This window comes from Paenibacillus baimaensis (assembly GCF_025567575.1).
This window is the reverse complement of the sequence record NZ_JAOQIO010000052.1, coordinates 1-57,671: the sequence shown is the minus strand read 5'-3', so window position 1 is coordinate 57,671 and position 57,671 is coordinate 1. Positions and strand designations below refer to the sequence as shown.

General features: G+C 45.0%; 46 protein-coding genes, 3 pseudogenes, 1 riboswitch and 2 other annotated features (1 of these 52 running past the window's edge). Of the genes and pseudogenes, 35 read left to right on the top strand and 14 right to left on the bottom strand.

From position 1 onward, the window contains the following. The 4 genes from OB236_RS15270 to OB236_RS15255 all read right to left on the bottom strand — a co-directional run. A protein-coding gene (locus tag OB236_RS15270; RefSeq protein ID WP_262684768.1) for a glutamate synthase-related protein crosses the window boundary here: on the bottom strand, positions 1 to 1,005 show its 5' portion. 3,537 nt of this gene lie to the left of the window's left edge; only the first 1,005 of its 4,542 coding nucleotides appear in the window; its start codon is at positions 1,003 to 1,005; its stop codon lies beyond the left edge, outside the window. Between the two features lie 523 nt (positions 1,006 to 1,528). Next, complete coding sequence (locus OB236_RS15265) at positions 1,529 to 2,875, bottom strand: glutamate-1-semialdehyde 2,1-aminomutase (protein WP_262684762.1); 1,347 nt, start codon at positions 2,873 to 2,875, stop codon at positions 1,529 to 1,531. Between the two features lie 40 nt (positions 2,876 to 2,915). After that, positions 2,916 to 3,713, bottom strand: a complete 798-nt coding sequence (locus tag OB236_RS15260) for a PhzF family phenazine biosynthesis protein (RefSeq protein WP_076235515.1) — start codon at positions 3,711 to 3,713, stop codon at positions 2,916 to 2,918. Between the two features lie 147 nt (positions 3,714 to 3,860). After that, positions 3,861 to 5,012 carry an LCP family protein gene (locus tag OB236_RS15255; RefSeq protein WP_262684761.1) on the bottom strand — a complete coding sequence of 384 codons (1,152 nt, stop codon included), beginning with the start codon at positions 5,010 to 5,012 and terminating at the stop codon, positions 3,861 to 3,863. A 246-nt stretch (positions 5,013 to 5,258) separates the two neighbouring features. Between OB236_RS15255 and OB236_RS15250 the strand changes: the two genes are divergently transcribed. The 7 genes from OB236_RS15250 (at position 5,259) to OB236_RS15220 (ending at position 12,875) form a co-directional block, all read left to right on the top strand. Beyond that, positions 5,259 to 6,335 (top strand): ABC transporter ATP-binding protein, encoded by a 1,077-nt coding sequence (locus tag OB236_RS15250; protein WP_262684760.1) that lies wholly within the window; start codon positions 5,259 to 5,261, stop codon positions 6,333 to 6,335. After that, complete coding sequence (locus OB236_RS15245; protein ID WP_076235513.1) at positions 6,328 to 7,122, top strand: ABC transporter permease; 795 nt, start codon at positions 6,328 to 6,330, stop codon at positions 7,120 to 7,122. The genes OB236_RS15250 and OB236_RS15245 overlap by 8 nt, the downstream gene beginning before the upstream one ends. Positions 7,123 to 7,126: 4 nt before the next feature. Further along, on the top strand, positions 7,127 to 7,915 hold the full coding sequence (locus tag OB236_RS15240; protein ID WP_076235512.1) for an ABC transporter permease: 789 nt from the start codon (positions 7,127 to 7,129) through the stop codon (positions 7,913 to 7,915). Positions 7,916 to 8,160: 245 nt separating this feature from the next. Beyond that, positions 8,161 to 9,456, top strand: coding sequence for a serine hydrolase domain-containing protein (locus OB236_RS15235; RefSeq protein WP_262684758.1), 1,296 nt, complete (start codon positions 8,161 to 8,163; stop codon positions 9,454 to 9,456). A 112-nt stretch (positions 9,457 to 9,568) separates the two neighbouring features. Beyond that, positions 9,569 to 10,033, top strand: a complete 465-nt coding sequence (bcp, locus tag OB236_RS15230; RefSeq protein ID WP_262684757.1) for a thioredoxin-dependent thiol peroxidase — start codon at positions 9,569 to 9,571, stop codon at positions 10,031 to 10,033. 93 nt (positions 10,034 to 10,126) lie between these two features. After that, positions 10,127 to 11,296: a serine hydrolase domain-containing protein gene (locus OB236_RS15225; RefSeq protein ID WP_262684756.1), complete on the top strand. Its 1,170-nt coding sequence runs from the start codon at positions 10,127 to 10,129 to the stop codon at positions 11,294 to 11,296. A gap of 139 nt (positions 11,297 to 11,435) precedes the next feature. Continuing rightward, positions 11,436 to 12,875: a polysaccharide deacetylase gene (locus OB236_RS15220; RefSeq protein WP_262684755.1), complete on the top strand. Its 1,440-nt coding sequence runs from the start codon at positions 11,436 to 11,438 to the stop codon at positions 12,873 to 12,875. Between the two features lie 100 nt (positions 12,876 to 12,975). Here OB236_RS15220 and OB236_RS15215 read toward each other — a convergent pair whose 3' ends face one another. Beyond that, a complete protein-coding gene (locus OB236_RS15215; RefSeq protein WP_262684754.1) occupies positions 12,976 to 13,722 on the bottom strand; it encodes an MBL fold metallo-hydrolase in 747 nt (248 codons plus the stop codon). A gap of 128 nt (positions 13,723 to 13,850) precedes the next feature. On the opposite strand from OB236_RS15215, the gene OB236_RS15210 reads away from it, so the two are divergent. The 11 genes from OB236_RS15210 (at position 13,851) to OB236_RS15160 (ending at position 30,585) form a co-directional block, all read left to right on the top strand. After that, on the top strand, positions 13,851 to 14,279 hold the full coding sequence (locus OB236_RS15210; protein ID WP_262684753.1) for an Lrp/AsnC family transcriptional regulator: 429 nt from the start codon (positions 13,851 to 13,853) through the stop codon (positions 14,277 to 14,279). A gap of 151 nt (positions 14,280 to 14,430) precedes the next feature. Further along, the gene (gene guaA / locus OB236_RS15205) at positions 14,431 to 15,969 is read left to right on the top strand and encodes a glutamine-hydrolyzing GMP synthase (RefSeq protein ID WP_076235505.1); all 1,539 of its coding nucleotides are present in this window, start codon (positions 14,431 to 14,433) and stop codon (positions 15,967 to 15,969) included. Between the two features lie 461 nt (positions 15,970 to 16,430). After that, a complete protein-coding gene (locus tag OB236_RS15200; protein ID WP_262684752.1) occupies positions 16,431 to 17,108 on the top strand; it encodes a response regulator transcription factor in 678 nt (225 codons plus the stop codon). Beyond that, on the top strand, positions 17,105 to 18,508 hold the full coding sequence (locus OB236_RS15195) for a HAMP domain-containing sensor histidine kinase (protein WP_262684751.1): 1,404 nt from the start codon (positions 17,105 to 17,107) through the stop codon (positions 18,506 to 18,508). The genes OB236_RS15200 and OB236_RS15195 overlap by 4 nt, the downstream gene beginning before the upstream one ends. Positions 18,509 to 18,712: 204 nt before the next feature. After that, complete coding sequence (locus OB236_RS15190) at positions 18,713 to 19,843, top strand: Fe(3+) ABC transporter substrate-binding protein (protein ID WP_262684750.1); 1,131 nt, start codon at positions 18,713 to 18,715, stop codon at positions 19,841 to 19,843. Between the two features lie 2 nt (positions 19,844 to 19,845). Then, a complete protein-coding gene (locus OB236_RS15185) occupies positions 19,846 to 21,498 on the top strand; it encodes an ABC transporter permease (RefSeq protein ID WP_262684749.1) in 1,653 nt (550 codons plus the stop codon). After that, positions 21,495 to 22,142: an ABC transporter ATP-binding protein gene (locus OB236_RS15180; protein ID WP_076235499.1), complete on the top strand. Its 648-nt coding sequence runs from the start codon at positions 21,495 to 21,497 to the stop codon at positions 22,140 to 22,142. The genes OB236_RS15185 and OB236_RS15180 overlap by 4 nt, the downstream gene beginning before the upstream one ends. A gap of 391 nt (positions 22,143 to 22,533) precedes the next feature. Next, positions 22,534 to 22,634, top strand: a riboswitch (purine riboswitch). Positions 22,635 to 22,816: 182 nt separating this feature from the next. Further along, positions 22,817 to 24,214, top strand: coding sequence for an NCS2 family permease (locus OB236_RS15175; RefSeq protein ID WP_262684748.1), 1,398 nt, complete (start codon positions 22,817 to 22,819; stop codon positions 24,212 to 24,214). Between the two features lie 147 nt (positions 24,215 to 24,361). After that, positions 24,362 to 24,660: a binding site (T-box leader), on the top strand. Positions 24,661 to 24,705: 45 nt separating this feature from the next. Beyond that, positions 24,706 to 25,025: a binding site (T-box leader), on the top strand. Positions 25,026 to 25,119: 94 nt separating this feature from the next. Beyond that, complete coding sequence (locus tag OB236_RS15170) at positions 25,120 to 26,754, top strand: 2-isopropylmalate synthase (RefSeq protein WP_262684746.1); 1,635 nt, start codon at positions 25,120 to 25,122, stop codon at positions 26,752 to 26,754. A gap of 174 nt (positions 26,755 to 26,928) precedes the next feature. Beyond that, positions 26,929 to 27,765 carry a class I SAM-dependent methyltransferase gene (locus OB236_RS15165; RefSeq protein ID WP_262684745.1) on the top strand — a complete coding sequence of 279 codons (837 nt, stop codon included), beginning with the start codon at positions 26,929 to 26,931 and terminating at the stop codon, positions 27,763 to 27,765. 333 nt (positions 27,766 to 28,098) lie between these two features. Beyond that, on the top strand, positions 28,099 to 30,585 hold the full coding sequence (locus OB236_RS15160; protein WP_262684744.1) for a hypothetical protein: 2,487 nt from the start codon (positions 28,099 to 28,101) through the stop codon (positions 30,583 to 30,585). A gap of 256 nt (positions 30,586 to 30,841) precedes the next feature. On the opposite strand, the gene OB236_RS15155 is transcribed toward OB236_RS15160, so the two are convergent. Continuing rightward, positions 30,842 to 32,806, bottom strand: a complete 1,965-nt coding sequence (locus OB236_RS15155) for an ABC-F family ATP-binding cassette domain-containing protein (RefSeq protein ID WP_076235496.1) — start codon at positions 32,804 to 32,806, stop codon at positions 30,842 to 30,844. A gap of 374 nt (positions 32,807 to 33,180) precedes the next feature. Between OB236_RS15155 and OB236_RS15150 the strand changes: the two genes are divergently transcribed. From OB236_RS15150 to OB236_RS15105, 10 genes are all read left to right on the top strand, one after another. Further along, complete coding sequence (locus tag OB236_RS15150; protein WP_262684743.1) at positions 33,181 to 33,936, top strand: helicase-related protein; 756 nt, start codon at positions 33,181 to 33,183, stop codon at positions 33,934 to 33,936. Between the two features lie 225 nt (positions 33,937 to 34,161). Then, positions 34,162 to 34,797, top strand: a complete 636-nt coding sequence (locus tag OB236_RS15145) for a 5-formyltetrahydrofolate cyclo-ligase (RefSeq protein WP_262684742.1) — start codon at positions 34,162 to 34,164, stop codon at positions 34,795 to 34,797. 97 nt (positions 34,798 to 34,894) lie between these two features. Further along, positions 34,895 to 35,377 (top strand): cyclic pyranopterin monophosphate synthase MoaC, encoded by a 483-nt coding sequence (moaC, locus tag OB236_RS15140; protein WP_076235534.1) that lies wholly within the window; start codon positions 34,895 to 34,897, stop codon positions 35,375 to 35,377. Positions 35,378 to 35,418: 41 nt separating this feature from the next. Next, positions 35,419 to 35,919: a molybdopterin adenylyltransferase gene (gene mog, locus OB236_RS15135; RefSeq protein WP_076235493.1), complete on the top strand. Its 501-nt coding sequence runs from the start codon at positions 35,419 to 35,421 to the stop codon at positions 35,917 to 35,919. Next, positions 35,909 to 36,913 carry a molybdopterin-binding protein gene (locus OB236_RS15130; protein ID WP_262684740.1) on the top strand — a complete coding sequence of 335 codons (1,005 nt, stop codon included), beginning with the start codon at positions 35,909 to 35,911 and terminating at the stop codon, positions 36,911 to 36,913. The genes mog and OB236_RS15130 overlap by 11 nt, the downstream gene beginning before the upstream one ends. A 35-nt stretch (positions 36,914 to 36,948) precedes the next feature. Further along, on the top strand, positions 36,949 to 37,239 hold the full coding sequence (locus OB236_RS15125; RefSeq protein ID WP_262684739.1) for a twin-arginine translocase TatA/TatE family subunit: 291 nt from the start codon (positions 36,949 to 36,951) through the stop codon (positions 37,237 to 37,239). 36 nt (positions 37,240 to 37,275) lie between these two features. After that, positions 37,276 to 38,037 (top strand): twin-arginine translocase subunit TatC, encoded by a 762-nt coding sequence (tatC, locus tag OB236_RS15120; RefSeq protein ID WP_262684738.1) that lies wholly within the window; start codon positions 37,276 to 37,278, stop codon positions 38,035 to 38,037. A gap of 232 nt (positions 38,038 to 38,269) precedes the next feature. Continuing rightward, positions 38,270 to 38,551, top strand: a complete 282-nt coding sequence (gene groES / locus OB236_RS15115; RefSeq protein WP_076235489.1) for a co-chaperone GroES — start codon at positions 38,270 to 38,272, stop codon at positions 38,549 to 38,551. 176 nt (positions 38,552 to 38,727) lie between these two features. Continuing rightward, positions 38,728 to 40,365, top strand: a complete 1,638-nt coding sequence (groL, locus tag OB236_RS15110; RefSeq protein WP_076235488.1) for a chaperonin GroEL — start codon at positions 38,728 to 38,730, stop codon at positions 40,363 to 40,365. A gap of 229 nt (positions 40,366 to 40,594) precedes the next feature. Next, the gene (locus tag OB236_RS15105; protein ID WP_262684737.1) at positions 40,595 to 41,362 is read left to right on the top strand and encodes an SDR family NAD(P)-dependent oxidoreductase; all 768 of its coding nucleotides are present in this window, start codon (positions 40,595 to 40,597) and stop codon (positions 41,360 to 41,362) included. Positions 41,363 to 41,552: 190 nt separating this feature from the next. On the opposite strand, the gene OB236_RS15100 is transcribed toward OB236_RS15105, so the two are convergent. The 4 genes from OB236_RS15100 to OB236_RS15085 form a co-directional block, all read right to left on the bottom strand. Beyond that, positions 41,553 to 42,062 (bottom strand): hypothetical protein, encoded by a 510-nt coding sequence (locus OB236_RS15100; protein WP_262684736.1) that lies wholly within the window; start codon positions 42,060 to 42,062, stop codon positions 41,553 to 41,555. Positions 42,063 to 42,134: 72 nt separating this feature from the next. Next, positions 42,135 to 43,847, bottom strand: coding sequence for a hypothetical protein (locus OB236_RS15095; RefSeq protein ID WP_262684735.1), 1,713 nt, complete (start codon positions 43,845 to 43,847; stop codon positions 42,135 to 42,137). Positions 43,848 to 44,055: 208 nt separating this feature from the next. Beyond that, positions 44,056 to 45,642, bottom strand: coding sequence for an S-layer homology domain-containing protein (locus tag OB236_RS15090; protein WP_317259352.1), 1,587 nt, complete (start codon positions 45,640 to 45,642; stop codon positions 44,056 to 44,058). Positions 45,643 to 45,881: 239 nt separating this feature from the next. Then, the gene (locus OB236_RS15085; protein ID WP_262684734.1) at positions 45,882 to 48,347 is read right to left on the bottom strand and encodes an O-antigen ligase family protein; all 2,466 of its coding nucleotides are present in this window, start codon (positions 48,345 to 48,347) and stop codon (positions 45,882 to 45,884) included. Between the two features lie 254 nt (positions 48,348 to 48,601). On the opposite strand from OB236_RS15085, the gene rfbA reads away from it, so the two are divergent. The 6 genes and pseudogenes from rfbA to OB236_RS40330 all read left to right on the top strand — a co-directional run. After that, complete coding sequence (gene rfbA / locus OB236_RS15080; RefSeq protein ID WP_262684733.1) at positions 48,602 to 49,474, top strand: glucose-1-phosphate thymidylyltransferase RfbA; 873 nt, start codon at positions 48,602 to 48,604, stop codon at positions 49,472 to 49,474. Positions 49,475 to 49,516: 42 nt separating this feature from the next. Continuing rightward, positions 49,517 to 50,071, top strand: coding sequence for a dTDP-4-dehydrorhamnose 3,5-epimerase (gene rfbC / locus OB236_RS15075; protein ID WP_262684732.1), 555 nt, complete (start codon positions 49,517 to 49,519; stop codon positions 50,069 to 50,071). 420 nt (positions 50,072 to 50,491) lie between these two features. Then, entirely contained in the window at positions 50,492 to 51,553 is a 1,062-nt protein-coding gene (gene rfbB / locus OB236_RS15070) for a dTDP-glucose 4,6-dehydratase (RefSeq protein ID WP_262684731.1), read from the top strand. A 326-nt stretch (positions 51,554 to 51,879) separates the two neighbouring features. Further along, a pseudogene (locus OB236_RS15065) lies at positions 51,880 to 52,014 on the top strand (transposase); the annotation flags it as partial. Positions 52,015 to 52,187: 173 nt separating this feature from the next. After that, positions 52,188 to 52,466: a hypothetical protein gene (locus OB236_RS15060; protein WP_262684730.1), complete on the top strand. Its 279-nt coding sequence runs from the start codon at positions 52,188 to 52,190 to the stop codon at positions 52,464 to 52,466. Positions 52,467 to 52,933: 467 nt separating this feature from the next. Then, a pseudogene (locus OB236_RS40330) lies at positions 52,934 to 53,900 on the top strand (IS4 family transposase); the annotation flags it as partial. Positions 53,901 to 54,051: 151 nt separating this feature from the next. On the opposite strand, the gene OB236_RS15045 reads toward OB236_RS40330, so the two are convergent. Then, positions 54,052 to 54,330 carry an HTH domain-containing protein gene (locus tag OB236_RS15045; protein ID WP_262684727.1) on the bottom strand — a complete coding sequence of 93 codons (279 nt, stop codon included), beginning with the start codon at positions 54,328 to 54,330 and terminating at the stop codon, positions 54,052 to 54,054. A gap of 101 nt (positions 54,331 to 54,431) precedes the next feature. Between OB236_RS15045 and OB236_RS40105 the strand changes: the two are divergent. Continuing rightward, positions 54,432 to 54,575, top strand: a pseudogene (locus OB236_RS40105) (integrase core domain-containing protein); the annotation flags it as partial. Between the two features lie 143 nt (positions 54,576 to 54,718). Here OB236_RS40105 and OB236_RS15040 read toward each other — a convergent pair. The 3 genes from OB236_RS15040 to OB236_RS15030 all read right to left on the bottom strand — a co-directional run. Then, positions 54,719 to 55,030, bottom strand: coding sequence for a hypothetical protein (locus OB236_RS15040; protein ID WP_262684726.1), 312 nt, complete (start codon positions 55,028 to 55,030; stop codon positions 54,719 to 54,721). 399 nt (positions 55,031 to 55,429) lie between these two features. Continuing rightward, positions 55,430 to 56,575, bottom strand: a complete 1,146-nt coding sequence (locus OB236_RS15035) for an acyltransferase family protein (RefSeq protein ID WP_262684725.1) — start codon at positions 56,573 to 56,575, stop codon at positions 55,430 to 55,432. An 898-nt stretch (positions 56,576 to 57,473) separates the two neighbouring features. Next, the coding region (locus OB236_RS15030; RefSeq protein ID WP_262684724.1) for a hypothetical protein at positions 57,474 to 57,671 on the bottom strand (198 nt) is incomplete at its 5' end.

Here is a 57,671-nt window from a genome sequence, read left to right as displayed (position 1 = left end):
ATTGCCATAACGAGATACGATACCGGCAGGACCTTGAGCATAATGACCCCATACCTGACGATAATACACATATAAATCCTGCAATTCCGGACGGAACAGCTTCATTTCGTTAATAATCGGAGGAAATACAATTTCCATGGCTTCAAACAAGCTGATACCATAACGGTGAATGAAGGTCTCGATGGTCCGATTCATATCCTGAGAGTCGCTACCGCCGTCTACGAGCTGAACGCCCACCAAGTCTGCTTCCAGACGTAACTTTTTCACGGTATTGATTTCGCCGTTATGACCGAGCAGGGAAAAGGGTTGCACACGGAAAAAGCTGGATTGCGTATTGGTAGAAAACCGATTGTGGCCGATAGTGACCTGAGCCGCAAACAACGGATCACGTGTATCGTTAAAATATAGAGGCAGGATGCTCGCAGCACCCATCACTTTGTAGGCCGCGGTGACATTGCTAAGTGTAGCTACATGAACGGTATAACGGCGTTCGATCGCTGTATGAAGTTCGAATAAGCGGTCAGCGGTCTTCTGCTCCTGCACTTTACAGGTGGCGGCAATTTGCCAGAAGGTAGGCTCGTCAGCACGGCCATTAGCGCCAAGTACACTGCTGTCTACCTGATCTTCCTGCTCCAAAATAATTTCAACACCAAACTGGGTAAACAGCTCACGAATGCCGCTTTGCATATCCTTGACAGAGATGTCAAGCTTGCGGGGTACGAATATATGAGCGACGGAGAACTGCTCACTGTACGCTTGCTTACCATCCAAACCTGCATCGTTAAGCTTTTGTTCCCAAAGAGCACGTGGAATATCAGTTAAAATCCCACAACCGTCCCCTTCCCCGTTAATAAAGCCTGAACGGTGCTCCAGCTTGACAAGGGCATCAATGGTTTTACGAATATTGTCTCTGGACGGAAAACCGTCCTTTTCTATAATACAAATAATCCCGCAGCTGTCGTGCTCGACAGCTAATAAATCTCGAAATTGTCCTTCATTACGCATAGCTTCATTCATGTTAGTGGTCAGCAGGCTGACCATCACCTCCCAATCAAAAGTTGTGGCTTAAGTCTCAACGATACGTGAGCGTGCGAGCTGCAAGCTGTAAGAATTAAATCAGAAGAAGGAAAGCGGACAAATTTACCAACTACCGCAAATGAATAAAAATTCATTGTTCCTGTATAAAGAGTGGAAGGCAACAGATTGTAAGCGAATAGAAATACGTATAGCCAAAAGGAGACGTAAAACCCGGGATTGATAAAATAAGCAACAAATTGAACTGGAATATTGCTTGAAAGCCCAAGAATCTGCTAATTTACCAGAAACAGAGTATAGATAGGATATCACGAAATAGCGCTAGGCACAATAGAACATTATAGGTAAAACGCAGATGTAAGCGTTATTTATTGTGCATAATTGGTGAATAAAGAGAAAAATATAACTTTTTTCGATCTCTGTAAAAGCGAACGAACTATTATCTTAGTCAGATAATAGTTCGTTATTTGGGGTTATGGATGAGGGCGTACTGTTATCGATTAGCTGCCATAACGGCAAATGCATGCTCTGCCGCTGCTATAGTTGCCGTAATATCCGTCTCTGTATGGGCAGCGGTCATAAACCAGGCCTCATATTTGGAAGGTGCTAAGCAAATCCCCTGCTCAAGCATCAATCGGAAAAAACGAGCGAATTGTTCGCCGTCCGTGTCCTGTGCTTCGTCGTAATTACTCACAGGATGATCGCAGAAGTGGGTAGACAACGACCCGCGGATGCGGTTGATCGTCAGCGCAATGCCGTGCTTGCGCGCGGCTTGGGCCAGTCCGGCTTCGAGACTGGCTGCCAGTGCATTGAGCCGGTCATAAAGGCCCGGCTCCTGCAGTGCCTCCAGGCATGCAATGCCTGCAGAAATGGAGGCAGGGTTCCCCGCCATCGTCCCGGCTTGATAGGCCGGACCTAAGGGAGCTACCTGCTCCATGATCTCCTTACGGCCACCATAGGCACCAATCGGCAGTCCACCGCCGATGATTTTACCAAGGGCCGTGAGGTCTGGCTCGATGGCTGAAAGGCTTGCTGCCTGAAGGCCATCAAAGGTTTGCGCTGAGCCATAGTGGAAGCGAAATGCGGTAATCACCTCGTCGTAAATGACGAGAGAACCATTGCTGCGTGTAGCTGCACACAACTGCTCCAGATAACCGGGTATCGGCATAACCATACCAAAATTGCCGACAATCGGTTCAATCATCACAGCAGCAATCTCGTCGCCCCATCTGTCGAGTGCTTCCTTCAGCGCTTCAATGTCATTATAAGGAACGGTAATGACCTCACTTGCTATGCTGGGCGGTACGCCTGCACTGTCTGGTATACCCAGTGTGGACGGTCCAGAGCCTGCCGCGACCAGCACCAGATCGGAATGACCATGATAACAGCCTGCAAATTTAATAATTTTGCTGCGTCCAGTAAACGCACGAGCGACACGTATGGTAGTCATTACAGCTTCAGTACCGGAATTGACAAAGCGCACTTTATCCAATGAGGGGATGGCGGCCTTGAGCATCTGTGCAAAGGTAATTTCTAGCTCTGTCGGTGCACCGAATAAGGTACCGTTCTCAGCGGCACGACAAATGGCTGCTGTCACGTGCGGATGGGCATGTCCAAGTATAATGGGGCCGTATGCAGCCAAATAATCGATATACTTTTTGCCATCCTCATCCCAAAAGTATGCACCCTGGCCACGTTTCATAAATATCGGGGCACCACCACCGACTGCTTTGAAGGAGCGGGATGGGCTGTTGACCCCGCCAACGATGTGCTGGAGGGCCTCTTTGTACAAATACTCGGAACGCGGTCCGGCCTGGCTGTTAGTATGAGGTTCAGTCATAGAAAAGCTCCTTCATTATGTAAGATAGGTATCAGGAAGTTTAATGGAGCAGAAGCCCTTTAATTACGATAACGGCTTGTCCTTGAATCAGTACCCTACTGTCGGCTGTCTGCAGTTTTAGCCTACCGCCTCTTTCGGATAATTGAGCGGCTGTCATTGTACTCTTGCCCAGCTTGTCCCTCCAATAGGGTGCCAATGCACAGTAGGCAGAGCCTGTTACCGGATCTTCATCGACGCCTACCGGAGAGAAAAAGCAGCGGGCTACAAAATCATAATCCGGGTTATCAGACCTACTTGTGACGAGCAAGCCCCGACTGGGCAGGTTTTTAAGTATTTTGAAATCAGGCTTTAGTTCTTGTACGGCTCCTTCTGACTCAAGCTCCACAATATAATCCAGACGATTGCGATAAATGGCTACAGGCGTTACACTGCCCAACGCCTCAAGCAACTGAGGGGGAGCTTCTGCAGGGGCAGGAGGCTCTGCAGGGAGATTCAGCTCGATTCCATTATTCAATCGCTTGGCTGTCAGCACCCCGCTCTTGGTGTGAAATCGAAGCTGCTCGATTCCATAGGCAGCCCCTGTTTCCCATATGACCTGGGCAGAGGCCAATGTAGCATGACCGCACAGATCGACCTCGGTTTCAGGTGTGAACCAACGCAGGCGGTAGCTGCCATTTCCCATTGCACATAAAAAGGCGGTTTCGGACAGATTGATTTCCTTGGCCACCTTGAGCAGCCAATGGTCGTCATCAGGGAATTCCTGAAGGATGCAGACAGCTGCCGGATTTCCAGAGAAAGGAGTAGAGGTGAAGGCATCAACAGTATAAATAGGGATCATTCGAAACAGCTCCTTTTGGAAAAATAGATTAAATCAATTCTATAGGAAAAGCCGCCCCATCCACTATAGAGTGGCGTAGAGCAGCTTTCACTGCGGATGCGATAATAGTCTGGATATTTATGGGGTTCTTACGTAATTCTATGCTCACTATGGATTCGAGCTGGATTGGGGCTTATTGACTGCCGCTGGCTTATTGCTTGGAGCTGTTGCAGCAGGTAAGACAGGTTTATTTGTCACAGTTGCATTTTTGCTGGAACTGGTACCTGCTCGCTGGTCAGCTTCTACGACATTGTTTTTGCTATTCACGTCTTTCGTCATATTTGTTTTTGAGTCTTGTCCATTCAAGAGTGACTTGATGAACACTTGCAGCTTATCCCGATTTACCGAGATAACATCTGCTCCTCCAACCTTCTTTTCAAGCAGCAGCTCGGATGGAGGAATCTGCTGGCTGATCAAGCCTTCGGTTTTCGCCTCATAACCGAGTGAACCAAGTTTAATCATATCTGTCGTAGACAGATTGGTTTGTATATAAGGGTCAATACTGCTTAGTATACGTGGGATTTTGAGAAGGGAAGAGGTAGATTGCATCTTTTTAAGAACAACCTGAACAAAATTCCTCTGCCGCTCGGTACGAGCGAAATCGCTTAAGGCATCATGACGGAAGCGAACATATTGCAGCGCCATTTTGCCATCGAGATGCTGCATCCCCTTCTTTAAATTAATATCATATTCGTGGCCATCCTCAGCATCCGAATATTTCATATTCTTCTCTACATCGATATCGATGCCATCAATGGCGTCCACTAGTGCGATAAACCCTTTGAAATCGGTATATACGTAATATTGGATAGGGATGCCAAGCAGATCGCTTACCGTTTTCATCGTCAGGTTAGCACCGCCATAAGCATAGGCCGCATTGATGCGGTCCTCACCGTACCCGGGTATTTTCACGTATGTATCCCTCATGATTGAAAAGAGGTGTGCTTTTTTGGTTATTGGATCTATGGAAGCGACAATTAAGGAGTCTGAACGCGGCACCTCGTTTTGTTTCATACCCCGTGAATCACCGCCAAGCAGCAGAACATTGACACGTTGGTTGCCCTCCCACTTCGGCGGCAAATAGGTTTCGACGTTTTTCGACGTGTTTTTTGTCGACATGGTACTGAGTGGTTTATTGCCAGAACCTGGCTTATTTTGGATATGATTGGCGAAATTCAAAAAAGCATATGTATAATATCCGACACCACACAAGAGCAGCAGACATATAGCCAACAGCGACCACTTCAATTTCCTAATCATTGTGCGCCCCCTTTTCATTCTGTCGATTTGCTTTTGATTTGTACCGGGTTCGTGTATCATAACATATATAGGGTTTGAAAAAGCTGCAGAATCATACCTCAGTCAAGGAGGAAATGTTTCTCTGTTTTCATTTTCTATCTTAATTATAGTTCGTTTGTTTTATTGATATCAAGTTTCATGAAATCGGATATTTTGTCGAACTTCCGTACATAAATATGCTGAAATGATTTTCAACAGGAGGAAGCTATGTTTGCCATTGAAGTGAATGACCTACGTAAGGAATTCAAGATTCAGAAAACGCGTGAAGGACTTAAAGGGGCCGTACGTGACCTGTTCAACCGGGAGTACAGCCAAGTTACAGCGGTCAAGGACATCTCCTTTCAAATTAACAAAGGGGAAATTTGCGGTTATATCGGCGAGAACGGGGCCGGCAAATCGACAACGATCAAAATGCTGACGGGTATTCTCGTTCCTACCTCCGGCAGTATCAAGGTGAATGGCTACATCCCTTACAAAGAGCGGGAAGCGTTTGTGAAAGGGATCGGTGTTGTATTTGGTCAGCGCAGCCAGCTATGGTGGGATATCGGCGTGATTGAGTCGTTCCAGCTGTTGAAAAAGGTGTATCGTGTCTCTGAAGCTGACTTTAAGCCTCGTTTAAGTGAATTGGTTGAACGGCTGCAGCTCGCGGATCTGTTGAACAGGCCTGTCCGTAAGCTGAGTCTGGGCCAAAGAATGCGCTGTGAGCTGGCAGCATCCTTGCTGCACAACCCGCAGATTGTATTTTTGGATGAGCCGACCATCGGTCTCGATATTGTAGTGAAGACGGAAATTCGCGAATTTCTCAAGTCGATGAACCAGCGTTACGAAACAACGATTTTATTGACAACGCACGATTTGCAGGACATTGAAGCACTCTGTTCCAGGGTCATCATGCTCGATGATGGACGTATTATATATGACGGCGGACTCGCCGAGCTGAAAGAAAAATGGGGCAAGGGTAAAGATATCATTATGCGATTTGCCGAAGCCGTACAGCTTGACCGGTTGAGGGAGCTGACACAAGGTATGGACGTGCATTGGTCAGCAGATGATGAAGGGACTGCCCGGGTGTGGATTCCGCAAAATGGTGCCAACGTCTCCGATGTTCTCAGCCGCGTAGTCGGTGTGATGAATATTGAGGATATCAAAATTACCGAAACGAACACAGATGACATCGTAAGGGAAATTTATAAATCCGGTTCTGCCGAAGTGAAGTCCAAGCCCGCCCTGCAAGACGATTCCGCACAAGCAGCGGAGGAAAAGGGTGTGAACTCGCATGCTTAGCGCTTATATGGAGATTATCCGCATGCGGTTTCTCATGATGCTGGCTTATCGCGTCAATTACTACAGCGGAATTATCATCTATGCGCTTAACATAGGTGCGTATTATTTTTTGTGGAAGGCGATCTACGGGACTAGCGAGACACTGGGCGGTATGACGGTGGCGCAAATGACGACCTATGTAGCCGTTTCATGGATGGCTCGGGCGTTCTATTTTAACAATCTGGATCGCGAAATTGCTAGTGAAATCAAGGATGGCAGTGTTGCGATTCAATTTATTCGCCCCTACAACTATATTATTGTGAAAATGATGCAGGGCTTCGGTGAGGGCATCTTTCGGCTGTTTCTGTTTATGGCTCCGGGAATGGTTGTGGTTTCGCTGCTGTTTCCGGTTAAGCTGCCTACCGATCCGGTAATATGGGTTGTCTTTATGATTATGTTATTTCTAAGCTTCCTGATTAATTCACAAATTAATATCATAACTGGGCTATTTGCTTTTTTTCTGGAAAATAATGAGGGCATGATGCGGATGAAGCGGGTGATGGTTGACTTGTTTTCCGGATTGGTCGTGCCAATCTCATTTTTCCCTGGCTGGGCTGAAGGGGTCCTGAAGCTGCTGCCGTTTCAGGCAATTACGTATTTGCCCGGCGCCGTATTTACCGGTAAAGTGACCGGCAGCGCCGTATATGAAGTATTAGGTGTGCAGCTTTTATGGTTCGTGCTGCTTATTGTGCCGTTAGCTTTGCTGTGGCGCGGCGCTCGGACACGGCTGTTCGTGCAGGGAGGTTGATCGTATGGCATTTTATGCAGGCCTGGTGCTTGATTATTTGAAAAATTATATGAAGACACGTCTTAGCTACCGTTCGGATTTTTGGATTGAAGTATTGTCTGATCTCTTGTTTAATGGATTGAATTTGTTCTTCATACTGGTGGTGTTTCAGCATACACAATTGATTGGCGAGTGGAACGAGCAGCAGGTTTTGTTCGTGTATGGTTATTTTATGGTTCCGTTCGGTATATTCAGCGCCTTCTTCAGTCTGTGGGGATTTACGGAAAAATACATTGTGAAGGGGGAAATGGATCGAATTTTGACCCGGCCCGCTTACAATTTGGTACAGCTTATGCTGGAAAATATGGATCCGTCCTCCTTGTTCAGCGCCTTGACCGGATTTTTAATTATGATGTATTCGTGGTCACATCTGGGTCTAACTCTTTCCTGGTATGATCCTTTGGTGTTGATTGTGCTTGTGGCCGGTTCGATCATGATTTACGGGGGCATCTATATTTTCTTTATCGCCACCTCGTTTTTCTCGGACTCCCCAACCGGAATTTTACCATTGATCTACAATTTGCAGAACTATGGACGGTATCCGATGACGATTTACAACAAGCTGCTTGGCTTCTTGCTGACTTGGGTATTACCGTTTGGTTTTGTCGGTTTTTTCCCGGCTGCGTATTTTCTGGATCGTGCAAACTGGGGAGGTTTTGCTTTGCTGACACCTCTTGTCGGATTGGTGTTCCTGGCGTTCGGTTTAACGGTTTGGAACATTGGTGTCAAGCGTTACCGCGGAGCAGGATCGTAAATGTTTCCGCTTCTGAACAGCCTTCTCTACCTGAACAGTGGGGGAGGTATTTTTATCAACGGAAATGTACATGCGTACATTTGGAAATATTTTAATGTTAAATTCAGGTTATATTCAGCTTCGCATCATTCTTTCTTCATAAATTCGGCCTATAGTTTTAAAAAGAGGGGTTCATGACTAATCTGGACAGAAATACATAACCCTACATACTGAACGTATAGAGAAAGGATTTGGAGGGAAGCGGGATGCTGGATACAGAATTAGAGAATAAAGGCCGTCGATCCACAAGAGCTTCCGAAAATGGAGTCGGTCGGTCGTTGGTGGGGCTGCGTACAGCTGCTATTTGTTTATTAAGTGCGATATTGTTGACTACAGCTGCCTGTAGTAAGACCCCTGCCAAGGGGGAACCGACAGCCTATTCGGGGCAAAAGGTGGTGCAGTCGATGGAAAGCATTCTGCCGCCGGATTATTGGCCAACAGCAGGCTGGAAAACTGCATTACCGGAGGAGCATGGAGTTGACTCGGCGTCCATTGCGGCAATGGTCGAGGATTTCAAGGATCACAATGTGCACAGCTTCGTCCTGATTCGGGATGGATATGTATTGTCAGAAGGTTATAGTCAGGCAGTGGATGCAGACACGCGGCAGCCGCTCTATTCCGTGACCAAAAGCGTGACATCCGCGATTACAGGGATGCTGATAGGCGAACATGTGCTTACGGGTGTGGACCAGAAGCTAAAGGATTTTTTCCCTGGTATTGAGCGTGATGCGGCTAAAGGCAATATAACGGTGGAACAGGTGCTGTCGATGACTTCGGGGCTTGAATGGGACAACAGAGGTGAGCGTTCCTCCAATGAAATGGCGGATTCACCGAACTGGCTGCAGTATGTTTTGGAGCGACCTGTGACGAGCCAGCCAGGAACGGTATTCAACTACAGTAATGGCAATGCACATCTGATGTCCGGTGTATTGCAGACGGCGCTGGGTGTACCGATCAGCCTGTATGCCAAATCCAAGCTGTTCGACCCGCTCGGCATTACGAATATGTCCTGGGGAGTCGATCCGCAAGGATATTCAATTGGGGCCTGGTCTTTGCAGCTTACGACTCGGGATATGGCCAAGTTTGGATTGATGTATTTGCAAAAAGGTCAATGGGAAGGCAAGGAAATTGTACCGCGCTCATGGGTCGAGGCATCCGTTCAGCAGCGTGTAGCTGAAAATTACGCAGATGGCACACGCGGCGGCTATGGATACTTTTGGTGGCTCAAGCCGGTTTCCAATTCGGGAAGCGCGATACTTGATCATGATGCTTTTTATGCAGCAGGCTCGGGTGGACAGCGTATCTTTGTAGTTCCCGATTTAAATCTGATTATGGCTTTTACAGGCAATAACCAGAAGGAAGACTACATGCCAGAAGGTATGCTGTTCAAAGCGACCACGGCGGTCAAATCGAACCAGCCATTAGCTGCTAATGCTGCGGGAGAGGCGCGACTTACTGCTGCACTTCAAGCCTTTAAGGCAATGGTAGACAAGCCGGAATAGAAGATCTCAAGCATTTCACAGCTCAGGATATCCGATATCGGTTATCCTGGTTTGTACATAGAATGGGTTCGTACAAATGCAAGTTTCGTACATAGGAAAGGTGGATAAAAGAATGTCACAGCTTGAAGTGGGACAAAAGGTTCCTGATTTTACATTGCCCTCGAGCAGCGGCGAGCTTGTATCCCTCCAGCAATATCTTGGAAAAAAACTTATTATTTATTTTTATCCGGCTGATCTGACACCCAGCTGCACTCAGGAATCTTGTGATTTTCGCGATGCCAACGGAGCATTTGACGCCTTGAATGCAACTGTACTGGGAATCAGTCCGAATGATCTGAAATCTCATCATAAATTTATTGCCAAGTATGATCTCCCCTTTGAACTGCTGTCCGATCCCGATCATAGGGTCAGTGAGCTGTTTGGCGTTTGGCAGCTTAAGAAGCTGTACGGTAAAGAATATATGGGCGTGGTGCGTTCAACTTTTCTTATTGACGAACAGGGTATTTTGGTTAAGGAGTGGCGCAAGGTTAAGGTTAAAAATCATGTGACCGAAGTTCTTCAAGCGGCAGAAGAATAAGCTATTATTATATAAATAAAGGACGGTAGAGAGATGAGGTATCTTTCGAGTAAGAGCCGATATATAGCTGCCTGTACGTTGGTGGTAATGGTAATGCTTGCTGTTACCACCGCCTGCGGGAATCAAAAGGAAACCAAAGCGGATGTATACTCGGACCGTGAGATCATCAAGCAGCTTCAGGAATTAAAAAAGCCTGATTATTGGCCTACGGAGCAATGGAAGAGCTCGACTCCTGAGGCTCAGGGGATGGATTCGACGGCGCTTGCCGATGTAATGAAGCAGGTTCCGGGGAACAACATCCATAGCCTTGTGCTGGTACGTAACGGTTATATACTGGCTGAAGGCTATAATGCAGATGCGTCGCCTGATGTAGCTCAGGATATTTTATCAGCTACGAAGAGTTTGACCTCAGCACTAACAGGCATCGCGATCGATGAAGGTAAATTAAAGGGTGTGAGCCAAAAGCTGTCGGAGGTGCTGCCTCAAGCGGTTGCGACCAGTCCGGACAAAGGCGCGCTTACGATTGAAAATTTGCTGACGATGACATCAGGGCTGAAATGGGACAATGAAGGAGAGCGCTCCTCCAACGAAATGGTCGACAGCAGCGATTGGGTCAAATATATACTGGATCAACCACTGGTTGGGAAGATGGGCAAGGACTTTAATTACAGCAACGGAAATGCGCATCTGATGTCGGCTATTTTGCAAAAGGCTGTGAATATGCCAACGGCTAAATATGCGGAGCAGAAGCTGTTCGCACCGCTCGGCATTAAGGACGTGGAATGGTATGCCGATCCACAAAATATTGATATTGGCGCCTTCTCGGTGCATATGAAAGCACGGGATTTGGCGAAAATCGGATATTTATACTTGCACAATGGACTTTGGGATAAGCAGCAGGTTCTCTCTACCAAATGGATTGAAGCTACCTTGAAGAAGCATGATGATCAGGAATTTGCCGATGGTTCACTGGGCAGCTACGGTTACTTCTGGTGGCTGAAAAATATTGAATCCAAAGGAACGGCAAATCGCATTAATATGTTCTATGCTGCGGGCTCAGGTGGACAGCGCATCTATGTGCTGCCCAAGCAAAATCTGATAGCGGTATTTACCGCAAGCACAGCCAACTCGTTCGTTACAGAATCCTTGCTGGAGAAAATAGTCGGAGCGATTCGATCCGACTCACCACTGCCTGCTAATGCGGATGGGGTCAACAATTTGAATGCCGTTATGACAAGCTTCAAGCAAATGAAGGATAAGTGAGCAGTGAGCACCAATAACGATAGATAGACCAATAACAGAACCATAGAATCGTCAGCCACTTGTGGCTGTACGGTTCTTTTTTGTGCAGCCGAACCATATAGTCTAGTAAAATAACGGATGATTCGGAGGGTTACTTCTAATGCCAAGTGGCCTGCATGCTCGCTCACACACCTATTACAAAAGGTTGATACTGGGTTATTTGTTGTTTTGTTTGGCAGCCTTATTTTGTTTTTCTAATCGTATCTATGCCGAGACAGAACCTGTGGTGGGGGAGCCAGATTCTCATGAGGTTTATCTGAAATTAAAAAAAGGTGAGCGGGTCTGGAAGGATAAAGTGTACGTGGCTCCACAGCAGCCAACCGTTTATTTGACTTTTGATGACGGTCCAAGCAAGCTGACTGGACAAGTACTCGATATTTTACAGCAGGAAGAGGTAAAAGCGACGTTTTTTGTATTGGGCAAGCAGGTGGAAGCTTATCCTGACCTCGTAAAGCGAGCGGTGGCTGAAGGCCATGCTATTGGCAATCATACATATAATCATGTATATGGTGAGCTGTACAAAGGCTTTTCTTCGTTTTGGGAGCAGATTGAGCGGACAGAGGACATATTAGCTGAGACTGTGGATATCAGGCCATCTTTGATTCGTGCGCCGGGCGGAACGTTCGGTAATTTTGATGCATTTTACTTTTATTATTTGGATCAGGCGGGGTATGAGGTGCACGATTGGCATATCGACAGCGGTGATTCCAAGAGAGTTGGCGTGCCCGCATCGGAAATCATCCAGACCGTTCGCAAGGGGCCGTTCCAGGATGAGCTTATCGTGCTGATGCACGATGGAACCGGACACGAGCAAACCGTGAAGGCGCTGCCTGAAATTATACGATTGTTCAAGCAAAAAGGATACGTGTTTGCTGTTCTGCAACCATCGGTACAGCCGAAGCATTTTGCTGTGGGTAAGGTACAGCAGCCGCGCCCATCAAGCGAAGCGGGGTATGAGAAACAACTGGCTGAGGCCAAAGTCCACGAGCTGGCAATGTCTGCTCTCGAACAGAGCAGACATGCGCAGCAGGCAGCAGACAAGGCGAATCATAGTGAATCCAGCCCAATGATCCAAGAAACTGCCGGTGGTGTATCCACATCAACTGTTGTCGGAACCAAAGGGAGTTTATTATTGACGAATCATACACGTACCGCGGCAGCGCCTCTTGAAGTGCTGCTGGCTAGAAAGAGTCTTAAGTTGGATACCGAGCATTATCGTTTCAAGGATGGTCACTATCAGGTACCTTTGCGTCAGTTAATGGAGTCATTGGGTGGCGACATACAATGGCGCGGTGAGCAGCGAACAGCTGTTGCCCATTATGGGCTGCATACGCTGGAATATGATTTTGTCCAACAAGAGCTGCGTGTACGCGACCACGGCACCACAACGACGATCCATCTGCCGCAAATGGAACTGCAGGAGGGTACCGTTTATGTGCCACTGCGGGGTACGCTGGATAAGCTCAGAATCGGCATCGCAACCTATGGCCCAGAGGACGGGGTGATGAAGGTTCAAGTGGGGATGAACCTGCGGTTGTAGAATCAATAACTCAACTTATCCACAATCCATCCACATTTAACCCCTTTTTATCCACAAATTATTAAGGGTTTGTTGAACGGCACAGAAAAACCAGGGTTCGTTACAGCCATTCACCATCCAGAGGGATGCTCACCCGATTCATCAGGTCTTCTTTTTGTAATTGGGATCGAAGGTCTGCTCGTGTTTCCAAACAGTGATTGATTGCTTCCAAATGGACAGCAATCACCTGCGTATGTGACGAATGGTGGCAAACTTGAGCAATATCTGCTGCTGTCATCGTAATGGGATCACCTGTAACAAATCGTGCCCCTCCCGCATTGACCACCGTGAACTCAGGCTTGTAGGCGTCAAGCGCAGCCTCGACTTCTTCGCAATAAATCGTATCACCTGCCAAGTATAAGGTCGGCTCGCCTGGTGCCTGCAGAGCAAAGCCAGAGACTGGCCCCATAGCCCGACCGATGTCGCCTGTGCCATGACGGCCTTCGGTTCGGTACAAGGTGAGATTGTTATGGCGCAGTTCCTTGTCGACTGGATTGACATGCTGAAAGCCCCTGCCTGTCATAGACGCATGATCATTAGGCTGGCAAATGAGTGGAATCTGCTTGGACAGCTTCTCCATAGCTGGCACGTCCCAATGATCGAGGTGTGTATGTGTTACAATGACCAGACTGGGGTTCAGCAGCTTTTCCAGAGCGATCGGAAGAGGCACCAGTGGATTACGTCTGTCATTTTCCGTGTTGATAATAGGGGGATTTGCTCCGGCCTCACTGAACATAGGGTCAACGAGGATTGTCTCTCCACCGTATTCCAACCATAGTGTAGCATTACGTATAAGCTGTATGTTCATCAGATAACCTCCAGGTATAGTTAAAAAGGATTTATACACATTGTAGAGAAATAAGAGCTATTGGGGAATATACAAATGAAAGACAATTCCTGATTCCCTTTTCATGATGAAAGGAATGGAGCTTCAGCTTGAACACTTATACAATCGACGATGTGGATTTGCTTATTTTGGAATGTCTGCTGGAAAAGGCTACCCGAACACACAAGGAGATCGGACAAATTGTTCATTTAACAGGTCAGGCGGTTGGTGCCCGAGTTCGCAAGCTGGAGGAACTTGGTGTTATTGAAGGTTACACGTTAAAATGGAATCCGGAGAAAATCGGCAAGTCACTGCATGGCCTGATTACCGTTTACATGAAATCAACCGTCTCCCATCAAACCTTTCAGGATTTTGTGCAGCGGGATAGTCGCGTGCAGGAAGTGCATCGGATTACTGGCGAAGGCTGTTACTGGCTGCGTATATTCGTGGACGACAATATGAGGCTGAATGAATTTTTGGATGATCTGCTGAATTATGGGAATTATCGACTCAGTCTGTCTATAGGCAGAATTAAATAATGATGCGTGAACATAAGCTTTGTGGTTAAAAACAGCGTTACGCCGAACTTTTTGCTGTGGTTTTCATCATTTTCATGGAGGGGCATTGCCCTTTCCTTGGCGGAAGCTTATAATTATGTCTATTGATTTAGAGCCTATTTAGGAGGAAATTATGGACAAGCCAAATGAAATTATCGTGGTATTGGACTTTGGTGGCCAATACAACCAGCTGATAGCACGCCGGATTCGAGATCTGGGTGTGTACAGTGAGCTGCTTCCCTACAATACATCTGCTGAGAAATTAAAGCAGCTTCAGCCTAAAGGTATCGTATTTTCAGGAGGACCGTCCAGTGTATATGGGGACAACTCTCCGCTGGTAGACCCCGCTGTCTATGATTTAGGCATTCCGATTTTCGGAATTTGCTACGGGATGCAATTAATGGCGCATCAGCTTCAGGGCAAGGTAGAAAAAGCGTCCAAGCGCGAGTATGGCAAGGCAGAGGTTGATTTTGCCGATCATTGTCTGCTGGTTCAAGGTCTGGATAAGCAGCAAACCGTATGGATGAGTCATGGCGATCATGTTGTAGAGCTTCCTGAAGGATTCGTTGTTGATGCTGGTACAGAGCACGCGCCGATTGCAGCCATGAGCCATCCAGGTAAAAACCTGCTGGCTGTGCAGTTCCATCCGGAGGTACGCCACTCCATTTACGGTAACGACATTATTCGCAACTTCCTGTATGAGGTCTGTGGATGTGAAGGCAACTGGACGATGGAAAGCTTTATCGAGGACACGATTCGGGATATCCGCAATCAGGTTGGCGACAAAAAAGTACTATGTGCATTGAGCGGCGGTGTCGATTCCTCGGTTGTGGCCATTTTGCTGCATAAGGCGATTGGTGACCAATTGACTTGTATGTTTATTGACCATGGCTTGCTCCGCAAAGGGGAAGCAGAAAGCGTGATGGAAACCTTTGTCGGCAAATTTGGACTGAAAGTGGTCAAAATCGACGCACGTGATCGTTTTATGGGGAAATTGAGCGGTGTAGACGATCCTGAACAAAAGCGCAAGCTGATCGGTACGGAGTTCATTCGCGTGTTTGAAGAGGAATCGGCTCAATTCGACGATTTCACTTTTCTGGCGCAAGGTACGTTGTACACAGATATCGTGGAAAGCGGAACGGCAACAGCGCAAACGATCAAATCGCATCACAATGTAGGCGGATTGCCAGAGGATATGAAATTTAAGCTCGTTGAGCCATTGAGTGCTTTGTTCAAGGATGAGGTGCGTAAGGTTGGCGAGGAATGTGGCCTGCCAGCGGCAATCGTTTGGCGTCAGCCATTCCCGGGTCCGGGTCTAGCGATTCGTGTGCTTGGCGAGGTTACCGAGGAGAAGCTTACGATTGTTCGTGAGTCCGATGCGATTCTGCGTGATGAAATTGCCAAAGCGGGCTTGGACCGCGAAATTTGGCAGTACTTTACGGCGCTGCCTAATATGAAAAGCGTTGGTGTAATGGGCGATGCCCGTACTTATTCGTACACCGTAGGTATTCGTGCGGTTACTTCCATTGACGGGATGACAGCCGACTGGGCACGTATTCCTTGGGACGTGTTGGAGAAAATCTCGGTACGGATTGTTAACGAAGTGGATAACGTCAATCGTATTGTTTACGATATTACGTCCAAGCCACCGGCTACGATTGAGTGGGAGTAGGCCGGAAAAAATCAGTGTCGTCAATCGCTTGAAAGCCTTGATGTATAAGGGTTTTCGGCGTTGGCGATACTGAGATTCCACGTACACCTGCAACAATAGAGTGCAAGAAAATACTCTCTTTTATTTGCGATGTTTAGCAAATAGAAGGGAGTATTTTTTATGACCAATTTCAAAGAACTAATTGAGGATTTCAGACAAACCTCGAAATTTGGGGCCAGTAACCAATTCAATTTGGAAACACGGACTGCATACACGCAACGGTTGCCATATGGGCAAAGGATACCCATTTTCAACCGCGAACAAGCTGATGCTCAGAATGATGTCCATAATGGAAAATAATATCACTCGGTCGTAAAGGCCGAGTTTTTTTTACTGTTCATCCTGGTTGTGGAACTCTCCATTTTCTTTTATAATTACCTCCGTACTAGTTGATAAGGATTCTCAAACAAAAGGGGGAGCCGATGAAAACCATTTTGCTCATTGAAGACGAGAAAAATTTATCGCGCTTTATTGAATTGGAGCTTCGGCATGAATCGTTTGAGGTGACGGTTGCTTATGATGGAAAGCGGGGGTTAGAGCTGGCTTTGCAGCAGGAGTGGGGTGTTATCTTATTAGACCTTATGCTTCCTGGTATGGATGGAATTGAAGTGTGCCGCCGTATACGTGAGGTAAAGAGAACACCGCTTATTATGCTAACAGCCAGGGACAGCCTACAGGATCGGATCTCTGGATTGGACAGTGGTGCGGATGACTACATACCTAAACCTTTTGCGATTAAGGAACTGCTGGCACGCATACGGGTGGTATTTAGAAGACAGGAAGATAGCTCGGAGACGGTGATGCAGCTTCTTACTTTTCAGGACATTACAATGAATCTCGATTCAAGGAATGTGACCAAGGGTGGCAGGACCATTGATCTGACTAAGAGAGAATATGACCTGCTTTTAGCCTTCATGAGGAATATGAATCGGGTGCTGGCCCGAGAAGCTTTGCTGGATATGGTATGGGGCTTTGATGCTGTGGTGGAAACGAATGTGGTAGATGTGTATGTGCGTTACTTGAGGAACAAAATGGATAATCCCAATGAGGACAGCTGCATACAGACCGTACGCGGCATTGGCTATGTGATGAGACGATGAGTAGGTTACCCTTACGATTCGCTCAAGTTCCGATGAAGTGGAAGCTGACAATTTGGTCTACCCTGCTGCTCGTTTTGCTATTCGCGGTTTACAATATAGTGCAATATGTTTTTGTGGAAAGATGGATGATCAAGCAGGAAGAAGCGAATACACAGCAGGATATGAGAGAGATTCTGAATTACTTTCTGGAGAACGAGGTATCCTTTGAGGAAGCTGAATTCGTGCAATTGCGTAATTTTCTCGAAAAAATCAATCGCCGCGATCAGCTTATTCGTGTTCTGAATGAAAAGGGAGAGCCAATCCTGACTGTATCCGATGATATTCCAGAGCAGTGGGTGGAGGCTAAATCTGTAAGCACGACAGAGTTGATCGGGATGAAACAAACGAATGACCGTTTAGTTATTATGAGAAGTCCGCTTACGATTTTCAGATTCAATGGGACTGTAGAAATTGTGAAAAATATCGTGAATTTCGAGAAGCTGACGGACGCCTTCTTCTACGTGATGGTTATATGCGGTCTGGGGGCTGTAGTAGTCAGCGGCCTCGGTGGACGGCTGTTAGCAGGTCAATTACTTAAGCCCTTACAAGCGATGGCGGAAACGATCCGGAACATTAAGAAAAAAGGGCTGCACGAGCGAATGCAGCCAAACGATAACCAGGATGAGATCGCTACCTTAATGGTCATGTTCAATACCATGATGGATCAAGTGGAGCGCTCCTTTCAACAGCAAAGGCAGTTTGTCGAGGATGCTTCTCATGAACTGAGAACTCCGGTGGCCATTGTAGAGGGGCATTTGTCCTTGCTGCAGCGGTGGGGAAAAAATGATCCTGCCATATTGGAGGAATCGCTAGAAGCTTCGATTCAAGAGATTGCTCGTCTCAAAATGCTGGTGCAGGAGCTTCTGACACTTAGTCGTGCAGAGAAACTTGACCCGTCTTACAACTATGAAGTGACGGATCCTGAGCAAGCAATCCGAGCCATGCTTAGGAATATGGCTATGCTTCACCCAACGTTTCATTTAGAAGCCGAACTGGGAGCATTTAAGTCGGTATCCCTGGTGATATCGGCCCAGCATCTAGAGCAAATTCTGCTCATTGTGTTGGATAATGCGTTCAAGTACTCAGAGAAGTGCAAAACCATTTGCATACGCGCCACCGTGAATGAAGACGCAGCTTGTATAGAAGTAATCGATTCGGGCATAGGCATACCCGAATCCGATATGCCTTTTGTCATGGATCGTTTTTATCGTGTGGATAGGGCACGGGGTAGCGGGCAGGGAGGACATGGTCTTGGTTTAGCGATTGCCAAGCGTCTGGTAGAAATGTATAACGGAACGATGACATTGCAAAGTATTGAACATAAAGGTACAACCGTATGTATTTCTTTACCAATAAGGTAAAGAAATATTTTTTTTCACATCAAATTCTCATTTTCGTAAGCTATAATGTTAAATAGTCGAGCTCAACTGGTAATGATATTCATTATCATTTACAGAACTCAAACGATTTAAGGTACATAAGAGAGAGGAGTCTTTTTTTGTCTGCTCATTGAGAATGAGTATTAATATCAATTACTTTATAACGAATGGAGATGTAGATTTCAAATGAGAAAGCAAGCCCTATTCAGTACCATGCTGCTGATCATCCTGTCACTTATCGTAGCCGCATGCGGTTCAAGCCCTACAACGGGTGGGACTTCTTCCACGCCACAGCCAAAGGCAGAGAGTACCAGCCCGGCGAATTCTTCACAAGCGCCAGCAGCAAGTCCGGCTACTGGCAAGGATCAGGTTGTTAACATTTTTACAGCCAGACACTACGATGTAGATAGCGTATTATTCAGCGCTTTTACGAAACAAACAGGTATTAAAGTCAATGAAATCAAAGGTACGGCCGAAGAGCTGGTTGAACGTTTGAAGCGTGAAGGTGCTAGCTCAGAGGCGGACTTGTTCATTACTGTAGACGGAGGCGTATTGAATTATGCCAAGCAGAACGGTGTACTGCAAGTGATTCAGTCTTCTAGTGTTGACCAGAACGTACCTAAGCAGTGGCGCGACAAGGATAATAACTGGATTGGTATAGCCACTCGTGCAAGGGTTATCGTGTATGCTAAGGACCGGATTAAACCGGAGCAATTGTCTACATATGAGGATCTGGCCACAGACAAGTGGAAAGGGAAGGTGTTGGCCCGCTCTTCAACGAGCTTGTACAACCAGTCACTAGTAGCTTCATTCGTTGAACTCGATGGAGAAGCAAAGGCTGAGGCATGGGCCAAAGGCATTGCTACTAATCTGGCCCGCAAGCCGGAAGGTGGAGACCGTGACCAAGCCAAGGCTATTGCCGCCAAAGTTGGTGATGTTGCGATTATGAATACCTATTATGTAGGTCAAATGCTGGCGTCCAAGGATGCGGAAGAAGTCAAAGTAGCCCAGAACATCGGTGTCTTTTTCCCAAACCAAAGCACAACAGGTACTCATCTTAATATTAGCGGCGTGGGTCTGACCAAGAATGCCAAAAATAAAGACAACGCGATCAAGCTTATCGAATATATGACTTCAAAAGAAGGCCAAACCCTTCTGACGCAAGGCAGCTTTGAGTTCCCGGTTAATGAAGCGGCGGACAAGCCGGAGCTATTAAAAACCTGGGGGACGTTCAAATCCCAACAAATCGATTTTGCGAAGCTGGGCGATCATAACAAAAAAGCGACCGAACTTCTTAACAAGGCAGGCTGGAAGTAAGCATGATTGTTTCCGCTTGGCTGCGCAACCTGAAGAAATATAGCAACGGATGGAATTTATTAAGCGTGATAGGGGCCTTCGCGGCCCTTCTTCCGTCTTTATATATTGTGACAGGTCTTTTTCATTCCCCTAATGAGAATTGGCAGCATATAAAGGACTATTTACTGCTGGATTATGCTATGCAATCTTTATGGCTTGTGCTCGGTACAGGTATCTGTACCGTGTTGATTGGCGTAACGCTTGCCTGGCTAATAGCCGCCTATGATTTCCCGCTCAGACGTTTTTTTACTTGGGCTTTTGTGCTGCCGCTCGCTGTTCCACCGTACATTGCAGCTTATACCTATGCCAACATGTTGGGTTACACAGGCAGTGTTCAAATTTTTATGCGCAATGTTCTGGGCTGGAATCTGAATCAAGCCTATTTCGATATAATGTCGATGAAGGGAGCCATTGTTATTTTCAGCTTGTTTTTATTTCCTTATGTGTATCTGATCACAAAAATGTTCCTGGAGAGGCAAAGTGCCTCTTTCATTGAAAATGCCAGATTGTTAGGTAAAAATCCACTGTATATTTTTTTTAGGGTTGTATTGCCACTGTCGCAGGCTGCGATTATCGGGGGAGTAAGTCTGATCGCTTTTGAAGTATTGAATGATTTTGGGGTTACAAAGTACTTTGGGATTCAGTCTTTTACTACTGCCATTTTTCAAACCTGGTTTGGCATGTATGACGTAGAATCGGCGATTCGGCTGGCTGCACTGCTAATGAGCTTTATTATCGGCTTATTCATAATTGAAAGAGTTCTTCGGAAACGGAGGCGGTATCATGCTTCAACAAGCAGGACCCGCCCTCTTAGCCGGAGGCGACTACACGGTATGCCTGCACTTATAGCTGTTATCTTAAGCGGTCTTATTGTTTCGTTCTCTTTTCTGGTTCCAGTCCTTCAGCTGAGTGTATGGGCGACATGGACGTACAAGGAAGTTATGAGTTCCCAATTCTGGGGGCTTCTCTTCAATACACTTTTTATATCGCTGGTTTCGATCGTTGTTTTGATGCTTTTTGCTGTTATTGTGGCTAACGTATGCCGTTATCAGCGCTCCGCTTTTACACTTATTTTGTCCAAACTTATTTCCTCAGGGTACGCGATTCCAGGAGCCGTTCTCTCGATCGGGGTACTTGCTGTGTTCATCTCATTGGATAACCAGCTTGGCGGGTTGTATGAGAAGTTCGGTTGGGGGGTGAACAAGCTGGTGCTCAGTATGTCATTGCTTATGCTTATCTTCGCTTATGTGATCCGATTTTTAGCCGTTGGCTTTAATTCTGTGGAGGCGGGATTCGAAAAGATAGGAAATCGTTACACGGAAGCATCCCGGCTGCTGGGGTTGGGGCTTACGAAAACCTTTTTCAAGGTCGATTTGCCATTGATCAAAGGAGCTGTGTTCACAGGCTGTATTTTGGCTTTTATGGAAATTGTCAAAGAGCTGCCGCTCACTCTGCTTCTGAGGCCATTTAATTTTGACACATTAGCCACAAAAGCCTACCAATACGCCAGTGACGAACAAATTCATCAAGCCTCCATTCCCTCCTTATTCATTATAGCCGTTGGGATGATCTCTGTTTATTTCTATTACTGGTTAGGAGAGAGAAATTCAGAATGACTTTTTTTGAAATGAACCGTATCTCTTTTCAATATGCCAAAGGCAATGAGAGCGTGCTTCACGATTTCTCTATGCAGTTGGACCAGGGCGAAGTGGTTGGTATCCTCGGTCAGAGCGGTTGCGGGAAAAGCACGCTGCTTCGGCTCATATCCGGGCTGGAGGTACCCTCTTCAGGAAACATTGTGATCAATGGTACAATGATGGTGAGCGAAAGGTCATTCATTCAGCCTGAAGCCCGCGGCGTTGGTATGGTTTTTCAGGAATATGCCCTTTTTCCCCATTTAACTGTAGCGCAAAATATTATGTTCGGATTACACCGGTTATCCAGAGCTGAACGTAAGCAGCGGCTGCAGGCGATGTTAGAGCTTGTACAGCTGGAGAGCTATGGGAAGCGGTATCCGCACGAGCTTAGCGGAGGGCAGCAGCAGCGTGTTGCTTTTGCACGTGCTTTGGCGCCGGAACCGGCTGTATTGCTCATGGATGAGCCCTTCAGTAATTTAGATGCCGGACTGAAGGGGGAAATTCGGAAGGAGTTGCGTCAACTACTGCGAACGGCAAACATTACTTCGATTCTCGTTACCCATGATAAAGAAGATGCCGATGCTATATGTGACCGGATTGTTCATATGACTAACGCAGGATAAGCTTACTTAGCTTCCAGGTCCGTATTGAATACACGGAAATCACCCGGAAGGGTGGCAACCGGATCGTCTACGACGCTACGATTGAATGGGAATAAATTTGTAATAAACATGTAATCTGATATTCATCTGATTTACATGTAAATAGCCTATACTAGTACTCAACCCCCCTTTTAAAATATATACTTTAGACCCGCGGCCCGTTGCTGTGGGTCTCTTTTTTTTTGAAAATGGAATTTCAGGAATGAAAAGGAGTGAAGGGTGGACAAGGCCATACAGGGCGATCTTTTCTAGTTAAGCTGCAGGATAAATAACGAACAAGAAGGTGCATTTTTATTAAAATTGTTCGGAAAATCGATTGACAAGCTGGACATACGCTTTTAAAATAAATGATATCAAAAGGAAAATAGCGATTCGTATAATTTCGGGAATAGGCCCGGAAGTTTCTACGAGATCACCGTAAATGATCTGGCTACGAACAAACGAAGGATGACCATCTTATCCTCAAGATAACCGACACCTATAGTGATTCCTTATGCAAAATAAGGGGCGTATATCAGGTTTACTGGTTATGGATTAGGGGATTATGGTAGTTATTGCCTTTGTTTGCGAACTTAGCAGAAATCGGGCTGAGTTTTTTCGTTGTTCCAAGAAACCATTTGGAGGGATTTGGGGTAATGGATCGATTTTTTAAATTGAAAGAGAACGGCACCACGGTACGTACCGAGATCATGGCCGGTTTAACGACGTTCATGACTATGGCGTATATTTTGGCGGTCAACCCGAACATTCTTAGTGCGTTTGGCTCAGGTGCTACAGGGATGGATTGGATGGCTGTGTTTTTGGCAACAGCGATAGCGGCCGGTGTGATGACGATTGCAATGGGACTGTTCGTGAACTTTCCAGTTGCGTTAGCGCCGGGTATGGGACTCAATGCGTATTTTGCAACAGTTATTTTATCTTCTCAAGGCCAGTTTACGTTCCAGATGGGGTTAGCGGCGGTCTTTATTTCTGGATTGATCTTCATTCTGCTCACCGTCACGAAGGTACGTCAGTTGCTGCTGGTAGCGGTGCCGGATAGTTTGAAGCATGCCATTACAGTCGGTATTGGTCTGTTTATTACGATCATAGGCTTGAAAAACAGCGGACTGATGACGGTAGCGGTTGAATCAGGCAAGGATATTCCTGCGCACAAGTTTACGGATGTATTATCGTTTGAAACGGTTATTCATATGGGGAGTTTGAAGGATCCAGGCGTTGTGCTTTGTATCATCGGTCTGGTGCTGATTTCAGTATTGCTGGTGCTGCGTGTACGCGGAGCCATTTTGTTTGGTATTTTGCTCACAACCGTAGTTGGGTATTTCATGGGACAGGTTAATCTCGGCATGCTGGGCGACGCCAAAACCACATGGGTGCCGGATCTGAGCAAGCTGGCATTTGCGCAGTTTGATTTTAAAGGGCTGATGAATGTCGGAATTATATCGGTGATCGCGACGTTCACATTTGTCGAGCTATTTGATACGTTTGGCACTTTGGTGGGAACGGCGAATCGTGCCGGTTTTATGAAAAATAAAGCCGAAGGCAACAAAAAAGTCGGTAAAGCGATGATGGTCGATGCCGTTGCGGTTAGTGGCGGCGCGTTGGTAGGTACAAGCACGGTGACGGCTTTTGTAGAAAGCGCTGCGGGTGTTGCACAGGGTGGACGAACAGGCTTAACAGCGGTGACGACAGGGGTGTGCTTCCTGCTGGCCTTGTTCCTGGCTCCTATTGCTGCTTTGATTCCGGGGTCGGCTACGGCTGCTGCTCTGATTATTGTCGGTGTGCTGATGATGCAATCGGTCAAGGATATTGATTTTCAAGATTATGTCGTTGCAATTCCAGCGTTTTTGACCATTGCCTTAATGCCGTTTACGTACAATATTGCTAACGGTATTTCATTTGGTATTGTAACGTATGTCATTCTTGCAACGGTTGCCAACTTCAGAGAAAGTGGTACCTATAAGGTTCACTGGCTGATGTGGGTGCTTGCTGTGCTGATTATACTACGGTATGCTTTCATCGGCAGCGAAGGCTAATCATACTGAGTGTTGAGGAATATAACGGTGCTCCCTGGGGCGCCGTTTTTTACTATTTGGGCAAGCCTAAGTGAAAATTAAAATATTAATTTTATTTTTTGAGCATTGACATCTGCTGACCGGCATACTATACTAACAAACAATATCATAAACGCGAAGAACGGGAACAGTAGTCGGTCGGATCTGTCCAGAGAGCTGCGGGTGGTGCAACGCAGTCAGAGAAGCCAATGAAACTCGCCCGGGAGCGGTGGAACTGAATCGGTGTAGCGCTGCACTTTGAATTAGGTTCTGACGGGTAGCCTCCGTGATCGGGTTGTGCTGAGGATATACAGGATCGAGGTTACAGTCAATCCGGAGTTATCATCAGTGCTCTAAGCGGACATTCAGCTAACAGCTGAGGTCAACAAGAGTGGTACCGCGACAAGCTACGGCCTGTCGTCTCTTATACAAGAGACGGCAGGTCTTTTTAGTTTCACTAAAACAGGATACAAGTAAACGCGAAGAACGGGAGTAGTAAAGCTTATCTTTTGTCCAGAGAGCTGCGGGGTGGTGCGACGCAGTCAAAAGAGGCTTGAAGCTCGCCCGGGAGCGGTGAAGCCGAACATCATCCAGCTTGAGTCTGGATGGTCGTAGGCTTCGACGGACAATCCCCACGTGATCGGGGAGCGCATCGATAGAGTGTACGCTTGAGATTGGCTTAGCAGCCATTCATGCCCATTCCTTGCTAAACACGATGCGCATAAGTGGATTTCCTATTTCGGGAAATCAACAAGAGTGGTACCGCGGCAGCCAAAGGCCTGTCGTCTCTTATACAGAGACGATGGGTCTTTTTTGCGTGGATATTAGCTGAGAACAATAAAGAATTAAAGAAAATTGCGGTTTATTATACTGAGGAGGCGTTACCTATGACAACCCAAAACAACGAAACAAACCAGAAGGCACAGCAAGCAGGCCAGGAATCAAGCTCTTTTAAAAGAGTCCGCATATTCGATACTACACTGAGAGATGGTGAGCAGGCACCAGGAGCTACGCTGCACCCAGAACAAAAGATTGTTATCGCCAAACAGCTGGCTATGCTGGGTGTTGATGTGATCGAGCCTGGATTCCCGATCTCAAGCCCTGGAGATTTTATGGCGGTACAGCGTATCTCGCAGGAGATACATGGCGTTGAAATATGCGGCTTTGCGCGCTCAGTCAAGGAGGATATCGATTCAGCGATTCGTGCGACTGAGGCCGCTGAGCGGAGAAGGCTGCATATGTTCTTGTCCTCATCGGACATTCATCTGGATTTTCAACTGCGCAAATCGCGGCAGCAGGTTATCGATATCGCTCGCTCGATGGTAGCTTATGCCAAGCAGTTTGTAGAGCGTATAGAGTTCTCTCCGATGGATGCTACGCGGACGGGTGATGAGTTTTTATTCGAAATCATTGAGGCGGCAATTGAAGAAGGGGCTACGATCATCAATATTCCTGATACCGTTGGCTACGCGATGCCTGAGGAATACGGTGCGATGTTCACCAGAGTGATGAATCATGTACGAGGTGGCAAGCAGGTGGAGTACAGTGCCCACTGCCATAACGATCTGGGGCTTGCTGTCGCCAATAGTTTGGCCGCAATTCGTGCGGGGGTCACTCAGGTTGAGGTGACGGTCAATGGTGTCGGTGAACGTGCTGGCAACTGCTCGCTGGAGGAATTGGTCATGGCGATTGAAACTCGTAAAGGAGCCTTGGGGGTGGAAACAGGTATTCGTACTGAGCATATTTATGCCACCTCTCAAATGGTGAGCCGGGCAATGAGCTTTCCGATTGCCTTTAATAAACCGATAGTGGGGCGCAACGCGTTCCAGCATGAGGCAGGCATTCATCAGGACGGACTGCTTAAAAATCGGAATACGTATGAAATTATGGATCCGGAAAAGCTGGGTGTACCGCGCAGCATGATCATTCTGGGCAAGCATTCGGGACGGCACGCAATCAAGCACCGGGTAAGCCAATTCGGCGTGGAGCTGACGAGCGAGCAGATGGAATCGTTGTATGTGCAGTTCAAGGAGCTGGCTGATCGCCAAAAGGTTGTACAGGATCATCAACTGCTGGAGCTGATCGGTCATACCGTCAATGAGGTGCTGGAGCCTTATACGCTGGTGCAGGCTCAGGTTCTGACAGGCACTGAAGGACATCGGATGTCCTCCTGCATCATTAAGGACAATCGGTTGGGCAAAGAGCTGGTATGCTCGGGAACGGGAGATGGCGCTGTCGAAGCATTGGTTGCGGGTATCAAGCAGGCACTGCCTCTGGATGTACAATTTACCGATCTGGAGCTGTACTCGCTGTCATCAGGTGAGCAGGCTAATGGTGAAGCCATTGTTACCGTAAGCGTGGAAGGAAATCATTACAGAGGTGTATCGGTACATCAGGATGTATTGATGGCAGTGGCTCAAGCGTTCATGGCGGCCTGCAATCAGGCGATACGGGAGCATCAAATCAATGAGGCTGCTCAGGATGCTTTTTCCAGCGAGGACGTTGAGATCACGATTCCGTAAGTGGGGGCTTAGGATAGGGAGCAGCCGGAGAGTCGACGTATCTGGAGCTTGGCTCACAATAGTATGGCTATGTGTTCATGATACGTCGATTTTAGGCTGTAAAAAGCGCTAGTATGCATAGTGCAATCTATTCATCGGTTGGCTTGGTAACTGCCATTGGGAAGGGTGATGACGATGGACCGGATTGTTAAGTATTATGAGACCTTTGATGAATGGGGACGTTTGGACCGGGAGCCGTTGGAATTCAACATCAATTGGCACTATATTCAGCAATATTTGTCTGGACATGGAGCAGTTCTGGATAATGGAGCGGGTCCCGGTAAATATGCGATGAAGCTTGCACAGCTTGGATACAAGGTAACGCTGACCGACCTGACACCGAAGCTGGTCGAGTTAGCGAGGGCTAAAGCGGAAGATTTAAGCCTGCTGGAGCAATTTACTGCTTTTGAGGTTGCTGATGCGACAGATTTAAGCCGGTTTACAGACGGTCAATTCGCAGCTTCCTTGATGCTCGGGCCGTTGTACCATTTGCAGCAAGAAGCGGATCGAGTGGCCGCTGTGCAGGAGCTGAACAGGGTTACCGAAATGAATGGAGTCGTATTCGTGGCTTTTATGCCGCGAGTACGCCACGTGCTAAGCTCTCTGCTGTCACCCACAAATTGGAAACCCCATGATGAGGCTGATGCAATTATTCGCTTTATGGAAACCGGCACATTTGATCATCAGGATGAGGGAAGATTTACAGGAGCTTACTATTATAACATAGAAGAGATTCAACCGTTTATGGAAACTCAGGGCTTTGAAACGTTAAAAATCATCGGTTCCTCCAATATCGGTTCACTGCTCTCACAGGCCCAATGGAATTACTGGAGGGAACGTGGGGATGAGGAAATAGAGAAAATTTTCGACATTTTTCTGAGGACAGCTGAAAACCCTTATGTGTTAGGATCTTCATCCCATATTTTGTATATTGGCAGGAAAAAATATAGTCAAAAATGTGTGAATATTTAGAATTGTAAAATCAGGAAAAAGGGCTGTGGATATTACTTATCCACAGCCCTTGTGTATAGTGGGGGTAAGTGGTGTGAGTGCTTGTACAGCAACGTTTTTTTGTCCTCTTATTTCTGGCGAAAGCGGGATAACTTTTTCACAATCAGCCTGTGGATAGTGTGGATAAACCTGTTGATAAGAAATAGAAGTATTGATTGTTAAGTAAAAATGAAGACATCGTTATGTGGACAAGATTGTGGATAATAACGACAAGGATTTTACTTCGTAAATTGCATATAAAGGGAAAAATTAGGGGATGTTACTCTCGTTAAGGGTTGGCGGGAGGTGGTCAGTTTGTCGAAAAGGCCAAAAAACAGCAAAACGCTTTGGCAGTGGTTCCTTGTATTTCTCATCAGCTTACTGGTGTACGATTGCTCGTCGATGGGTACTTGTGTACTTGCGGAGCAGGAAAGTCAAGAAAACCGTTGGAATCATTTTTCTCCATTAAGTAAACAGATCGTATTACTTTCAATTCCAGGTTTATCTTTTATGGAAATGGGCTGGGCAGGAAGCGATGGTGTGCTGGGGTTGCCTCAGAAGGAAGATCAGGAAGCCGGATTAACGGAAGGGATGCCCCATTTGAAGGCACTTGGGCTGCATGCTGCGTGGGGTGCAATGAATATTCGGACCCCAGCAAAAGGCTTGGAAAATGTATATATATCCATGGGTGCAGGACAGTGGGCTGAAGCAGATTCGAGTGTACAGAGCCTGAATCAGGGAGAACGCGTAGATCAAGAATGGGTAGGACCGTATTATCGTCGTCTTATGGGGCAAGAAGCAGATGGAAACATTATTATACCAACAATCGCTAATATTCACCGTAAGAATGCAGCCAATTGGTATCAGGCAAGCCCAGGACAATTGGGTGAGATGCTGCGAGCAGCGGGAGTAAGCTTAAGTGTATGGGGAAATATGGATCATGCCCGTAGTACAGCTTGGGATAATGGCAATAATTTTGCAGCAGTCACAGATAAGAGATTCCGCAGGTCTGCACCACTGCTTGTCATGGATAAAAAGGGCACGGTTGCCGATGGAGATGTTGGCGGTCAAGGGCTGCTGGTGAATCATGATCGTCCTTATGGGGTGGCCACTCATTACAGCTGGCTAATGGAAAAATGGAAAGAGCAAAGATTACCCGCCCTCACAGTTATGGAGCTGGGAGATTTGGGACGCCTGTATGAGGAACGCAATAGTTATGATCAAGCTGCTTTCGGGAGGTTGAAGCAGAGGATCCTGTCCGAGATCGATCAATTCATTGGGCAGCTCGCTGCTTCTGTGGATACTGTATCGGGTGGAGCTGCAGAGCTGTGGATCATGAGTCCTCAGGTGAATGCAGACGCACTGAAGCAGAAGGCCCTTTTGGCCCCGATAGTTCGTTATGTACCGTTGGGTGGGGAAAGCTTGTTAACCTCTGCGACTACGAGGCGTACCGGGGTTGTATCGCTGGTTGATCTAGCACCGACCTTATTACAGTCGTATGGACTTTCGACCCCCAAAGAGATGATCGGTTTCCCGATGACCGCTGAAGTTACACCTAATGCACTGGAGCACTTGTTAGAGGATGTGGGCCGTAAGCAGCGTGTATACAAGCTTCGCCCCAGTCTGCTGTATGGACTCGCGATCTATGAGATTGTCGTCATGCTTCTTGTATTATTAGCAGTGCTGTTCAAATCGTTACGACCTATCCGGGATAAGGAAAAAATGTTTTGGCGGGCATTGTTATTTTCATTGCTGCTCTTACCTGCGGGGCTGCTGGCGATGGGGTGGCTGCCTACAGCCTCTACTGCGTCAACTGAAGCTGTGATGCTCATGATCACCTTTGTGCTGTGTGCAAGCTTAGCACTGGCATGGGCTGCCAACCATCCCAAGTATATGATGCTTGGTTTATTCTGGTGCGGATTGATCGTGAGCCTGCTTATTTTTTACGATGGCTTGCATGAAGCGAAAGCGATGAAGGGCTCCGTGCTTGGTTATGATGTAATGATCGGAGCCCGTTATTACGGGATTGGCAACGAGTTCATGGGCGTGCTGCTCGGGAGCGCGCTCCTCGCTCTTACCGCGCTAGCCCAGGCACAGCGGCTCACTCGCCGGCGCAAGCCGCTTGGCGCAGCGCTACCTTGGCGGCATACGGACGGCCGTTCGGGCAGCATACCGCCAGTACAATCGGCGGGACAAACGAAAGGGCGGAACGCCTGGCTGCCTGCGGCAGGAGTCGGCGCGGTCGTCACCGGCTACCTCGCGGCGCCGGGACTTGGTACGAACGCCGGCGGCGCCTTGTCCGCGGCGGTGGGGTTTGGCGCGCTGGCCGCGCGCCTCGCAGGCTGGCGCAGCTGGAGGCAGCTGGCGCCAGCCCTCGCGCTGCTGCTCGTCGCAGCGCTCGGGGCCTTGTGGCTGCTGAATGCAGGTGCAGCCACTGGACTTGCGGCCGATGGGCAAAGCCATATCGGCCGTGCCTTCGGGTCGCTGGGGCAAGGGCGGCTCGATGTTATTGGTGCGACCATCATGAGGAAGCTTAATATGAACGGGCATCTGATTATGGTGTCGGCTTGGAGCAAGGTGCTGATCACGGGGCTTCTGGTCATGACGGTTCTGGTGCTGCGGCCGCGTGGACGGTTTCAGCAATGGCAGCGGCGGTACCCCTATCTGATGCATGGCTGTGCAGCCAATGCGATCGGTTCGATTGCTGCGCTGCTGCTGAACGATTCGGGTATTGTTGCAGCAGCGACGATGATTATATATGGCAGTGTTCCCTTACTGTTATTAAGGCTTGATGACATCTAAGCGCGAGCGTAGCGGCATTTCGCAAGCGTTACCGTCCTACTCGTAAAGTTAATGACGTTAATCATTGATGTTGTAACAAAGAAGGGCGATGCCAGCTAAAGCATCGCCCTTCCATGTAAATATACATCTATATTACACCGTACCGGTGTCGTTGGTTTTTTAGAGTCTTGCCGTCAAGGACTCCGTTTATTTTGCTTTGTCAGGTACATCCTATCACGCTTATCCGATCCATTGTCATCGGCCTACATCATTATAGCTATTCAGCCAACTGCTCCCACTGCTCGTAGCAGTCAGCAAGCTCGGCTTTTTTGCCTTCGATGGCTTCATTCGTCTGCTGAACGCGTACGTAGTCGTTGAAGACCTCTGGCTTGGCAAGCTCTGCCTCCAGTGCGACCAGCTCATCCTCAAGCTGCGCTATCGTTTGCTCCAGCTGTTCGAGCTTGCGTTGGCGTGCGCGATCCTCGCGTTTGGCCTGTTTGCCAGACTCGTAGCCGCCGCTTCCGGCATCAACCGCTGGCTGACCGATGTTACCAGCAGTACCTTTACCAACGGTGCTCTTGCTTTTGGCTGCCTCCAATAGAAGTCGCTGCCGTTCAATCTCGGCCAGTTCCTGCTTTTTCTCGACATAGTCGTCGTAGTTACCTAAATAAGCGGTGACACCAACACGCGTCAACTCCAGCATCGATTCAGCCATTTTATTTAAAAAATATCGGTCATGCGATATAAACAGCAGCGTTCCCTCATAATCCATAAGAGCGGATTCCAGCACCTCACGGCTGTACAAATCCAGATGGTTGGTTGGCTCATCGAGAATAAGCACATTGGCTTTTTGCAGCATCAGCTTGGCCAGTGCGACTCTTGCCTTCTCGCCGCCGCTCAGTGCGGAAATCTTCTTGAACACATCCTCACCGCTGAACAAAAAGCTGCCCAGTACCTTGCGAATTCGAGCCTCCTCGATATGGGAAAAAGCGTTCCATACCTCATCAATGATCGTATTGGCCGGATTCAGCCCGGATTGCTCCTGATCATAATACCCGATTTTTACATTAGAGCCCCAATCGATCATACCTCTTGATGGCTGCTGCTGACCCATTAAGGCCTTGAGCAGTGTCGATTTGCCAATCCCGTTAGGACCAATCAAGGCGGCAGTATCGCCGCGACGCAGCTGGAAGGAAACATCCTTAAGCAGGGGTTTGGTTTGATCGTATGATACGGCTACATGCTGGACGTTCAGCACTTCTTTGCCTGTCGCCTGTTCAACCTCGAATGAGAAATGAGCTCTTTTCAAATCGCCCATCGGCTTATCAAGCCTGTCCATTTTGTCGAGTGCTTTACGCCGGCTCTGTGCACGTTTGGTTGTGGAAGCTCGAACGATATTTTTCTGAACGAATTCCTCCATTTTGGCGATTTCACCCTGCTGTTTCTCAAACTGCTTCAGTTGTGTCTCATAATCAGCCTGCTTCGTATCTACATATTTGGAGTAATTACCGGTGTAACGGCGTGAATGAGTCCGTTCGATTTCGTAGATGGCGTCGACCAAGGCATCGAGGAAATAGCGGTCATGCGAAACGACCAGAATAGCGCCGGAATACGAGCGTAAATAGCCCTCCAGCCAGGTGAGTGTCGGGATGTCCAGGTGGTTCGTAGGTTCATCCAGGAGCAGTAAATCCGGCGCCTGCAGCAGCATCTTGGCTAAGGCCAGCCGTGTTTTTTGACCGCCACTTAACGTGTTTACGGAAGTTTCCGGTGCAAAATCGCCAAAGCCCATCCCATGCAGCACCCCACGAATCCGTGCTTCGGCTTCATAGCCGCCCTGCTCCTTGAACCACTCGGAGCGTGCGGCATACTTTTTCATCGTGTCTTCCGTTTGTTTCTCATCAGCCAGCACAGCAGGGTCGGCCATCATAATCTCCAACTGACGGAGCTCCTGCTCGGCTTCCTCCAAATGCGTGAATACGCTTTTCATTTCTTCCCAGATCGAACGGTCCGAGATTAGACCACTATTCTGCTTTAAATAGCCAATTTTCGTTTCCTTGGCCTTGAACAGCTCGCCCGAGTCATAAGACATTTCACCAGCGATAATTTGCAGCAGCGTTGATTTGCCGGCGCCGTTAACACCAACCAGTCCAATCCGTTCACGAGCCTCAATTTGCAACGATATATTTGAAAGCACAGCGGAAATGCCGTAGCTTTTCGATATTCCTGATACTTGCAGCAGCATACATAATCCTCCCAAATAGTTAAAAGCGTATCTTATAATAAAATATGTCCAAAAGTCTTTTAGTCAGCACCGAATAGTACAAGTGTTCTTAGAAAAAGCGTTTCGTGATCCCACGATGACTTTTTGAACAACCTATATCAGTGTATCATGTTCGCGGTTATTTTTCAGCTTGTAAGCTTTAAGGACACTTGCTGCCATTTCTTTTGATAGCCTGTCGTTTATGTTAAAATATAGCCTACTCATCTCTGTTGAAAAGAGATTTACAGTCGGGTTATACCAGCGGTTTAAATGATGAAAGGATTCAGTCGAATAGGTAGGATTTTAGATGAAGGTTCATGTGCCACGTAAGCACTGAAGAAGGAAGGGGGATTGCTATGATTATATGTACGGAAATAAGTGTCGAACTGACGCGGGAGGAACGCAGTGAGTATGCATTGTCTGAAGCGAGAGCTCAGGCAAGGATTGCAGCTGAGGCTTCAAGTAAAGTGGATATAGTCAGATCGCTGCTGAGCAAGCATTCGGATGATAAAAGGGTGCTCGTGCTGGGGCAGAATTTGAACCAGTTGGAGCGGATCGCTCAGTTAGTTGATGCACCACTCATTACAGGCAAAATGGCAAGTCCTAAGCGTGACAAGCTGTATGAGCAATTCCGTCAAGGTGAGCTTCGAACCCTTATTGTTTTCAAGGCAGCCAAATCAACTATTGTTATACCTGACGCGCGTGTGATGATTCAAGTATCGGGATCTTTTGGTTCAAGAAAGGAAGAGTCGCAGCAGCTCGTTCGTCATGTGTATCCTGAGTCGGAAGGTGGCAATACCTACATATACTCGGTTGTTACCAAAGACACGAAGGAGCAGGAGTATGCTACACAAAGGCAGCGACTTTTAAGAGAGCAGGGTTGTGAATACACGATTATCGATGCTGCTGTCATTGCTGAGCGTCATGAAAGTACTGCTACCTTGGATGCAGCCTCGCTACCATATATTAAGCAGGGGTCTCCTGCCTGGAAGGCATTGCTGCCCACACTTCAGGCACAGACATCTATGGAATCTCCGGCTGCACCACAGGAAAGAGGCTCCAATCTGTTATCTCTCGACGATTATCGAACGAGAAAACGTAATCGCAGCTGAGTCCGATGTACAGGTTATGGAAATTGTAGAAATGTTGGAGCCTGGAGGTTGTCAATTATGATCAGCAGTATGCGGATCCAATGGATAAAGCGGCAGCAAATGATCGGAAAATGCCGGATTTTGATAAAGGCAATTAGACCTGCTGACACCGAATACTGTTTTTCTTCTCATGATATGTTAGAATGATGTTAATCACGTTGCGAACCATCAAGGAGAGGCCTTGCCATGAATATCAAAGAATGGAAAATAGAGCTGCGACGCCGGGCCGAGGCGCAAAGAAATGGCCTGACACCGACTGAACGCAGCACCAAATCAGCACGCATTAATGAACTGATGTTACGTCGTATTGATGAGGTTCTGGAATCACGCACGAAACTGGGCCGTAAGCCCACGATTTTTACTTATATGCCGATTAAGTCTGAGGTCGATATCACTCCGATTATGGAGTCCTGTTGGACCCGTGAGTACCGTGTGCTTATACCGAAGGTACAGCCAGAGCAAAAGCTGAAGCTGTATGAAATTCGCTCCTATTCCGATTTGGAAAAGGGGAAATATGGGATACCGGAACCAGCGGCTGATACGCCACAGCATTCCATCGATATCCGACATATTGATGTGGTTCTTGTACCGGGCTTGGCATTTGACTCCCATTTGGGACGGCTGGGTTACGGTGGGGGCTACTACGATCGGTTCATGCAGCAGTATGTTCGGTCCGGATATACGAAGCCTTACATTATTGCAGGTGCTTTTGACACCCAGATTATTCAGGAAGTTCCTATGGGGTTGTTCGATTTCCGATTAGATGAACTGATTACGGAAGCGAGAACGATTCGTGCGCCCAAAACAACAAAATCGATTTAAAGCAAGATTCAGGTGTATTGTCTGATGATGTGTCTTTTTATCGCGCCGCGCTTTACTATCATCTGGATCGAAAGGGGGCTTCCTTGTGACCGAGCCAATGCCGCTAACCCATTTTAATGATCAGGGTCGAGCCCGGATGGTCGACATATCGGACAAGCAGGAGACCAGCCGCGTCGCTACCGCACGGACTACCGTTACGATGCAGCCTTCCACACTGGAGTTGATCAAAGAAGGCAGAATTGGGAAGGGGGATGTTCTGGCGGTATCCCAGGTTGCGGCGATTATGGCTGCCAAGAAAACATCCGACTGGATTCCGATGTGCCATCCCCTCTCCTTGACGGGTGTGGATGTCCGCTTCTCCGATAATGGAATGAATGAATTATACATAGAAGCAAGTGTCAGGACCAAGGGCCTGACCGGTGTTGAAATGGAGGCATTAACCGCTGTCTCAGCAGCTGCACTCACCGTGTATGATATGTGTAAGGCAGCGGAAAAAGGGATGATTATCGGTCCCACGCTGCTGGTTAGCAAAACAGGCGGTAAAAGCGGCGATTTTCATAGAAATGACACTGATTCTTAATAACTATACGTTACAATGGAGCCATGGGGAGGAGTAAGCTTATGCGTTGGAAGGTGGCGATTTTGACCGCAAGCGACCGAGGTTTCCGAGGAGAGCGGGAAGATACGAGCGCCCAGGTTATTCGTGAGTTGATTGAAGAAGAGATCAATGGAGAAATCATTGAGTATCGGGTCGTACCGGACGAGAAAGATGAGATTATGGCTGCATTGATTGAAATGACCGATTATTTCAAGGTCGATCTGATTTTGACGACTGGTGGAACCGGTCTTGCTGCACGAGATGTAACGCCAGAAGCGACTCTCGCTGTAATTGATCGACAGGCTCCTGGATTTGCCGAAGCGATGCGTATGATTTCAATGCAAAAAACACCCAAAGCGATGCTGTCCAGAGCGGTTTCCGGACTGCGCGGCAGAACCCTCATTATCAACCTGCCGGGGAGCCCCAAGGGTGTCTCTGAAAATTTGGAGGCGATTATGGGCCAATTGCCACATGCACTTGGCATTTTGACTGGCCTTGTAGGAGATCATGGCAATGAAACCTGAAGCGATGCTGCGGGAAGTCAGGGTGGAAGAAGCTATTGGGCTGGTACTGGCGCATGATTTGACGCAGATTATTCCCGGGCAGTTCAAAGGCCGGTTGTTTACAAAAGGTCATGTTGTCCGTGAGGAGGACATTCCTCCGTTATTAAATATTGGTAAGGAGCATATCTATGTGCTCGATCTTCAACCGGGGTGGCTGCATGAGGATGAAGCGGCACTGCGTATGGCGAAGGCCGTAGCTGGACCCAATTTGGAGCTGACTGCTCCTCACGAGGGGAAAATCAATCTAAAGGCAGCGATTCATGGATTGGCCAAAATCGACAAGACGGCTGTTGATGCCATCAACGCAATCGAGCAGATTGTGCTGGCAACGATCAAGACGAATACGGTCGTCAAGCCCGGTCAATCGCTCAGTGGGACTAGAGTGATTCCGCTTGTGGTCGAGGAAGCGAAGGTTGGACAGGTGGAATCGTTAGCAGCGGGTGCTTCAGCATCCGTGATCGAAGTCAAGCCATTTCGGTCCCTGCGTGTAGGGCTGATCACGACTGGTAGCGAAGTTTTCAAGGGCCGTATTCAGGATAAATTTGGCCCTATTGTACGCGATAAAGTAGCTGCGCTCGGCTCCGAGGTCATCGAACAGCGGCTGGCCCCTGATGAAAGTGACACGATTGTGCGTGAGATCCGTTACTTTCTGGAAGAACAGAAGGCAGACCTGATTCTTGTGACCGGCGGAATGTCCGTTGACCCTGACGACCGGACGCCAGGTGCGATTAAGCAGGCCGGGGCACGAATCGTCAGCTATGGTACCCCTATGCTGCCAGGCTCGATGCTACTGATCGGTTATTTGGGTGAGGTGCCGATTATGGGGTTACCTGGTTGTGTGATGCATGATCCTTATACCTCCTTTGATGTGCTGCTGCCTCGTATATGCGCTGGAGAAACGATTGTCCGAGCCGATATTACGGAAATGGGCTACGGCGGATTATACGGATGTTAATTTGCTAAGATAAACAAGAAATGGAGCTGGACGATATGAGTATTACCCATATCCTGCTGATTGCAGTTGTGGCGTTGATTTTGTTCGGTCCGAACAAGCTGCCTGAGCTGGGTCGTGCCCTTGGCAAGACGCTGCGTGATTTTAAAAACGGTGCCAACGATCTGATGAGTGCTGCCACTGAATCCGAACCTGAAAAAGAACGGAAGGATGTTACACCTCCTTCTCAACCGGCTGCCCCAGCAGCTGCAAGCCAGCAGGAGTCTGTGGTACAGCCATCTCCTCAAGCAAGTACGCAACAAAAGGATTCCCGAAGACTTCCGGAGTAAACAGGAGTATCTACAACAAGCTAAAGTTGGTGAATCATGACGAATAATGATGAAGGCATGTCCTTGGTCGAGCATCTTGGTGAGCTGCGCAAACGGATTATTTGGGTGCTGCTCGTGTTAATAGGTGGCATGGTGATTGGTATTATCGTGGCACAGCCATTAATCCTGTATCTAAAAAATGTTCCCCCTGCATCAGGAATTGCCTGGAACGCCTTTTCTCCATGGGATTCCATCAAGCTGTATATGAATTTTGCCTTGATTACAGGTCTGATTGTCACTTTGCCCTTTGCGTTGTATCAAATATGGTCTTTCCTCAAGCCGGGTCTGCGTGTTGAAGAACAGAAGGCTTCACTGATCTTTATCCCGCTTGCTTTTCTACTGTTTTTGATCGGGTTGGCTTTTGCTTATTTTGTCGTTTTTAAAATGGCATTTATATTTACTTCGGAAATTTCCGAACGTTTGGACATCAAGGAAACCTATGGGATCACGCAATATTTTACGTTTATGTTCAACATATTGCTTCCGATCGGGCTGATCTTTGAACTGCCGATTATTATTATGTTTCTTACCAAGCTGCGCATTCTCAATCCCAAAAGACTTCACAAACTACGCCGTTATGCGTATATGATTCTTGTGATTGTTGCTGCAATGATCACGCCGCCGGACCTGATTTCCGCTGTGGTCGTATCGCTGCCGATGATTTTGCTTTATGAGGTCAGTGTGTGGCTATCGGGATCCATATACCGCAAACAGCTGATCAAGGATCAGGAATGGGAAGAGGAATTCGGTCCCAAATAATACCGCATTTACAGCCGGATTGGAGCTGCAAATGTGGTTTTTTCTTTAATAGGCCGGTTGTATAATAACAATTCCAATGGATACAATGATGAAGTTGTGTAAATTATTTAAAAAAACTTGCAAAATGTTACGAAACTGATTATCATAATAAGTGTTGTTAGCACTAAACATATTCGAGTGCTAACAGTAACCTAAAAATTCAGAACCATATTTCAAAGGAGGACATTTTCTCATGATCAAACCGTTAGGTGATCGCGTAATTATTGAAGCCATTGCTAAAGAGGAAACAACAGCAAGTGGAATCTTCTTGCCTGAAACTGCTAAGGAAAAACCGCAAGAAGGTCAAGTTGTAGCGGTAGGCAGTGGCGTACTGAAAGATGGAGAGCGTGTTGCGCTTGAAGTTAAAGAAGGCGACCGCATCATTTTCTCGAAATATGCAGGTACTGAAGTGAAATTTGAAGGACGCGAGCTTCTTATATTGCGCGAAAGCGACATTCTTGCCGTTATCGAGTAGTTAACAGAAGATCCTATACTTATAGACTATCACCAGCTGCTAATGCGAATTTAGCCGGCTTTTACTTATAGCATCAGCATACATTCAGGATCAGTCCAGCAGAAGGTATCTGATGTTTCTTGTGAAGATAAACGGAATGTTGTTCAAATACATTTATTTCAGGAGGGTTTCACACAATGGCTAAGGATATCAGATTTAGTGAAGATGCTCGCCGCGCAATGCTTCGTGGTGTTGACGCGCTTGCCAATGCAGTAAAAATCACTTTGGGCCCTAAAGGTCGTAACGTTGTTCTTGAAAAAAAATTCGGCAGCCCGTTAATCACCAATGATGGTGTAACGATCGCTAAAGAAATTGAATTGGAAGATGCATTCGAAAACATGGGTGCTCAACTGGTTAAAGAAGTAGCTACCAAAACCAATGATGTTGCTGGTGACGGTACAACAACTGCAACTGTATTGGCTCAAGCGATGATTCGTGAAGGCTTGAAAAACGTAACTGCAGGCGCTAACCCAATGGTTATCCGTAAAGGTATCGACAAAGCGGTTAGAGCAGCTGTAGAAGAATTGAAAAACATTTCCAAAGCTATCGAAGGCAAACAATCGATCGCTCAAGTTGCTGCTATCTCGGCTGCTGATGACGAAGTAGGTCAATTGATCGCTGAAGCTATGGAAAAAGTGGGCAAAGACGGCGTTATTACAGTTGAAGAGTCCAAAGGCTTTGCAACTGAGCTTGAAGTGGTTGAAGGTATGCAATTCGACCGTGGATACATTTCCCCGTACATGATCACAGATACGGACAAAATGGAAGCTATTTTGGAAAACCCGTACATCTTGATCACTGACAAAAAAATCTCCAACATTCAAGAAATTTTGCCTGTGCTTGAAAAAGTTGTTCAACAAGGCAAACCGCTTGTAATTATCGCTGAGGATGTTGAAGGCGAAGCATTGGCAACTCTAGTTGTTAACCGTCTTCGTGGCACATTCACTTGCGTAGCTGTTAAAGCTCCAGGCTTTGGCGATCGTCGTAAAGCTATGCTTCAGGATATTGCAGCATTAACTGGCGGACAAGTAATTACTGAAGAACTGGGTCTTGACCTGAAATCGACGCAACCGGATCAATTGGGTTCCGCTCGTCAAGTTCGTGTAACTAAAGAAAACACAATCATTGTTGACGGTGCTGGCGACAAGAAAGACATTGGCGCTCGTATTTCCCAAATCCGTTCACAATTGGAAGAAACAACTTCCGATTTCGATAAAGAGAAATTGCAAGAGCGTTTGGCTAAATTGGCTGGCGGCGTAGCGGTAATCAAAGTGGGTGCAGCTACTGAAACTGAGCTTAAAGAGCGCAAACTTCGCATTGAAGATGCTTTGAACGCAACTCGTGCTGCTGTTGAAGAAGGTATCGTATCCGGTGGTGGTACTGCCCTTGTTAACGTATATGCGGCTGTAGCTGCTGTAAAAAGCAACGATGGCGACGAGCAAACTGGTGTGAACATCGTTCTACGTGCTCTTGAAGAGCCTGTACGCACGATTGCAGCTAACGCAGGTCAAGAAGGTTCCGTTATCGTTGAGCGTTTGAAAAAAGAAGCTGTAGGCATTGGCTACAACGCAGCAACTGGCGAATGGGTGAACATGTTCGACGCTGGTATCGTAGATCCGGCGAAAGTAACACGATCCGCATTGCAAAATGCAGCATCCGTTGCAGCTATCTTCTTAACTACTGAAGCGGTTATCGCTGACAAACCGGAAAAAGACAAACCAGCTATGCCTGATATGGGCGGAATGGGTGGCATGGGCGGAATGGGCGGCTTCTAAGAAGCGACCCGACTGCTAGGATACTACAGCCTGAGATTCCTTAATAGATTCCGGGCTGCAGCATCCAGATCCCAAAAGAGACCTTTTATGAGTTCAATGAACTTGTGAAAGGTCTTTTTTATATTTTAGTTCTACGATTCTGATTCCCAATTCGGATCATTTGGTGCTAGACTGATGTTAGGACGCATCTCCAGATGCATCAGCAAAAATACGGAAGGATGATTGGATTATGATGTATTTACCATTGGAAAATAAAGCAGCCATTGTTACCGGAGGTGCTAGCGGCATTGGATACAGTATCGTTAAGGGCCTGGCGCGTGCGGGTGCAGGCGTCATCATCGCTGATATGAGCCATCAAGGAGAGGAGGCAGCCAAGGCGCTGGTTGAGGAAGGATTAAACGTCATATTCGTTCAGGGTGATGTTACGTTGTCAGAGGATGCACAGCGAATCGCTAGCAAGGCCGAGGAGCTTTTTGGTGGATTGGATATTCTCGTCAATAATGCAGGCATTTATCCACGTAGTATGATGCCCGATACGACCGAAGAGCTGTGGGATCGGGTGATGTCGATCAATGTAAAGGGAGTCTTTTTGATGTGTCAGGCGGCAGCACCTTGGTTGAAGAAGCGTGGGGGCGGCGCGATCATTAATATGAGTTCAAGTCATGCAGCAGTCGGATCACCTGAGCTGTTTGCCTATTCGGTTTCCAAAGGGGCGATATCGACATTAACCCGGAATTTGGCTGGAGCCTTAACCAGCGACCGCATCAGGGTCAATGCCATCAATCCGGGATGGGTGGCGACGGAGCGGGAAATTGAGGTACAGGCTTTGAATGGGAGAAATCTGGATTGGCTAATTGAAAAAGGAAAAACATTACCACTTGGCCGTCTACAAACAGGTGAAGATACAGCAGCCGTGGCCGTGTTTCTGGCAAGTGATCATGCTACCCAGATTACTGGACAAATCATTCAAGTGGATGGAGGCAGCACAGTTCAATGAGCGGAGCCTGAAAGCTGATAGAACGACAAGTAAACAAGCATCTCGACCACGTCGAGAAGTGGTGGAAGACGCTTGTTTGCTGCCTTACTGAGTTTCTTACATATATAAGTTGAACAAAAGAAACACACAGCCCGAGTGGAGAAAGTGGACTATTTTGGAGAAACGAACTGTACGCCTTTGCAGGTGGATTTTATTGGCCGCCTTCATGCCCCTCGGAAATATTCAGCAGCTGATCAGTGAATAAGTAGAGCTGATGAAGAACAAGCGCATTTTGGCGGTCCAAATGCTCTATGGCTTGCGAGCTGCTAAGCCAGTCGCGCTGCAGGATCGTATTGTGTTTAAAATAAAGAACACCCGTATCTGTAAAAAGGCCAAATCCACCAAGGGGTAGCTGGATATTAATTTTCGCTGTTTCTGCAAGCAGTTTGGTATAGGTTGAGGGAGGGACGTTGTTTCTTAGTACAGCAAATGTTTGTAATATGGCAACTCCCTCTTCGGTGAACGATTCCATCCCTGGCAGGAAGCATAGTTCCAGATCAACAATCGTGAAGCGTTCGCCGATTTCATCAAAACGCAAGATCAAAGATGGATATGGCGATTCATTTGAAGGTTCAGCCCAGTGGTTATGAACGTCGAGCTTCATATAGTATTGTTGGAATTGGCGGAGAAATGAATCTGTAAAATCAGTAGCAGCTGCCATAAGTATTACCTCCATACATAGGCTTGTCTTTGAAAGAGCAAACAAGCGATTGTCTCAAATGGGTTAAGTGGATTAAGTATGCAGTTTTTTGGCTATCAAATCTTTGCCTGGTTTTTTCTTAAGTCGGTTTACCTCAAGCCCTATACCTTCAATAACAGATTTTGCCTCTTCATCCTGACCGGCAACCCCACCCTCATAGAGCATAGATGCGAGATCGGTTACAAGTTGGTTATAGCATTGTCCTACGTTATTGAAGCCGTGTGCCTCAAGAACACCTTGGCGTACTTTTTCTCGGCTAAGCCCTGCATTCTCCGGCTTGGTCATTTCTTTATCAATGTTCAGGGCTTTGTCGACAAAGGTTTCCTGCCTTTTGGATTTTTTGTAAAATTTGACGATGGCCCCGATTCCACCGAGTATGGCAGCAGCTGCGAGCAAGATAGGACCGACTGGAGACAAAGCAGCTGCCAGCATCACAGCGCCTCCTGCGATCATCAGGGCTCCTTTGGCGGCAGTTACGGCGCTCTTGGTTTTATTAATAGTTTGGGTGGATCCTCCCAGATTGGCAGCCAGACCTAAATCCCTCTGATGTTGTTTTGCTTGCTCAGTTTCACCCGTGCTTCCCTTAGCGCTAAAGCCTTTCTCGAGCTCCGCCAGCTTCTTCTGGTTTCTGCTGCTTTCTACGTAGCCGGCTACTCCACCAGCGAGGTAAGCCGCGCCTCCAACAACTCCTGCCGCACCTGCGGCAGCTGTAGCCGCACCGCTGGCAGCCATTCCCCCGAAGGTTCTGACACCATTAACCGTACCCGCAGTGAAACGGGTCAAATCAGCTGCTCCACCTGAGGCCTCTGATCCTAATATTTGTGCTTTACCAGCAGTAGACAAACTTGAATCATAGTTTTCAGATGCATTATATATTTGCGATACGGAAGCCACTCCGCTCAGTACGCCTGCTGCCGGTGCAACTGCATTTGCAACCGAAAGGGCACCACCGGCCCCGAGCGTATTGCTCATAGCGGCCGTACCGGATACCCCGCTCGTAGCTCCTGATGTTCCGATTGCTGCATAGGACGCATAGTCTCGTGCCTGATCAGCATTGTAGTTAGTAATGTTCTTGGCCTTGGCTTCACGACTAATCTCTGAGAAACGGTCCCAGTCCACTGTCTTGGTGAAGACGCCTGTGAGCATCGTCTTTTTTGCCTTATCAATAGTTGGAGTACGATCATTACCACACATGGCTTTGATGGCAGACATCTTTTCTCCGGTAGTCAAATCATCAAAATATCCGAATAATCCCGCCTTCTTTTCTTTTTCCGCACGTCCCTTAAACCATTCAAATACTACATTATAGTTGTGATATTTTTTTAAATCCTTGGTAGGCGCAGGACGTGCTTGCTGAGGAGGTGCAGCCATAACGGGTGCACCTGCTGACAAGCCAGCAACCGGAGCTGCTTCGGCAGGGACATCGGTGGCTGGAGCTGCGATTGGATTACTGGCTGCAACTTCGACGGTAGGCGCAGCAACTGTTTCGGGTGCTCCCGCAGTGACTTCACGTTGAATGGCCGAACTGCCTGTACGATGTGAAGATGAAAACATTCGCTGAATTGCCTGATTTCCTACAGTTCGCTGCATATGTATCATGTTTTCATTGGAAAATCCTAAAGCTCGATTAGTAACGGGGCTACCTTGTGTTGATGTCATCATGCTGGGCTGCTGCTGAATAGGTGAAACTTGATCCGTTGAGGTTTTTTTTACAGCGCTATTTTTGACATTGGCATGTTCTAACATCAGAATCCTCCCCAATAAAACTTCTATCTTTATGATATCATACTATAGGAGGAAAAATACTTTTATAAAATTTAATTAAATGATAGATGGCGGGCTATGAATGTGACCCGAAGCCTTAGACTGATTGGGCAAGGGTCTATCAAGAGTTTATCTTATAAGCATACAAAAAAGACCCGATACCGAAGTATCGAGTCCCATTTGATTAAAACTAGTTAATGAAGTTAGCTGTACTCAAGAAACGCTTCAACATCGTTGCAGATTGTGCACGAGTAGCTTTGCTTGCGGAACCGATTGTATCATCAGTCAAACCATTGATAATACCAGCGTTTACTGCAGCAGCGATTTCTTTTTGAGCCCATACGATTTTGTTGGAATCTTTGAACTTGCTCAATACGGATTGTGGATCTGTTACATTAGTGCTGATGCTAGCATAGTCCATCGCACGAATCACGATAGCAGCCAACTCTTCACGAGTGATTTGAGCATCAGGACGGAATGTGTTGTCTTCGTAGCCATTGATAATGCCTGCATAAGTAGCTGTTGCTACGGAGCTTGCATACCAAGCATCAGACTTCACGTCGCTGAATGTGCTAGCAGGTGCAGCAGAAGTTAAACCAAGGGAACGAACTGCCAATGCTGCAAATTCAGCACGAGTGATGTTGCGTTCTGGTTCGAAAGTTGTATCTGTAGAGCCTTCTACTACAAGCTTGTTAGCAAGAAGCTCAACATCGGTTTTGGACCAATGGGAAGCAATATCAGCGAAGCTTTTGTTGGATTCAACAACAGTATAGATACTGTTACCATTACGTTTGATGTTAGCAACGTTTTTACCATCAACAGTTGTGAAAGTAGCTGGAACAAAGCTTACTTTCTTCGTTGTTTCGTTGTACAGAACACCAGTTGTTTTGGAAGCATCAACAGCTTTGGAAACATTAACTGAACGGGAAACATAAGTTTTACCGAAGTCAACCGATGTTGTTTTACCGTCTTTGTCAATACCAACAACATTAAAGTCTACAGCATCAGCCAATTGAGTTCCGCCTACTGCAGTTGCTGCTGCTTTAACAGCATCAGATGTAGTGGAATCAGCTTTTGCAATTGTAACTTTAATTTTCAAATCTTTAACTTCAATATTCAATGCTTTAGCAAGAGCTTCCAATTTGAAAACGGAAACCGGCAATACATAAGTACCGAAGTCATTAGTAACTGTAATTGTTTTGGAACCATTTCCTACCAGAGAAGAAGCAGGAAGCAAAGCAACAGTACCTGAAAGCTTCAATGTAATGTCACCAGCTGTCAAAGCAGTAGATAAAGTGTTGGGGTCAACGAAACCATCACTGGAAACGGAAATTGCACCGTTGCTTATGCTGGAACCGCCACCACCGCCACCGCCACCGCCATTGCTGTTATTACCAGTGATAACTCTGTTAACAGTTAGGGTAGCAAGATCTGATACAGTATTGTTGTAAGTAACTTTTGTAACTAGATCTAAAGTGTTGTATCCAATGGCAGACGCATTAAAGTTATAATAGTATTTACCATCGCTGTAAGTATCGTATGTAGCAGTTGTTGAGGTAACAATACTACCACCGCTATATACATAAACATACACTGAATCCCCAGCACCGACTGCATAAACATCGGAATATACAGAACCTGTAACATTTCCGTATTCATATTTGGCAGTTGAAAAGCCTGCTGTTGCAGCAAATGCCAATACTGGAACCATGATTGCAATAATAAGCATTAAAGAAAGCATTGCAGATATTTTCTTAACGAAAGTACGATTTAACACAGTATTCCTCCTATTTGTTCCTCTGTTTGTAAGGTCTTGCAAATTCAAATTCGCCATTCTCGATTCACCTCCCTTCCAGCGAAGACTGTATTATAACAAGGCTGGAGCCTTTGTTAAATCAGAATAAAAAATACTTACTGTATTATTGAAAATACAATCTACATCTTACCATCTAATAGCTAGCTATGGTAGTATTTTGTTAAAAAACATTGCTTCCAAATAATAGGACGTAATTGGTGCTAGAAAGTTGCGTTGACCAGCTTATTTATCTCATCACGTTCTTTGGGATCCTTGGCAATGAGCTTGTCATACAGGGGTTGATCCGTTTTGTTTTGCTTTTGTAAGGAAGCCAGGTACCATCTTGCCATTTGCAAATTGTTTTGATCATCAAACTGATCAGCTAATCCGAACTTGAGGAAGCCTTCAGCCGCTGAATAGTTGGCATTAATATAATAGATCTGGCCTAATGTTAAAGCGATATTCTTGGTTAATCCAAATGCGCGACCTTGTGCTTGTTCCTTAGGGAGGGACTCTAGTTGTTTGGTCTTGGTCTGGATCTTGTTATAAGTTTCAATCGCCTGATTCCAGTATTGATCTTTTAAAGTGTTATTTTTATCAACTCGAGCTTTGTTCCCCAAATCAAAGTTAAGAGATATTGCTTTTTCATACAATGAAATATCCCATGGGAAATTGCTGATTTCAGTTTCGACAAGCTTTAAAGTTTGAGACAACTGTTCTTTAATCGTTAATGTATAAATTTCCTTTTCAATTAAATATCGATTGAACGGTTCTTTGCTTCGTGCAGTTTGAACCAAATTGACAGCATCACTGTAATATCTTTCGTCTTTAGTCTGGTTGTAGGCTTGTAAGAGTATATCAACTTTGTAGGATGCATAATCAGGGTGGTTGGGATGCTGCGTAAGAGCATTATTTAGCGGAACAAACACTTCATTGATATTTTTATTTTCTTGAGCCATGGACACAGCATTTCTGAAATTTGTGTTAGCGTTAAGTAACTGTGCAGAGTTAAAGAACATAATCAAGGAGATCACTAGCAAAATTGACGGATAAATCCAACGATATTTCTCAACCACACTCCATTTTGTATTCAATTGTCCGATATCGATTTTAGAAACCATGGCTCCTAAGGATAAGAATACAAGAACCCCTAAATATACATAGCTTAAGTCAAAGTCAATCATACTGTGAACAAGTAACGAAATTGTGAGAATATAGAAAACAAAGCGGAATTCGTCTGTTTCGGATTTGTTTGTGATGAATTTGGTAATAAAAAAATAATATGTCGCTCCAATAACTAACAACAATATAAGAAACCCAAGGGCGCCCACTTCAACTAAATATTGAAGGAAGAAATTGTGGGCTTGACGGCTAACATAGGGATTATTTTGATATTTCTCATATAATGCGGACCAAGCGCCGCCACCTGCACCGAGAATAGGATAGTCTTTATATAATTTAATTGCATCAGCATAGAAAGTTCCTCTTTCCAGTACACTATGCTGCTGGAAATTAATGTTTTCTAAACGGATTTTGATATTCTCAGGTAAAAGCTTGGTGAACCCGGTATCTTGAAAGATAAGGACTACACTGATCGTACCTACGACTAAAGCTACCAAAGGTATGATGAGGTTAGAGAAACGTTTATTATCGAATTTAGCTAATCTTTTCTCAATGAAGCCTGATACATAATGTTGTATACAAAAGGAGATTCCAGCGCTAATTAAAGCAGCAACGATCAAAATTGACCATCCTTGTAAGGAAAGTGAAGATGTATATTGCTGACTAAGTTCAATTCCTATTGTTGTTACTTTGCTTAAAATTAGTAAGGAAACGATGAAGGATACGAATAAATGAATTATAAACAAAATTTGTTTATAAGGCTTTAAAAAGGGGAGAATCAATAATAACACAACAGGCAGAACAACGAGTCCACCTCTGGAAAGCGTGAGGAAAAAGGAAACAATGATAGTTACAGTCATAAAGCTATGAACAAGTGTGATAAACCATTTTTTTGAGGTCACTACCATATATAGAGAGCACAGTAGAAATGCTATTAGAAAAGCAGCATAAGAGTTCGCATACTGAAACACTGATGTAAGACGAACGCCATTAGCATCTGTCATAACCGCATCTCTATAAAAACCAAGACCTGACGTATCGCCAGCGAACCACTTGACAACATTAAATATGCCTTCTTTGTTGCCAAACCAGTTAAACAATCCGAAAATTACAACAAAGTAACCTGAGGCGAATAAAGCGCCTCGTAAGATAGTTACACCAAGGTCACTTCTACTAATATAAATACCGAGTAAAAAGAAAATAACATAAATCAACTGAATGTACATGATATTAACAGCGTAGTATGATGATGCGGCAGAAACTAATGAGATTATAAAACTTAATGGTACTAACCAAATAGCTAAGCTTAATAGATCCGATGTATGCTTAAATTTCCAGTTATAAAACAAGTAAATAGATAATAAAAAAAGAATAATGGAACCCCAAATGAATGAACTATATAAGGGTCTTTCGAAATCAAAGGTGTTTCCGTTGAATAGGGCTTTTTGGAAGGGGGCCCAAAATAAAAATAAGGTAATAAGTGAAGATACTAACCAAAAAAGAATTGAGCCATTTTGTGTTGACGAGTCAGTCCTTTTTATAGAATATTGATGTTTAGTGGACATTGAGATTCTGATTCTCCTTTTACATGTACTGAAAAGTATATTATCATAAAAAAGTTATGGTACCAACTCATTTCAATTGCTTAAGCTTAAATTTCATTATTTTTATAAATTATATCGGCATGAACAAAGAGTGTAAGCTAGGTAGCATATAACAGTAGTATTTATAAGGTTAATCTGATAAAATATCGTATGATAGAATTTTGATTTATTAGAATTATAATATAAGATTAGGATTTACATGGAAGGAGTCAGTCATGAAAGGAATAATATTGGCAGGGGGTTCTGGGACTAGACTATACCCTGTAACTAAGGCTATTTCAAAGCAAATCATTCCAGTGTATGATAAACCGATGATATATTATCCATTATCTGTATTAATGCTTGCCGGTATAAAGGAGATATTAATCATATCCACTCCTAGAGACATCAAGGTATTCGAAGAATTATTTGGGGATGGGTCTTTTTTAGGTTTGAACATTTCTTATGCCGTTCAAGCACTGCCTAACGGACTAGCAGAAGCATTTATTATTGGTGAGAAGTTTATCGGAGATGATACAGTATCTTTAATTCTAGGTGATAACATATTCTATGGACAGAGTTTTGGACGAGTTCTCAAAGAAGCGGCAGATTTGACTGATGGTGCTACGATATTCGGGTACTTTGTCAAAAATCCTCAAGATTATGGAGTAATAGATTATAATAGTTCTGGAAAAGTACTTTCTATAGAAGAAAAACCTGTTAAACCTAAATCACACTATGCAGTACCTGGACTTTATTTTTATGATAAAGAGGTAGTAGATATTGCAAAAAGTATAAAACCTTCAGCTCGGGGAGAGTTGGAAATTACTGAAGTTAATAATGAGTATTTGATTAGAGGGAAACTCAATGTGAAATTGTTAGGAAGAGGTATGGCTTGGATGGATACTGGTACTCACGATATGATGTTGGAAGCTGGTAATTTTGTAGAGGCTGTGCAAAAACGCCAAGGTCTGTATATTGCATGTATTGAAGAAATTGCATATAAACAAAACTATATCACCAAAAAGCAGTTACTTGAATTGGCAAAACCACTTTTGAAATCTGAATATGGTAAGTATCTAGTCCAGGTAGCGGAAGAATTCAACTAAAATGGAAATGTAATAATTATAATCAAAGCCAAGGAGGATATTGTGGGCAATTTTAATTTTATTCAAACAGATATCCCAGATTTAATCATTGTAGAGCCAAAATTATTTGGTGATTCTCGGGGTTATTTTATGGAAACTTATAATTACAATGATTTCAAATCTGCAGGGTTGGATATGTTATTCGTACAGGATAATCAATCTAAATCCCGTAAAGGTGTACTAAGGGGCCTTCATTTTCAAACACAGCACCAACAAGGCAAGCTAGTACGTGTGTTGTCGGGAGAAGTATTCGATGTAGCAGTTGATTTGAGGAAAGAATCAGCGACCTATAAAAAATGGCATGGGATAGTGCTTTCGGCTGAAAATAACAAACAATTTTATGTTCCTGAAGGATTCGCTCATGGTTTTCTTGTTCTATCAGATGAAGCTGAGTTTGTTTATAAGTGTACTGACTTTTACCATCCTGAATATGAGAGTGGACTTCTCTGGAATGATCCCGAGATTGGAATAGCTTGGCCGACTGATGGTATTAATGAAATTTTACTATCTGATAAGGATAAATGCTTGAAAACTTTAGCAGAACAGAATTTATTATAAAAAATCACTTCGTAAAAATGTGAAATTATACTATCAAAAGAGCCATTACTACTTAAAATGAAAATGTGTCTTTAGTATATTGGGAATCGAACAAACCCATATTTGAATAGAGGCGTACAGAATTAGAAGAATTACAGTACCCTGGCCGTTGCGCTGTATTGAAAACTGATACGCATCTTGCATACCGCTGGGGACTAAACAACTGATGTTTTGAGACCCATATGACAAGCATACTTACAACACCGTGCAGCAATTGAAGCACCGGAGAAAGCCTTCATAAGGGCAAATACCATTTTAAGTGAAGGGGCTGATCTCCACCCCTGCAGGTACCAAAATGCATTGACTACTCCAAGCTGTCGAAGTAAATCTAAGAAAGTATAAAAAACACGCGAAAACATTACTTTAAGTGGAGGTAACCAAGTGAGTGTAAGGAAAGCGCAAAATCAACATCCAATATTATTGGTAACTGGTGGGGCAGGTTTTATAGGGAGTAACTTTATTCATTATATGATTGCCAAACATCCAAGCTATAAAATTATAAATTTAGATTCCCTAACATATGCAGGTAACTTGGATAATCTTAGAAATATCGAAACAAACAAGAACTACTTATTTATTAAAGGGAATATTTGTGATAGTACCTTGATTCAAACTATTTTTAACGAATACAACCCTAAGTATGTCGTGAACTTTGCGGCAGAATCCCATGTGGACCGAAGCATAACTAATCCTCAGATTTTTTTGGAAACTAATATTGAAGGTACCCAAGTGCTTCTTGATGCCTGCAGACATCACTGGGCAACTGTTGAAAGAAAACTTACTTCCAAATTTCTTCAGGTTTCTACAGATGAAGTTTATGGTACTCTTGGACCAACTGGTTACTTTACAGAAGCTACACCATTAGCACCTAACAGTCCTTATTCAGCAAGTAAAGCAGCTGCTGATATGTTTGTAAGAGCCTATCATGAAACATTTGGAATAAATGTAAATATCACAAGGTGCTCTAATAATTACGGCCCTTATCATTTTCCTGAGAAATTGATACCTTTAATCATTTCCAATGCGCTTGAAGACAAAGATCTTCCGGTTTATGGTGATGGTATGAATATTAGGGATTGGCTGTATGTTGAAGACCATTGCAGAGCAATTGATTTGGTTTTACATGAGGGGAAACCGGGTGAAGTTTATAATGTTGGTGGACACAATGAGAAGGCCAACATTGAAATAGTAAAGTTGATACTGAAAGAACTTAATAAACCTGAAACTTTAATTAAATACGTAGCTGATAGGTTAGGTCATGATAAAAGATACGCCATAGATGCAAGTAAGATTAAAAATGAGTTGGGATGGGAACCTACCGTTATGTTTGACGAAGGAATCCGATATACTATTCGCTGGTACTTAGAACATACGGGATGGTTGGAGAAGGTAAAGAACGGAGAATATACAGAGTATTACTCCAAAATGTATACGAAAAGATAATCTAAGAAACGACGCAACGTCTATTTGGTATAAGGTGAGATAATGGTTTATATTGATCCTACATTCGCATCCTCAATTTTATAGGAACGACTTAGAGAAATGGGAACAACTTGAGATAGTACTTATGATATAAATTGAGTACGTATGCCCAGTAGGTTACCGGTCGATGATTAGCGGCATAATGGATGATTTCTAACTGAGTGAACGATTAAACGTTTTAGTTTCCATGTGCCCGATCTAAACCTACCGCCTTTAGGCGGGCAGCTTCCAGCGCGTTGACAGCCTACCGTGTCTTTACTATCATGTAGATAGAGATGAAAAGGAGCATGGTAGATTATCAAACGGGCGGACATTCGGTGTACGATATCAAATACCATTTTATCTGGGTGACGAAATACCGATATCATGTACTCGCTGGAGAAGTAACGCAACGATCACGAGAGCTAATCCGGCAATGCTGTGTATGAGTCGAGGGATCACAATTTTTAAAAAGCGAACATGGAACAGCAATAATATATCCAAGAAAGTCGTATGGCAATGCCGAACCTACGTCAACGAGGGCAAAGAAGCTTGTGATGCCAAAGCAGTCGATGAATATGTGTTGCAGGATGCCTTTGTATGAGTATTCAATCGCATGCATGAAAACAAGGATGGATTTATCCGAACATTGAATGCCAACATAGAGGCGATACTTTCCAAGCGAGAAGGGCAAGAATCGCTGATTAAAGTAGAGCAGAGCATCGAACAGTTAAAAGCTGATCTCAAGGGATTGGTCAATCTGAAGCTTCGGGATAACATTGACGAGACTGTATATAATGAGGAAAATGCCAGAATATCCTTAGAGATAGATAAGCTTCGTCAGAAGATCTTGAGAAAGATATGGATCAAAAAGCCCAGATCAAGAATCGAGTAAACGAAATCATACAAGTAATGAATGCGCGGCAGGATTTACTAGAACAATTTGATGATGAACTATTTAACGCGTTGGTAGAGAAGATAACCATCCTCTCGCCAACGCGTTATTTATTTATCTTGAAAAGTGGGCTGGAGATCGAGGAATTCGAAGAGTAGGCTCCAGCCTGTAAAAAGAATAAATGAATAGACAGATGGCATGTTAAGTCCATGCTGTTTGGTCGTTAAAGCTCCAAATGATGATGTTTTGGATAAAGGTTAATTATAATGTACCCAGGGTGTTGGACACGGAATTGAAAAAATAAGATAATCAATACTCAAGTTTCGCAGCTTGAAAAACGCATTTAACTCTTGAGAATATTGGCATTTTTTCATAAAACTAGTACACTTGACAGAAAAACACCTTTCGTATTTGGTAAAATGGTAATTGTCGAGAAAACCATTCCAAACCGAAAGGTGCGTAACCTTATGTTACTCCACAACTATCTATCTGAAAAGTGTGAAGAACGCTTTTCAACCATGTTTGCTACTTTAAAACTGGGAAACTTGCTCCGCCAAGCGGGCATTCGAAAGTCGTTTGCCTTCCGGCACTTGCCTTTTTCCAGCTCATCTTCACTTAGTCTTTCAGCAGCGTAGCTGGTCTCAATTGCTACAAAGCAATCACCGTTCGTCACTACCCGGAAAAGATGTCGTCTACCGTTTCTTGAATCATTCGGGGTTTGCATGGCGCCGTTTCTTCCAAATGCTTAGCTTGAAGATCATTCAGCACTTGGAGTCACTTACCTCTGCCACACGCGTTCGTGATTTTATTGTGGACGACTCCGTGCTCAAACGAAACCGATGTAAAAAGGCAGAATTGTTGGCACACGTTCATGACCATACGACAGGCGTTTTGTGAGAGGCTACAACATGCTGACGTTCGGATGGCTTCAGCTTTGCACCCATCGATTTTGCATGCTGAGTTCCGCCAAACTTACCAATCGTTTCTGCGAAATGAAGGAATGTTTGTCCAAACGTTCGCAAGGATACAAACGGCGAATGGAAGCTTTTTCTCGGAAACCGGATGCCGTTGTAGCACTCTTGGATCGTGCCCTGCAGCTTGGATTTGCGGCGGATTTTGTCTTGATGGACAGGCTGGTTCACCCAACCGCCGTTGCTGCGCAGCCTGATGTCCAAAGGCCTACATGTGATCGGTATGATCAAAGATATGAAACAGCGCTACCGGGTTGGTAACAAACGCATGTCACCCAAAGAACTGCACGCGGGACTACCTCGGTCCACCAAAAAGGAAGTGCTCGGTTCGATCCTCGTACGGACGGACTGCGGATTGCCGATCAAAATCGTTTTCGTTCGAAATCGCAATAGCTGCAGGGAATGGCTCGCCATTCTGAGCACGGATGTGGAACTGGCGGATGCTGAAATAGTCCGCATGCATTTTAATCACTAGAGCCCCTGCCTTCCCCTCTAGTACCTCGAGTTTTTTTAGGAAGTCATTCTCCGCTTCAAGTAATTTAATCCTCGCCTCAGCACGTTTTAATTGTTCGTCCACAGACAAATCTTCAGCAGGTTTTCGACCTGTAGCTCCTTTACCGCGGCGTTCCTCTAGAAGTCCGTTCTCTCCAACGTTTCAAGCACTCATTGGGCTTACGATTACAAATGATCGACAACTGAAACCCGGCTTCTATGAATATATGCTGGGGCGGTTTCCCTTGCTGATAACCCTTTAAAGCCTTTACTTTAAATTCTGGTGAATACGTGATCGCCTTTTCTGACATGTGTAGTACATTAGGACTTGCTTCTAACTGTCTGATTTCAAGCGCCGTAAAGCGACGTCGGTTCACTGGGAACTTGCTACTATCTGTCATTTTTAGACCTCGCTCCTCTCTGATAACTTCCACTATAAACGCAAATGATCCGGAAGGAGGGCACTTTTTTCAAAGTGTCTACCTTCCGGGTCACAGTTCACAATGCAAGGATAGAGCGTTTCTTTCGCAACTATAAATGGGAGCGTTTGTATCCGGAATCTCCGCAGGTAGTCGTAGAGTTGAAGCAAATGACCAAGCGCTATATGAAACATTACAACTGGCACCGACCCCACCAATCCCTATAGTATGCAACTCCAGCAAGCATCTATTACACTCAGAATGGAGTTCAAGCACAGATATAACAGCTTTGAGCCTTATTTCCCTTGGTCACCCAAGAGGTACATGCCTTCATTTAAGTAAAAAAACAGACTTTTTATACGAAAGGAGTTTATCTTAAGTTTTCTGGAATCGTGTCTTGACAAGCGGGGGCATTACAAATTCCCTTGTTCATCCCCATACCGTCCTTAATCATTCTCAAATAAAGCCACACCTTTTCAACCGAATGCTGATATTGAACAGCATCCTCCCACTCCAACAAAATACCGTGAGCAGATTCACCCACTTGACTTTTCAAATCCGTTAGCAATTTTGATGTTTTTTCGATTAATGGAGCGATATGTTCCTGCTTTTCGACAGTTAAAGCCAGTTCATCAAGCCTCTTATGCAAGCTTTCCACTAACCATTCTGGCCAATCTTCCATAGTGCCAATCCCCTTCCCGTTGTTTGAGTGTGTGTTAATTCTGATGGGAAGGGACGACAAGAGGTTTATTTGTAGCAGAAATGGTGATGTAGTTAAACATTTTCTTTTGCTTCATCTAAAATATTCATAAGTTCTTGAAGCCAGCTTTTTAATTCTTTTTCACTTATTCATCAAATTTTTCAATTATCCACGCGGTAATAACCAAAGGACATTATGTTTCTTTACAAGAAAAACGAAGCAAAGTGAATTGGTCGGACGGTATTAGGCTTGTGAAGCTAACTGGCAGTGATGCTCTGATAGTACAAGTGATTCCTATGAATCAGAACGTAGTCGCGGCGGGCCTTTGCCGTGCCGCGTAAGGGAATTTTTATCCATGTTGTAAGCATGTGATAACACCGATTATCTCTTCCCGCTTTGATTGTTAGAAATAGTTATTTGACTGTGCTGACTTCGCGAAGTGATTATATTTTTTCCGAGTTTTACCCCATTTAGTTCAATATACTTGTACATCAATCCGGCTGAATAATAAGTAAGTAATACTGTAAATAAGTAAAGTACAATTAAAATTATATCTGGATATATAAAATTTAATTTTTTTGCCATATAACTAACAAAATAAAATGTGAAAATAAAATGTGATAAATAACACGAATACGAAACCACTCCTATTTTTGCTAGCAGTTTGCCTTTACCTTTTGCAAAATTTTGAAGTAAAACGAAAATGAATACAAATGATAATGCAGCAATAAAGGGGGTTACAGCATGGACTAAAGTAAATGTATTTTGGCGCATTAAATAGCTAGCAAGACAAGAAAAGAATATTATCATTATTAAACATGTGCCGAATTTAATGTTATTAAGTAACCCCTTTTTATATGCAAAATACAGTGAAATACCCACACAAAAAACGGGGAATTGATTTAAAATACTGAAATAAATAAAACCATTATTTATAAATAATCCTGGGTTTTTAGTCAAACTATAAAAGATAAATTGAATAATTAACGATAGAAACAATGCGAAAAATGGTATAACCAAATATGTGAATTTATATCTATTTTGAAGTTTAATGTAGGAACTGAATATGAACGGAAATATTAGATAAAATAACATTTCTGTTCCAATAGACCATCCACCAGGAACTACATTATTGTTAGCTGGTTGATATAGACCGTTTAAAAAAAGTGCGTTTGCTAAAATATTAATAAGATTTTTATCACTTACCCAAACAACAGTGAAAATAGAGGTTACTAAGTAATAAAGAATAATACCGAAGTAATAACCAGGAGCAATGCGAAAATAACGTCTCAAATAAAAATTTCTTAAAGACTTTTCACTGGATTGTCGTGATTCAAACGAATAACAAAGTGTGAATGCAGAAGCAATAAAAAACATTTGCACACCCATTTGCCCGTATTGTGCAAAGCTTCTTAAAAACATATTTCCCTCAATTCTTTGAGATGTATGCACCAAAATGACCAATAGTATTGCTATTCCTCTCATGATGTCAATTGAATCGAATTTTTGTTGTTTTGTAACTACCATTACCTGTCTCCTTTTAAATGTTGTGATAATACACAAATCTTAACACAATTTCCCGAGATGTGATATGACCAACATTTTAGGCAATATTGTTATCTCACTAACGAATTTCGTATGTTAAAGAAGGAATGGACAAAAAAGTAGCCTCGTTATGGTTATGATCGCGGGCTTTGTTTGTTTAAATATGGTTAAGCCCTCTTTCCTTCAGGATTGAGGGCTTTTTTAGTTTTTTCAGAACAAAGGAAATTGTTAACTTAGAGCTTATCGCAGGCGATGGTTATAACTACGGTTACCGTAAGCTAAGAGTTATCTTTAAGCGCGAATATAAGCTTAGAATCAACAATAAGAAGGTATATCACCTGTGTAAGCAGTTAGTATATTACGTCCACAACGCAAAATAGTAACGAAATACCCATGGAAACTGGCCCGCAATCGAACGATTACGGAGTCATTCCGTTGTTAGAAACGGATATTAAGTATGGATATATTATCGGTGAAGATCGCATCTTTTTTATCTAATTACAGTGAACGGAGAATCCATTCGAGCATTCACGATCTGGCTCCTGCGGATTTCTATAAGCAAAATTTAGTTCAGCCGATCCCGATTAAGGCTGTTCGGGTGTGAAATTGTAAAACTAAGAAAATACAAGCCTAAGTGGGCATGTGTCCAAACTGATGGGGTTAATCCGCTTGATGTTTACCACAAGAGAGGAGTTAGTGATTTCCGAAATGAATCAACAGGTTTATCAGAGAAAAAACATGTCGGATTCAAGTTGTCATTAAACAGATCAAATTGATTGCTATTGAAATTGTATCAAGGAACGTGAAGCAGGAGAATACTCATCTAAAAAAGGCTAATCGTGTCTTGCAGACAGCAAAGAACAAGAATTATTAAAGGTAATTAGGGATTAAAATTAAATAACCAATCGGAATATTTGGATATTAGGTGAATTGATAGTATTGATAAATATTGATCGTTAAATTGAAGCGGGAGAAATACTGCTTCTTTTGTTTGGTTTGACATTTGTAAATTACACATTGGATCGGCTACAGTAAATTGGACAGAAAAAATAGGGGCTAGTAGAATGAAGACATCAGA

Coding starts and splice junctions, on each gene's coding strand:
- OB236_RS15265 (WP_262684762.1), bottom strand. CDS start 2,875: ATGACTGAACCTCATACTAACAGCCAGGCCGGACCGCGTTCCGAGTAT.
- OB236_RS15260 (WP_076235515.1), bottom strand. CDS start 3,713: ATGATCCCTATTTATACTGTTGATGCCTTCACCTCTACTCCTTTCTCT.
- OB236_RS15255 (WP_262684761.1), bottom strand. CDS start 5,012: ATGATTAGGAAATTGAAGTGGTCGCTGTTGGCTATATGTCTGCTGCTC.
- OB236_RS15250 (WP_262684760.1), top strand. CDS start 5,259: ATGTTTGCCATTGAAGTGAATGACCTACGTAAGGAATTCAAGATTCAG.
- OB236_RS15245 (WP_076235513.1), top strand. CDS start 6,328: ATGCTTAGCGCTTATATGGAGATTATCCGCATGCGGTTTCTCATGATG.
- OB236_RS15240 (WP_076235512.1), top strand. CDS start 7,127: ATGGCATTTTATGCAGGCCTGGTGCTTGATTATTTGAAAAATTATATG.
- OB236_RS15235 (WP_262684758.1), top strand. CDS start 8,161: ATGCTGGATACAGAATTAGAGAATAAAGGCCGTCGATCCACAAGAGCT.
- bcp (WP_262684757.1), top strand. CDS start 9,569: ATGTCACAGCTTGAAGTGGGACAAAAGGTTCCTGATTTTACATTGCCC.
- OB236_RS15225 (WP_262684756.1), top strand. CDS start 10,127: ATGCTTGCTGTTACCACCGCCTGCGGGAATCAAAAGGAAACCAAAGCG.
- OB236_RS15220 (WP_262684755.1), top strand. CDS start 11,436: ATGCCAAGTGGCCTGCATGCTCGCTCACACACCTATTACAAAAGGTTG.
- OB236_RS15215 (WP_262684754.1), bottom strand. CDS start 13,722: ATGAACATACAGCTTATACGTAATGCTACACTATGGTTGGAATACGGT.
- guaA (WP_076235505.1), top strand. CDS start 14,431: ATGGACAAGCCAAATGAAATTATCGTGGTATTGGACTTTGGTGGCCAA.
- OB236_RS15200 (WP_262684752.1), top strand. CDS start 16,431: ATGAAAACCATTTTGCTCATTGAAGACGAGAAAAATTTATCGCGCTTT.
- OB236_RS15195 (WP_262684751.1), top strand. CDS start 17,105: ATGAGTAGGTTACCCTTACGATTCGCTCAAGTTCCGATGAAGTGGAAG.
- OB236_RS15190 (WP_262684750.1), top strand. CDS start 18,713: ATGAGAAAGCAAGCCCTATTCAGTACCATGCTGCTGATCATCCTGTCA.
- OB236_RS15185 (WP_262684749.1), top strand. CDS start 19,846: ATGATTGTTTCCGCTTGGCTGCGCAACCTGAAGAAATATAGCAACGGA.
- OB236_RS15180 (WP_076235499.1), top strand. CDS start 21,495: ATGACTTTTTTTGAAATGAACCGTATCTCTTTTCAATATGCCAAAGGC.
- OB236_RS15175 (WP_262684748.1), top strand. CDS start 22,817: ATGGATCGATTTTTTAAATTGAAAGAGAACGGCACCACGGTACGTACC.
- OB236_RS15170 (WP_262684746.1), top strand. CDS start 25,120: ATGACAACCCAAAACAACGAAACAAACCAGAAGGCACAGCAAGCAGGC.
- OB236_RS15165 (WP_262684745.1), top strand. CDS start 26,929: ATGGACCGGATTGTTAAGTATTATGAGACCTTTGATGAATGGGGACGT.
- OB236_RS15155 (WP_076235496.1), bottom strand. CDS start 32,806: ATGCTGCTGCAAGTATCAGGAATATCGAAAAGCTACGGCATTTCCGCT.
- OB236_RS15150 (WP_262684743.1), top strand. CDS start 33,181: ATGATTATATGTACGGAAATAAGTGTCGAACTGACGCGGGAGGAACGC.
- OB236_RS15145 (WP_262684742.1), top strand. CDS start 34,162: ATGAATATCAAAGAATGGAAAATAGAGCTGCGACGCCGGGCCGAGGCG.
- moaC (WP_076235534.1), top strand. CDS start 34,895: ATGCCGCTAACCCATTTTAATGATCAGGGTCGAGCCCGGATGGTCGAC.
- mog (WP_076235493.1), top strand. CDS start 35,419: ATGCGTTGGAAGGTGGCGATTTTGACCGCAAGCGACCGAGGTTTCCGA.
- OB236_RS15130 (WP_262684740.1), top strand. CDS start 35,909: ATGAAACCTGAAGCGATGCTGCGGGAAGTCAGGGTGGAAGAAGCTATT.
- OB236_RS15125 (WP_262684739.1), top strand. CDS start 36,949: ATGAGTATTACCCATATCCTGCTGATTGCAGTTGTGGCGTTGATTTTG.
- tatC (WP_262684738.1), top strand. CDS start 37,276: ATGACGAATAATGATGAAGGCATGTCCTTGGTCGAGCATCTTGGTGAG.
- groES (WP_076235489.1), top strand. CDS start 38,270: ATGATCAAACCGTTAGGTGATCGCGTAATTATTGAAGCCATTGCTAAA.
- groL (WP_076235488.1), top strand. CDS start 38,728: ATGGCTAAGGATATCAGATTTAGTGAAGATGCTCGCCGCGCAATGCTT.
- OB236_RS15105 (WP_262684737.1), top strand. CDS start 40,595: ATGATGTATTTACCATTGGAAAATAAAGCAGCCATTGTTACCGGAGGT.
- OB236_RS15100 (WP_262684736.1), bottom strand. CDS start 42,062: ATGGCAGCTGCTACTGATTTTACAGATTCATTTCTCCGCCAATTCCAA.
- OB236_RS15095 (WP_262684735.1), bottom strand. CDS start 43,847: ATGTTAGAACATGCCAATGTCAAAAATAGCGCTGTAAAAAAAACCTCA.
- OB236_RS15085 (WP_262684734.1), bottom strand. CDS start 48,347: ATGTCCACTAAACATCAATATTCTATAAAAAGGACTGACTCGTCAACA.
- rfbA (WP_262684733.1), top strand. CDS start 48,602: ATGAAAGGAATAATATTGGCAGGGGGTTCTGGGACTAGACTATACCCT.
- OB236_RS15060 (WP_262684730.1), top strand. CDS start 52,188: ATGCATGAAAACAAGGATGGATTTATCCGAACATTGAATGCCAACATA.
- OB236_RS15045 (WP_262684727.1), bottom strand. CDS start 54,330: ATGACAGATAGTAGCAAGTTCCCAGTGAACCGACGTCGCTTTACGGCG.
- OB236_RS15040 (WP_262684726.1), bottom strand. CDS start 55,030: ATGGAAGATTGGCCAGAATGGTTAGTGGAAAGCTTGCATAAGAGGCTT.
- OB236_RS15035 (WP_262684725.1), bottom strand. CDS start 56,575: ATGGTAGTTACAAAACAACAAAAATTCGATTCAATTGACATCATGAGA.